The organism is Alloalcanivorax marinus (assembly GCF_016906305.1).
GTDB lineage: Bacteria > Pseudomonadota > Gammaproteobacteria > Pseudomonadales > Alcanivoracaceae > Alloalcanivorax > Alloalcanivorax marinus.
Genome location: NZ_JADDOL010000003.1, coordinates 1 through 56,045 on the forward strand (window position 1 = coordinate 1; position 56,045 = coordinate 56,045).

Sequence of the window (56,045 nt, forward strand, 5' to 3'; positions counted from 1 at the left end):
GACGTTCGAAAGGGAGCCTACATGGACGTACTCGCGGCGTTCCCGGAAGGGCGTCGCCCGGACGCGCGCCCCGGCTGGAGACTCCGCCCCGGACGCCCACTATAAAAAAGACGAAATACCGTTCCCCTCGACGCACCGTCGTTCGATTCCTTCCATAACAACGCGATTTTTTTCCGGGAGGAACCCTGTCCATGCCGTTTTCACCCTTGCGCCCCCTGGCCCTGTCCGTGCCCCTGTTGCTGCCCTTGGCCCTGGCCGGCCTGCCGCTGGCGGCGGTGCCGGTCCCGGCGCTCGCCCAGAACGCCACCGAGGGCACCACGGAGAGCGCCGCCCTGGTCGACTTCCAGGTGGCGCCCGGCCCGCTGAGCCGTTGCCTGAACCGCTTCGCCGACCAGGCGGGCCTCTATCTGAGCGCCGCCGGCGAGCTCACCGCCGGCAAACGCTGCGCCGGCCTGCGGGGCCGCTATGTGCCCCGCGACGGGCTCGCCGAGCTGCTGGCCGGCACCGGCCTGATGGCCCGCTTCGCCGACGACCGCACCGCCACCCTGTACGACGCCGGCCAGGCCAACGCCCTGGACCCGGTATCGGTGACCGCCGCCAGCGCCGGGTCGGTGATCGGCCCGGACCCGGGCTACCGGGCAGCGCGCAGCCTGGTGGCCACCAAGACCCGGGTGCCGCTGTCGGAAACGCCCCGCGCGGTGAGCGTGGTGACCCGCCAGCGCCTGGAGGATCAGGGCGCCCAGACCCTCACCGACGCGCTCGGCTATGTGCCGGGCATCTTCGCGCCGCCGCTGGCCGCCGGCGACGGCCTGGCCGGCGACTTCTTCTTTATCCGTGGCTTCAATGCCACCGATTACGGCTATGGCCTGTTCCGCGACGGCCTGCGCGTGCAGCCCAACCGCTACGACACCACCACCGAGCCCTACGGCCTGGAACGGGTGGAGGTGTTTCGCGGGCCCAGCTCGATTCTGTACGGCGAAAACGCGCCCGGCGGCCTGGTCAATCTGGTCAGCAAACGACCCACCCACCAGGCCCGGGGCGAGGTGCGCGCCACCTACGGCAGCTACGACCGCCGCCAGCTGGGCGTGGACGTGTCCGGCCCCCTGGTCGACGACAAGGTGCTGGGTCGTCTGGTGATGCTGGGCCGCGAGGCGAACACCCAGACCGACCATATGCCCGACGACCGGGTTTATCTGGCGCCCTCGCTGACGCTGAGGCTGAGCGAGGACGACACCCTGACCCTGCTGAGCAGCTACCAGAAGGACACCACCAAACTGGAACTGGGCCTGCCCGCCGCCGGCACCCTGCTGGGTAACCCCAACGGTGAGCTGGACCGGAGCACCTTGATCGGCCACCCGGACTGGGATCACTTCGAGCGGGAGGTCTGGTCCCTGGGCTACGAGTACCAGCACTGGTTCAACGACGCCTGGCAGTTCCGGCAAAACGCCCGCTACCTGGAGTCCCGGGTGTCGCGCCACGAGATCTGGTGGCAGCCGCTCGATGACGGCGGCTACGGCACCCGGGTGAACACCGCCGCCTACGACCGCCGCAACCGGGCCTACAGTTTCTCGGTGGACAACCAGCTGGAAGGGCGGCTGCGCACCGGCGATCTGGAGCAAACGTTGTTGTTCGGGCTCGGCCACGACCGCTCCCACTGGTCGCAGCTCTGGTACGCCGGCATGGGGGAAACCATCAACGTGTTCGATCCGCAATGGAGCGCCGAGCCGGCCACGCCGCTGCTGCAGCAGGACGCGGTGACCCGCCAGGCGATGACCGGGCTCTATGGCCAGTGGCACGGCCGTTACGACCACTGGATCGTGCTGCTGGGGGGCCGCTACGACACCGTGGACAGCGAGTATGAAGATGCGGTGTCCGGCGCCGACCTGGACACCGACGATGAGGCCTTCACCTGGCAAAGCGGCCTGATGTACCAGTTCGACAACGGCGTTTCCCCCTACCTCAGCTACGCCACCAGCTTCGTGCCGGTGCAGCAGCTGTCCAGCGGCCAGGGCAGCCTGGACCCGATCACCGGCGAGCAGGTGGAAGCGGGGGTGAAAATCGCGCCGCCGGGGAGTCGCACGGAACTGGCCCTGTCGGTCTACGACCTGCGCAAGGAAGACGACGTGATTTTCGACGGCACGCTGAACGACTACCGGCAGGTGGGCGAAAGCCGCTCGGAAGGGGTGGAAGTGGAATTGACCAGCGCGCTCAGTGAGCGGCTGCGCGTCACCGCCTCCTACAGCCACACCAACGCGCGCATCACCGAGGACGCCCCCGGTTCCCTGCAGGAGGACCAGCAAATGGTGTTCGTGCCCAAGGATCAGGCGTCCGCCTGGGCCCACTACCGCTTCACCGACGGCGACCTGGCCGGCCTGCGCCTGGGCGGCGGCCTGCGTTATATCGGCGAGACCTACGCCTATTCCAGCCTCTATGGGGAATTGGAAACCGACGCCGTGGTGCTGGCGGATCTGGCCCTGGGCTACCGCTTCACCGGCGGCTGGGCCCTGGACCTGAACGTGCGCAACCTGTTCGACAAGGAATACTTCACCGCCTGCAACAACGCCGGGCGCTGCTATTTCGGTCAGGAACGCACTCTGCAGGGCAGTGTGAGCTACCGCTGGTAGCTCAACCGCCCGGCGCGGCCTTGCCGGTGTCGCGGCGCGACACCGCCGTGGCGCTCTCCGCCGGCAGGCCGTGCACCGCTTCCAGCACCTGGTCGAGCACCGCCTGACCCTTCCACGCCGACGGCGTGTTGACGATGGCGGACACCGCCCAGGTGGTGTTGTCCCGGTCCCGGGTAAAGCCGGCCACCGCGCGCACATTGGTCAGCGAGCCGGTCTTGATGTGGCCTTCGCCGCGCAGGCCGGTGTCGCGCAGCCGGTTGTGCATGGTGCCGTCCATGGCCACCAGCGGCAGGGAGGCGATCAGCTCGGCGGCGAACGGGCTGCGCCAGGCCTGCTGCAGCATCTTGATCTGTTCCATGGGGCTGATGCGCGCTTCCCGGGACAGGCCGGCGCCGTTGTCCAGCACCACCTGGTCCGGGTTCATGCCCTTCAGCGCCATCCATTCGCGCACCGTGCGCCGGGCGGCGGCCAGATCGTCCGGGTCGCCGGCCAGGCGGTGCTCCGCGCCGATGGTCAGAAACAGCTGCCGGGCCATCACGTTGCTGCTCCACTTGTTGATGTCGCGGACCATGGTGACCAGGTCCGGCGAGGAGGTGGTGGCGAGCAGGTCCACGCCCCGGGGCAGGCGGTCGAAGCGGTTGGCACCGTGGATCTCCCCGCCCAGCTGCCGCCACAGGCCGCGCAGCAGGGCGGCGGTATAGTCGCCCTGATCGAGCAGGGACAGGTAGCGATTGGCCCGGCAGCCTTCCGGCATGGCGCCCTTTAGGGTCACCACCTGGTCGCCGCGCTCATCGACGCGATGGGTGACCTTCAGGCTGCGGCCGGAGGGGCAGTAGCGGCCCTTCGACAGGGTCAACTGGTTGTCCAGGGTGAGCCCCTCGGTGACCGGTTCCACCCAGGCCTGCACCCGGTCGGCGCGGCCCATCATCTGGATATGGAACAGGTTCAGGTTGGTGAGCAGGGCATGGGGCTGCACCAGGAAGGGCGCGTTGGGGTTGTCGCCGTCGTCGTCGAAGCGCGGCAGGCCGCCGTCCGGAAGCTGGAAATAGCTGCCGTCCAGCACCAGGTCGCCGCTCACTTCACGGATGCCGTAGGCGCGCAGGTCGCGCAGCAGCTTCCAGAGGCGCTCCTCGGTGAGCTTGGGGTCGCCCACGCCGACGAAAATCAGATCGCCGTCGAGCACGTCGCCTTTCAGCTCGCCGTTGGTGTACACCCGGGTGTGCCATTTGAAGGTGGGGCCGAGCAGCTCCAGGGCGGCGTAGGTGGTCAGCAGCTTCATGGTGGAGCCCGGGTTCATCACCCGGTCGGCGTTGACGAAGCGGGACTGGCCGGGGCCGTCCAGGGGCACCGCCGCCAGGGCCAGGGCGTCGTCGGGCAGGTCCAGTTCCTTGAGCTTGGACTGAATCGTCACCGGCCAATCGGGACTGGACGCGGTCACCGCCCGCTCCTGCGCCTGCCCGGCCAGCGGCACCGCCACGGCCATGACCAGCCACCACGACAACAACACCGGAAATCGCACCACACGCCCCATAAACTGCACGCTCTCTCTTCTGTTCGGGTTAGCGCTTAAGGGCCTGTTCACCCTACTTGCATCACGCCTGCTGGATGTCATTTTGGTCTCCAGCTAGGCGGAGGGAGCGCGGTTTGGTCAGTCCAAATAAGCGACCGACAACGACGCTGGAGGCCAAAAGGGCGCCAGCCCTTCGGGTTGTGGCTAAAAACCCACCCCTCCGCGTTACTCGTCGTTCATTTGGCGCCACCAAACTTCTCTCCTCGTGCCTTGATGGGTGGGTTTTTAGCCACAACAGGCGTAATGCAAGTAGGGTGAACAGGCCCTGGCGTGCTATTAGCCTAGAGTAAAAGCGCGGGGCGGTCAGGAGGCGGGACGTACCGGAATTGTAAATTCTGTGCCGTGCTATAGTGGCGCGCCATGCCGCGAGGGCCGACGCCATCATGTCGAAACTGCTGATCAATCTGCGCCGGGTCCCCGACCAGGAACGGGACCAGGTGTGCGCGCTGCTGGACGAGCACGGCATCGAGTATTTTCTGACGCCGCCCAGCGTCTGGGGAATTTCCGCCGGCGGCCTGTGGCTGCGCCACGACCAGGATTGGGAGCGCGCGCAACCGCTGCTGGCGGACTACCAGCAACGCCGTTATCAGCAGGAACGGGCGGCCTTCGAACAGGCCCATCGGGACGGAGAAGTGACCACGGTGACGCGCAACCTGCGCCGCCACCCGCTGCGCACGCTGGCGTTCCTGGTGGCCACGGTGGCGGTGCTGTTGCTGGCGGTGATGCCGTTTCTTACCTTCGGGTGATCGCCGGCTTCAGGCCTGGTGGCCCAGGTTATCCGGATCGCCCACGTCGATGCCCTTGTGCTGCAGGTCGGCGTGGTAGGAGCTGCGCACCATGGGGCCGGAGGCCACCGAGGTGAAGCCCATCTTGCGGCCTTCGTCGGCGAACATCCTGAACTCGTCCGGGTGCACGTAGCGCTCCACCGGCGCGTGGAATTTGCTGGGCTGCAGGTACTGGCCGATGGTGATCATGTCCACGTCGTGGTCGCGAAGATCGCGCAGGGTTTCCAGCACCTGATCGTTGGTTTCACCCAGGCCGACCATGATGCCGGACTTGGTGGGCACCTGGGGCACCCGGGCGCCGAACTGCTGCAGCAGCTTCAGGGAGTGCTCGTAGCGGGCGCCGGGGCGGGCCTTCTTGTACAGGTGCGGCACGGTTTCGATGTTGTGGTTGAACACGTCCGGCGGGGTGGCCTGAAGAATGTCCAGGGCGTCTTCCAGGCAGGGCCGGAAGTCCGGGGTGAGAATCTCGATCTTGGTGCCCGGGCTTTTCTCGTGAACCGCCTCGATGCAGTCGGCGAAGTGGCGGGCGCCGCCGTCCGGCAGGTCGTCCCGGTCCACGGAGGTGATCACCACGTACTTGAGGCCCAGGTCGGCCACCGATTCCGCCAGGTGCAGGGGCTCGTCCGGATCCAGGCCGTTGGGGCGGCCGAAGCCCACGTCGCAGAACGAGCAGCGGCGGGTGCAGATGTCGCCCATGATCATGAAGGTGGCGGTGCCGCCGCCGAAGCATTCCGGCAGGTTGGGGCAGGCCGCTTCCTCGCACACGGTGTGCAGTTTCTGCCGGCGCAGCATGGTCTTGATGCGCTGGATTTCGCCGCTGGCGGGAACCCGCACCCGGATCCAGTCCGGTTTGCGCTCGCGCACCGGGGCGCTTTCATTGACCAGGGGAATGGTGCGGACCTTGTCGGCGCCGCGCAGTTTGTCGCCGATCTGAACCTTCGCTTTCGCCGGGCGTTTGGCCTGGGCTTCGCTCATGGAGATGTCTCTCTCGCGGTTGGGTGCCTTTTGGGCGTCAGGATTGGGGAGGAGTATACCAGTCCGGCGGAGGCGCTGTCCGGGGGGTAAGACCCAGCCGGCGCGCCAGAATCGTTACCAGATCCTGCTCCACGCTGGCCCGGTCCGGGTCCAGTCCCTCGCCGGCCAGGCTGGTCATCGGCTGTCCGGCGTGGCCGCAGGGATTGATGCGCCGCCAGGGGGCCGGGTCGTCCACCCGGTTGAGGGCCAGGCCGTGGTAGCTGCCGGTGCGGCGGATGCGCAGGCCCAGGGAGGCGATCTTTGCGCCGTTCACGTACACGCCGGGGGCGTCCGGGCGGCTGACCGCCTCCAGCCCGCGCTGGCGCAGGTAGTCCACCACGCTGTCCTCCAGGGCGCTGACCACGGCGCGGGCGCCGATGCCCAGCCGCTGCACGTCCACCATCAGGTAGATCACGGTCTGGCCGGGGCCGTGGTAGGTGACCTGGCCGCCCCGGTCGGTGCGCACCACCGGAATCTCGCCGGGGGCCAGCACATGCTCGGGTTTGCCCGCCTGGCCCAGGGTGTACACCGGCGGGTGCTCCAGCACCCAGAATTCGTCCTCGGTGTTGGCGTCGCGCTCGGTGGTGAAAGCGCGCATGGCCTCCCAGCAGGAAGGGTAGTCGACTCGCGGTAAGGATCGGACCAGCACATTCATGGGACGAATTATTGGGGCGCCCCGGGCCGAAGGCAAGCCGCGCCGCCGGCGCGGCCGTTACAGCCCCGCCAGCGTTCTCGCGTAGCGGCGGGTGGCGAACAGGCCGGCCGGGGTGAAGTGCCGCCGGGGAGCCATCATCTCGCCGAGCAGCGCCATTTGCTCCCGGGCGCCGAGGCCGGTCAGGCGCTCCTCCAGCCGGCGGCACTCCGCATCCGTCGGTGTCGGCGTGCTGGCGTGTCGCGGGCGCGGCGCCCGCCGGAAGCGGCGCGGCGCCGCGAAGGCGGCGTCGTCCACGATCCAGTCGTGCAGCAGCTGCCGTTCGTAGCCGTCGAACACGCCGAACATGCTGGCCTGTTCGCCTTCCAGCAGATTCCAGAAGCGGCTTTGCGTCGCCGGCCGGCCGCGCTGGACCCAGCCGTGGCGCTGCAGAGCAAGCAGGAAATCGTCGGCGCCGTGGCCCTCGGCCAGGTCGGCGAGCCAGTCGTTGAGGCGCCGGCCGGCCAGGCGGCAGTGGTCCGGATGCAGCAGGCGGCCCACCTCCGCCTTGCGGCGCAGCACGCGCTCCAGTTCGCGGTTCAGGTCGAAGCGACGCAGCAGGGCCCGGGGGCCCGGGCCGGTGCCGTTGAGTGCGTAGCCCCGGCGGACCCGCCGGTAAAAGGCGAGCCGGTCGTCGCCCTCGGGCAGCAGGTCGAGGACGCCACGGCAGGCCTGGCGGGCGTGCCCCACATCGGCGTTGTCGATGGTGATGTGCAGGGTGAAGTAGTGCGGGTCGATGTTCAGCTCGGCCAGCTCATGGGCGGTGATCAGCAGGTGCAGAGGCAGCTGCTCGTAGCCCAGATTGAAGCCCAGAATCTCTGGCAGATAGCGGTCCGCGCGCCGGCCCAGGGCGAGCTGCAGAGCGCCCTGCAGGTAGCAGTTGTCGTCCAGGCCGTGCAGCGTCTCGCAGCCAAGGCGGGCGAGCAGACGCTGGTAGAGAAGAACATGGTTGCGGTCGGGCTGGCCATCGCCCAGCTCTTCCAGATAGATGCGCAGCAACGGCCGCAGCCGGCTGTCCTGCCAGTGGAGGGTGAGGCCGTGCAGCCAGGCGCCGTCCACCAGCTTGGTGGGGGCGATGGCGCGCAGAAAGTACAACGCCTGGGCCCGGCACTGAAAGAAGCGCCGGGGCCCGCCACGGGCGCGCTGATCCAGATAGTCCCGGTAGGCCTCGCTGACTCGCTGGTGGCCGGTCGCCATCCAGGCTTCCAGCTCCGCCGGATCCTCCGGCGGGTCGCTGTCGCCGGGCGCGGTGTCGGCGAGCAGCCGGTCGAGCAGGGCATCGGCGTGCCGGTCGGCGTCCGGGTCGCCCTGCCAAAGGCGCTGATACAGGTGGCGGTGGTGGTCCCGACGGGTGGGCGGAATGGAGCAGTCCGTTGTGGTGTTCATCGCTGTCCCTCGCGAAGTGCTGGCGGATCGAAGCGCGGCGCGTCCGGTGCGCCGGGGCCGCCGACGGGCGGCGGGTCGACCTCTCAAGGGGCAGGTGTATCACATCGGCGGGCGATGGGCAGGGGCGTGGGGGGATTCCTTGCCGATTTTTACCTTTGCGGCCGGTGGCCTAGAGGGTGATCTTGACGTGGGGGCTGGCGTTCAGGTCCCGGTAGATGCCTTCCACCTGCTCCTTGTTGTGCACGGTGATGTTGGCGGTGATCGAGACGAAAGAGCCCTTGGCGCTGGGTTTGCGGCTCAGGTTGAGGCCGCGCTCGAAGTCGCCCAGATGGGTTTCCAGCACCGTCACCACCACCTCTTCCAGCGGCGCGTCGGCGGCGCCCATCACTTTCAATTGCATGACGTGTGGGAAGTCCCACAGTTCTTCGCGGATGGCCATGGCGGGTCCTCGGATTCGGATGGCGGCGGCGGGACGTCAGTCCAGGCCGCAAAGGTGACGTTTGAACCTTATATAGTGGTTCGCCAGGATTTTCCAAGTGGCGCCGGGCCGGCCGTCGCCCACCGGGCGTCCGTCCAGGGTGGTCACCGGCAGTACGTCCTTGGTGGAGCTGGACAGCCAGATTTCGTCGGCGTCGGCCAGTTCCGCCGCCGTCAGCGGGCACTCCACCACCGGCAGGCCGTGTTCGCGGCACAGTTCGATCACCAGGTCGCGGGTGATGCCGCCGAGCAGGTGGTGGCTGAGCGGCGGGGTGCGGATCTCGCCGTCGCGCACCAGAAACAGGTTGCTGGCGGCGCCCTCGGTGAGCTGCCCGTCGCGGATCAGGATCGCCTCGGCGGCGCCGGCGTCCACCGCCCGCTGGCGCAGCAGCAAGTTGGCCAGCAACGACACGGATTTGATGTCGCAGCGGTCCCAGCGGATGTCGTCCAGGGTCACCGCCGCCACGCCAGCGGTGCGCGCCGGCTGGTCCGCCGCCGGCACCGGCAGCGGGCTGGTGTTCATGAACACGGTGGGCGGCACCGGCGGGTCCGGGAAGGCGTGGTCCCGGCGCGTCGCCACGCCACGGGTGATCTGCAGGTACAGGGACAGATGGCCACCGCCGTTGCGGGCCACCAGCTCCTCGCACAGACGGCGCCATCCGGCGCCGTCCAGGGGATCGTCCAGGCGTACCTCGCGCAGCGAGCGCGCCAGCCGTCGCAGGTGCTCGTCCAGCCGGAACGGCACCCCGTTGTAGACCGGGATCACCTCATAGACGCCGTCGGCGAACAGAAAGCCGCGATCCATGGGCGAGATCCAGGCCTGGTCGGCGTCCATGAACTCGCCGTTGAGGTAGACCGTGTCCATGCGTTGACCTCGCTTGCCGTTTACCCCGATTGCGCCGGGTCGGTTAGCTGAACAGGCCCTTGAAGAACAGCACGATGTGGTCCCAGATGCGCGAGAAGAAGCCGGCCTGCTCCACCGCCTCCAGGGCCACCAGCGGGCGCTCCACCAGCTGCTCGTCGCCGAGCCGCACGGTCAGGGTACCGTATTGCTGGCCCTTCTGGATCGGCGCGCGCAGTTCCGGCTGGATGGTCATCTCCGCCTTGAGCTGGTCGCGGCTGCCCTTGGGAATGGTCAGCACCAGTGCCTCGTCCAGGCCCAGGCGCACCTGGTCGGCCTCGCCCAGCCACACTTCCGGGGTGTCCAGCACGTCCTCGGCGCCATAGCCTTCGTAGGTTTCGTAGAAGCGGAAGCCGTAGCTCAGCAGCTTCTGGGATTCACGGGCCCGGGCGGCCTCGGAATCGGTGCCCATTACCACCGCGATCAGGCGCATGCCGTCCTGCTTGGCGGAGGACACCAGGCAATAGCCCGCTTCCTCGGTGTGGCCGGTTTTCAGGCCGTCCACGGACTCGTCCCGCCACAGCAGCAGGTTGCGGTTGGGCTGGGTGATGCCGTTGTAGGTGAATTCCTTCTCGGCGTAGATATCGTAGTGTTCCGGGTAGTCGCGGATGATGGCGCGGGCCAGCCAGGCCAGGTCGTGGGCGGTGGTGTAGTGGTTCTCCGCCGGCCAGCCGGTGGCGTTGACGAAGTGGGTGTTGTTCATGCCCAACTGGCGGGCCTGATTGTTCATCAGGTCGGCGAAGGCGTCCTCGGAGCCGGCCACGTATTCGGCCAGAGCCACGCTGGCGTCGTTGCCGGATTGCACGATCACGCCCTTGAGCAGATCGATCAGCGGCACCCGCGTGCCTTCCTTGACGAACATCCGCGAACCGCCCATGCGCCAGGCCTTGACGCTGATCGGCACCATGTCCTGCTCCTTGATGTTGCCGCTCTGGATCTCCTTCTCCACCAGATAGGCGGTCATCATCTTGGTCAGGCTGGCCGGCGGCAGCTCCTTGTTGGCGTCGTGCTCGACCAGAATCTGCCCGCTCCTGGCGTCCAGCAGCAGATAGCTGCGCGCCTCCACCTGGGGCGGCCGGGGGATCATGGTCTCCGCCCGCGCCAGCAGCGGCGCGGTGGTCAGCAGGCAGCACAGGAACAGCCAGAACGCGGAGTAACGGGGGGAACGGGTTTGCATCATCATCGGGGCCTTTGGGTGTTTTTCGCTTCCGGGCGGATCAGGGGTTCACGGAGATGGGCGCGGCGAAGCCGGCCTGGGTCACGGTGTGGCGGGCGCGGTCGCGGTCCTCGTTGCTGGCGAACGGGCCCAGCCACACTTTGTAGAGATGGCCCGACGCGGGCTGGCGTACCGATACCGGCAGGCGCAGCTGCTCGCGCAGGCGTTTTTCCAGGGCGCGGGCACCGTCCAGGGCCTGGAAGGCGCCGGCCTGCAGATACAGATCGCCGTCGCCGGCGGTGGGGGCCGCCGCGCTGGCGGTGGCCGGCGGCGGGCTGTCCACGGCGGCGCGCACCGCGGTGGGCACCCGGCCGTCGCTTTTGTTGGGGGTCGGGTCGTTGTTGGCGGTCAGCGCCTCCACCCGCACCCGGCCGGTGCCGTGCTGTTCGATGCCCAGGCGCACGGCGGCGGCCCAGGACAGATCGATGATGCGGTCGGAGTGGAAGGGGCCGCGATCATTGACCCGCACCACCAGGCTTTTGCCGTTGTCCAGGTTGGTGACCCGGGCGTAGGTGGGCAGCGGCAGGGTGCGGTGGGCGGCGGTGAAGCGGTACATGTCGAAGGCTTCGCCGCTGGAGGTCCGGTAGCCGTGGAATTTGCGGCCATACCAGGACGCCAGGCCCTCCTCGTGGTAACCCTCGGCGGTGGGCAGCACCTGGTAGGTCTGGCCCCACACCGTGTAGGTGTCCGGATTGCCGTAGGCGCTGCGCGGCTCCACCTTGGGCACCGGTTCCGGCTGGCTGCTGACGTCCCGGCGGTCGTCCGGGCCGGCGTCCACGCTGTGCTTGTAGCGGTCGGAACCCGGCGCCCCGGCCGCCGACCGGTCCGGTTTGGCGGCCGGGGGCGGCGTGCCCCTGCCGGTGTCCGGGCCCGGCCCGGGGGCGGTGGCGCAGGCGCCCAGCGCCAGGGAAACGGCCAGAATCAGTAACGGTCGCATCACGGCCGGGCATCCTTCAGGGCGTCGGCGATGCGGTGGGAAAGCTGCAACACGGCCATGGCATAAAGCTCGCTGTGGTTGTAGCGGGTGATCACATAGAAATTGTCGGTGGCCAGCCAGAATTCATGGCCATCCTCGCCGGTCAGGTCGAGCACCGCCACCGGCTGGGTGCCGGGCAGACCCTGTTCCGACGTATCGAAGCAGTACTGGCTGCTCAGCCTATCATCGCCGCAGGACAGTGCCACTACGCCGTTTTTCCGGGCCTGGTCCAGGGTAAAGGACGGTTTGTAGCCCGCCTCGGCCATTTTCACGTAGCCGTCGCCGTCCACCCGGGCGCGGGCGGCCACCGGCAGGCCGGGCTGCCAGCGGTGCTGTTTGAAGTAGTTGGCGACGCTGCCGATGGCGTCCACCGGGCTGTTGACCAGATCGATCACGCCGTCGCCGTCGAAGTCCACCGCATAGGCTTCATAGCTGGTGGGAATGAACTGGGGGAAGCCCATGGCCCCGGCGTAGGAGCCGGTGATGGTGCCGGCGTCGATATGCGCGTCGCGCTCCATTTTGAACAGGGCGACCAGCTGCTTGCGGAAAAAGGCGCCCCGGGGCGGGTAGTCGAAGCCCAGGGTGGTCAGGGCGTCGAGCACCCGGTAGCTGCCCTTGTGGCGGCCGTAGCGGGTTTCCACGCCGATGATGGCGAGGATGATTTCCCGGGGGATCCGGTACTCACGCTCGGCCCGGTCCAGGGCCTCCGCGTGCTCCTCGGCGAACGCCACGCCCTGGCGGACCCGGTCTTCCTGCAGGAAGATGCGGCTGTACTCGGCCCAGGTCAGGGTCCGTTCCGCCGGCCGGGCGATGGCCTCGAGGATGCTGTCCTTGCGCTTGGCGTCGGCCAGCAGCTGGCGGACCCGGTCCTCGTCGAGGCCGTTTTCGCGCACCGCTTTCAGCACCTCCGTGGCCTCCGGGTGCTCGGCGTAATTGGCGGTTTCGGCCCAGGCCGGGGCGGGACCGGCCAGGGCGGCACAGACGGCGAACAGCAGCCCGGTTTTTTTCACGTGGTTCTCCTCGGAAGTCCTTGTCAGTAACTCATCAGTCGGCGATGGGTATGCATGGACATGAGCATGCCGAAACTCGCCATCAGGGTAACGATGGACGTGCCGCCATAGCTGACCAGCGGCAAGGGTACCCCCACCACCGGTAAGAGTCCGGACACCATCCCGACGTTCACAAAAATATAAATAAAAAAGGTCATGGTCAGCGCCGCCGCCAGCAGCCTGGAGAAGGTCTCCTGGGCCTGCCAGCTGATAAAGAAGCCGCGCCCGACGATCACCAGGTAGACGATCATCAACAGCACGAAGCCGGCCAGCCCGAACTCCTCGCCCAGCACCGCCAGGATGAAGTCGGTGGACGACTCCGGCAGAAAATCCAGATGGGACTGGGTGCCGTCCAGCCAGCCCTTGCCGGTGACGCCGCCGGAGCCGATGGCGGTCTTCGACTGGATGATGTTCCAGCCCGCGCCACGCGGGTCCGCCTCCGGATTGAGGAAGGTGTCCACCCGGCTGCGCTGGTAATCGTGCAGCACGAAGAAATACATCAGCGGCGCCGCCACCAGCAACACCACCACCGCCAGCCCGATCAGCCGCCAGGACAGGCCGGCCACGAACAACACCACCAGACCGGCGGCGGCGATCAGGATCGAGGTGCCCAGGTCCGGCTGGATGGCGATCAGCACCACCGGCAGGAAGATCAGCGCCAGGGCGATCACCACGTCCAGCAGGCGCGGCGGCAGATTCCGCTCGCTGAAGAACCAGGCGACCATGGCCGGCACCGCCAGTTTCATGATCTCCGCCGGCTGGAAGCGGCCGATGCCGGGGATGTGCAGCCAGCGGGCGGCGCCCTTGGCCTCGAAGCCGATGGCCACCACCAGGATCAGCATCACCACGCCGATGGCATAGACCACCGGTGCCCAGAACCGGATGCTGCGCGGCGGGATCTGCGCCACCACCACCATCAGGGCGGCGCCGGCGGCGATGCGCATAGCCTGGCGGGCCACCAGATCCAGGCTGCCGCCGCCGGCGCTGTACAGCACCGTCAGGCCGCCCAGGGTCAGCAGCATCAGCGCCGCCAGCAGCGGCGCGTCCAGATGCAGACGGGCGCTCAGGCCGTTGCCCAGGGTCACGCCGCCCTGGCCGGGCATCTGTCGCAGGTATTCCCGTACGCTCATGGCGCGCTCCCTTCAGCGGTGGGCGCCCGGGTCAGGGGCGCGGGCACGTCCAGTTCGCCCTGTTCGTTCAGCAGCCAGGCGTCCATCACCTGGCGCGCCACCGGGCCGGCGGTGGAGCCGCCGTGGCGGCCGTTTTCCACCAGCACCGCCACGGCGATGGCCGGGTGGTCCACCGGCGCGAAGCTGATCAGCAGGGCATGGTCGAGCAGCCGTTCGGCCAGCTCTTCCTCGTTGTAGGTTTCTTCCTGGCCCACCGAGAACACCTGGGAGGTGCCGCTCTTGGCCCCCATCCGATAGGGGGCGTCCTTGGCCATCACCCGGGCGGTGCCGTGACTGCCGTGCACCACTTCCTCCATGGCGTGTTCCATGCGCAGCCAGTCCCGGTCGTCGTTGAGCTGGATGTCCGGCCGGGGCGGCGGGCGCAGTTCGTCGGCGGCCAGGGTGGGCGTCACCTGTTTGCCCTGGTGGGCGAGGATGGCGGTGGCGGTGGCCAGCTGCAACGGCGTGGCCAGCACGAAGCCCTGGCCGATGCTGGCGTTGATGGTGTCGCCATGGAACCAGGGCGTGCCCCGGGCGGCGCGCTTCCATTCCTTGGAGGGCAGCAGGCCGGCGGATTCATTGAGCAGGTCGATGCCGGTGGGCTGGCCCAGGGAGAAGTCGGACAGGAAATCGTGCATGCGGGCGATGCCCAGCTTGAAGCCCAGATCGTAGAAATAGGTGTCGCAGGACTCCACCACCGCCTTGGTCATGTCCACCCAGCCGTGCCCCCAGCGCTTCCAGTCCCGGTAGCGGTGCGGGTTGTCCTCCAGCTGGTAGTAGCCCGGATCGAAAATGGTGCGCTGCCAGTCGGTGACGCCGGCGTCCAGGCCGGCCAGGCCGATAAAGGGCTTCACCGTGGAGCCCGGTGGGTAGCGGCCCTGCAGGGCGCGGTTGAACAGCGGGTTGTCGTGGTCTTCCCGGTAGCGCGCGTAGTCCTGGTGGGAGATGCCGTTGACGAACAGGTTGGGCTCGAAGCCCGGCCGGCTGACGAACGCCAGCACGCTGCCGTCCCGGGGGTCGATGGCGACCACCGCGCCGCGCCGGTCGCCAAGGGCGTCGTAGGCGGCCCGCTGTACCTTCATGTCCAGGGTCAGGCGCAGGTTGGCGCCGGGCCGCGGCGGCTGTTCCTCCAGCACGCGCAAAATCCGGCCCCGGGCGTTGGTCTCCACCTGGCGGTAACCCACCTTGCCGTGCAGGCGCTGCTCGTAATAGCGCTCGATGCCGGTGCGCCCGTAGTAATGGGTGCCGGCGTAGTTGGACTGCTCGGTGAGCGTCATGGCGTCCAGATCCTCGGCGTTGAGCCGGTTCACGTAGCCGAGCACATGGGAAAACAGCTTGCCGTGGGGGTAGTGGCGCACCAGGTTGGCGGCCACCCGCACCCCGGGCAGGCGATGCTGGTTGACGGTCAGGCGGGCGATTTCCTCTTCGCTGAGACGGCCGCGCAGGGGGATCGGGTCCCAGGGCCGGCGCGGGCTGGCCAGGCGCCGCCGGAAGCGTTCCAGATCGTCCGGCGCCAGGGTCACCAGTTCGCCGATGCGGGTCAGGGTGGCCTCCAGGTCGGGGACCTGTTCGATGATCAGCTCCACCGCGAAGTCCGGCCGGTTGGCGGCCAGAATCTCGCCGTTGCGGTCGGTGATCAGGCCGCGCGGCGGCGGCACCGCCTGGGTCTGCACCCGGTTCTCGTCGCTCAGGGTGGTGTAGCGGCTGTGCTGGGAGATCTGCAGCCAGGCCATGCGCCCCACCAGCACCAGCGACAGGGCGACCACCAGAAAGGCGGCCACCAGCAGGCGGAAGCTGAAAATCCGCTGCTCGTGATGATGGTCCTTGAGGGTCAGTGGTCGGCGCATGGATGCCCGTGGTTCGAATCGTTAGCGGTGATAAGGATGGCCGGCCAGCAGCGTCCAGCCCCGATACAGCTGCTCGGCCAGCAGCACCCGCACCAGCGGGTGCGGCAGGGTCAGCGACGACAGGGACCAGCGTTCATGGGCGGCGGCGGACACCCGCGGGCAGAGCCCGTCCGGGCCGCCCACCAGAATCGCCAGATCCTGACCCAGATCGCGCAGGGTCGCCAGTTTTTCGCTCAGCGCGGGCGTATCCAGCGCGCGGCCGGTGACCTCCAGGGCCACCCGGTGGGCGGTGGGGTGCTTTTCCAGCCGTTTTTCCAGCGCTTCGCCTTCCGCCCGCACCAGCGCGGCGGTGTCGCCCCTGGAACGTTTAGGCAACGGAATCTCCTCAAGTTCCAGACGCATGTCCGGCGGCATCCGTTTCTGGTATTCGCGGAAGCCGTCGTTGACCCAGGCGGGCATTTTGGTGCCGACGGCGAGAAGGTGAATGCGCAAGGCTAGGCTCTCCCAGACACTGGCTCGGACACGGGTTCGCGACCCGGGAACAAGAACGCGGCGAAGCGCCGCACCGGCGGGGACCGCCGGTTTCAATGGTCGCGCTGGTCGCGGTCCGGGTGGTGGTCCGGGGTCTTCCAGAGCCGCTCCAGGTCGTAGAACTCGCGGGTGGCGGGCAGCATCAGATGCACGATCACGTCGCCCAGATCCACCAGGATCCACTCCGCGCCGCGCTCGCCTTCGGTGCCCAGGGGCGCGTAGCCGGCCTGCTTGGCCTTTTCCATCACGTTGTCGGCCAGCGCCTTGACGTGGCGGCTGGAGGTGCCGCTGGCGATCACCATGTCATCGGCCACGCTGGTCATGGCGCGCACGTCCAGGCTGGCTACGTTCTTGGCTTTCAGTTCTTCCAGGGCGTCGAGCACCAGATCCAGCAAAGGGGGTTGGGAACTCATGGGGCCTCGTTCGGTACGTGCACAGGGTTGTCGGCGGTGTCGCCGCGATGAGCGGACTGATTATACAGCCCATGGCGATGGATATGGGCGCGCACCGCCGGGGTCAGCAGCGGGCTGTCGCCGTGGGCGCGCAGGGTCTCGCGAATATCGGTGGCGGCCACGTCCAGCACCGGCCGGGCCAGCATCAGCCGGCGCCCGGCCGGGCGGGCGCGCAGCAGCCGGCCGCCGGCCCGAGGGAAGGCGCGCTGCACCCGCAGCGGCGCCGGCGCCGCGCCGGGGCGCGGCACCACCGCCAGGTGGCAGAGGGCGGCGTATTCCCGCCAGCGGTGCCAGCGGTCCAGATGGGCGAAGCTGTCGGCGCCGACCACGAACACCAGCGGCCGCCGGCCGATCAGGCGGCGGAAATGCTTGAGGGTGTTCAGGGTAAAGGAGGGCGCGCCGCCCCGTTCGCGCAGCTCCCAGTCGTCGGCGACCAGCTGCGGATAGCCGGCGCAGGCCTGGCGCACCATGGCCAGGCGCTGGGCGCCGCTGGCCTGGGGCTGGGCCCGGTGCGGCGGCACCGCGTTGGGCAGCAGGTGCACCGGCGCGTCGCCCAGGGCCCGCGATACCGCCAGGGCGGCGCGCACATGAGCCCGGTGAATCGGGTCGAAGGTGCCGCCGAACAGAATCAAGGGTTTCAGAACCGGCCCCTGCTATTGGCGCACATGGCCGTCGCCGAACACCACCCACTTCTGGCTGGTGAGCCCTTCCAGGCCCACCGGGCCCCGGGCGTGCAGCTTGTCGGTGGAAATCCCGATCTCGGCGCCCAGACCGTACTCGAAGCCGTCGGCGAAGCGGGTGGAGGCGTTCACCATCACCGAGCTGGAGTCCACCTCCGCCAGGAAACGGCGGGCGTGGCTGTAGTTCTCGGTGATGATCGACTCGGTGTGCCCGGAGCTGTAGCGATGGATGTGGTCCATGGCCTGGTCCAGGTCGTCCACCACGCGGATGGCCAGCACCGGCGCCAGGTATTCCTCTTCCCAGTCGGTCTCGGTGGCCTCGGCCACGCCGTCGCCCAGCAGTTTGCGCGCCCGCTCGCAGCCGCGCAGCTCGACGCCGGCCTGGCGGTACTGGTCGGCCAGCTCCGGCAGCACGCGCTCGGCGATGCCGGCGTGCACCAGCAGGGTTTCCAGGGTATTGCAGGTGCCGTAGCGCTGGGTCTTGGCGTTGTAGGCCACCTTCACCGCCTTGGCCGGGTCCGCGTCCGCGTCGATGAACACATGGCAGTTGCCGTCCAGGTGCTTGATCACCGGCACCCGCGCCTCGGCGCTGATGCGCTCGATCAGGCCCTTGCCGCCGCGCGGCACGATCACGTCCACGAACTCGGGGTGGCGGATCAGTTCGCCCACGGCGGCCCGGTCGGTGGTCTCGATCACCTGCACGGCGGTGTCCGGCAGGCCCGCTTCGCGCAGCCCGGCGCGCAGGCACTCGGCGATCGCCTGGTTGGAATCGATGGCCTCGGAACCGCCACGCAGAATCGCCGCGTTGCCGGATTTCAGGCACAGGGCGGCGGCGTCGATGGTCACGTTGGGCCGGGATTCATAGATGATGCCGATCACGCCCAGGGGCACGCGCATTTTGCCCACCTGAATGCCGCTGGGGCGGAAGTTCAGATCGGTGATCTGGCCCACCGGATCGGCCAGGGCGCTGACCTGCTCCAGGCCCTCCACCATGCCGTCGAAGCGGGCCGGGGTCAGTTCCAGACGGTCCAGCAGGGCCGGGTCCAGGCCATTATCGCGACCGCGCGCCAGATCGCGCTGGTTGGCATCGAGAATGGCACTGCGATGGGCGCGCAGCGCGGCGGCGATGGCGCCGAGCGCGGCGTTCTTCTCGCCGGTGGTGGCCCGGGCCATGGCCCGGGAGGCGGCGCGGGCCTGCCGGCCCACGTCGGCCATGTACTGCTGGATATCCATGTGAAACGCCTGTCGGGAAAACGAAAAGGCGCATTATACGGGGTTCCGGGCGGGCCGCGAAACAGCCCTGGCGTGGGGAATCAGGCCGCCTCGGCCTCCAGGATGCGCACCATGGGCGTGCCCCGGGTGCGCGGGATTGGCAGGGTGCCGTAGTAATCCGCCGGGTCGTGCACGGTCAGCGCGGCGAAGCCCTGCTCGCGGAAGTGGGCCCTGGTGGCCCGGTCGGAGTCGAAATGGAAGGCCACGTTGCTGCGCGACAGGGCGCCCAGCAGCCCGCCCAGGGTCTTCAGGGTGCGGTGGAAGCGCATGTTGGCGTACAGCGGATAGTTGTCGGTCAGGTAAACGCCGCGCGGAAACGCCTTCAGCCCCTCGGCGAGCCGCGCCCAGAACGGGCTGATGGTGGCCAGATCGAAATAGTTGATCAGCCCCTCGGTGACCACCGCCACCGGCCGTGCCGGGTCCAGGCGGCGGAGCAGGGCGGCGACGCTGTGCTCGCCGTCGGCCACCAGAATGTTCACGGTCTCCACCCGGTGCCGGTCATCCAGGGTGCCCTGCCGGGCCAGCAGCCGCTGCTTGCGCCGCGCCATGTCCGGCAGGTCCGCCTCCACATAGTCGATGCCGGGATGGCGGGCGCGCAGCCGGCTGCCGCGTGGGCTCAGCCCGCAGGCGATCTCCACGATCTGCAGATCCGGGTGGTCGGCGATCAGCGCTTCCAGGCGCGCGTCGATCAGGTGATGACGCTGCAGCAGAAAGGTGCGGATGTTGCCGCCCATCAACCGCTTGCCCACCGCCTCGAACGGCGTCATGGCGCCGTACAGCAGGGCCCCGGCGGGGGTGCGGAAACCGGGCCCGGACAGGCCGTTGCGCACCCACACCTGGCCGGTATAGAGGGCGGTAAAGCTGATCGAGGAGGTATCAAGACGTTGGGCCATAAAGTGCTTCACGCGGCAAGGGGCATTCCCGCGACCCTAGCAAAGCCGCCGCCTCCGCGCGGGCCAATCCGCTGCGCGGCCACCCCTACAAGGAAGGCTGTTGCGGCGCCAGTTCGGGGAAATACCAGGGTTCCGCGTGCTCGGGGATGGCCCAGCGTAACGGTGAGCGGTTATTGGTTTCGCTGAGCAATCCCTCGTCGCGGAGCTGGCTGATCAGGCGCCGGCTGTTGCGCTCGGAATTCTGGCCGGCCAGTTCCAGCGCTTCGCCGCGATCCAGTTCGCCGGATTGGAAGGCGGCGAACAATACCCGTGCCGCTGCCGGTTTAAGGGGCCCGGGGCAACCGGGTACACGGCCGTCGTTACGGGCCTGCACATAACTCCGGAACCGGCGGCGGAGGTTGCCGAGATCCAGCAGGCCGCTAACGTATCCCACCTGATCCAGTGCCTGATCCAGCATAAAGTCGCAGAACGCCACCAAGGCGGCCTCCGACAGGCTGCCGCGGCCGTCCCGGTCGCCCCGGCGCGGTTGGTCCGCGCTTGAGAGCAGTGCCTTGTAACGGTCGGCGGCCCGGGCCAGGCCCCGGCTCAGGCACCAGACCCCGACGCTGTCCAGGCCGGCGGCCTTCAGGGCCTCGTCGGTCCATAGGCGGACCGCCCGGCCATTGCCGTCGAGAAAGGGGTGAATCCAGAGCAGGCGATGGTGGGCGGCCATCACCGCGATGATCTTCCGTGTGCCTGGCAGCCGTTCCGGGCGGTACTGTTCCAGAAAGCTGTCCATCATGACCGGTAGCGCTTCGGCGGGCGGGGGGATATGCCGCCCCACCCTGACCTGGCGGCGCCGATATTGACCGGGCTCCAGGCGCTCTTCCTCACCGGTTTGGGGGTCCCTGATAAAGCGCTGATGTTCCGGCAGCGCCGCGTAGAACTCGTAATGAATCCATTTCAGGGTATCGGCCTGGAACGGGTCCTTTTGTTCGGGTGGGAGCCCGGCCAGTCGGGCTTGCACCTGGATATGGGCCAGGGATTCCTGTTGCAGATCGCGGGTAGCCGGATCGGCGCTGAAGTCGCCGCGCTGAGCCTCGCGTATCTGGTGCGGCAGGGTGCGATTGCCCTCGATCAGGTTGGAGTAATAAGAGTTGATTACCGCCATATGAGTGCGCAGCGTTTTGGCGGTAAGGGGGTGCAGCTGGCCCGCCAGGGCGGCGGCCTGCCGGTTCAATGCCAGGGCCTTATCCGCAAGCCCGCTTTGCCCCAGTTGCGCATCGCCGGGGAGAAAGGGCGTGAGGTCCAGAATACTGTTTGTCATAAGACGGATTTGGCCGGTTCGTTGGCCGGATAGTAGTTCTTCTAAATGTCTGATGTCAAAGAGGTAATCGGATATTTGCAACGGTAAGCGAGGGCGGTTTTGGCCGGTTCCGTGGCCGGTTGGGGGCTACTTTTCCAGGATCGCGGGCAGCGGCCGGCCGCACAGGCGCAGGATCAGGCCGGCCAGGTATTGCCAGGGGTCGCCGGGGCCCATGCCCTTGATCGCCTGGTCGGCGCGGATCGCCAGGGCCTGGGCGCGGTGCAGCTGGCGCGGCGGCAGCTGGCGGGCACGGGCTTCCAGGGCGCGCAGCCGTTGCGGCGGCAGGCGTGGCGGCTGGCCGCCGGTGACCAGGGCGTCCAGGGCGCGGATGTCGCGGCCCAGGGCCCACAGCACCACCGGCGCTTCCACCCCTTCGGCGCGCAGGGTGCGCAGAATGCGCAGGGCCCGTTCCGCGTCGCCGCGGCCGGTGGCGTCGGTGAGGTCGAAGGGGGTGTAGCGGCTGGAGTCGCCCACCGCCTGCTGCACGGTGTCGGCGCTGACCCGGCCGTCCTCGGTGAGCAGGGCCAGTTTGTCCACTTCCTGGGCGGCGGCCAGCAGGTTGCCCTCGCTGCGCTGGATCAACAGTTCCAGGGCGTCGTCGTCGATGGCCAGGCCCCGGCCGGCCAGCCGGTCGCGCAGCCAGTGCTGCAGCTGCTTGCCTTCCACCGGCCAGATTTCCAGCACCGCGCCCACCGCGTCCAGCGCCTTTACCCAGGCGCTGTTCCAGTCCTTGCGGCGGTCCAGCTTGGAGCAGCGGATCAGCAGCAGGGTGTCCGGGGAGGGCGGGTCGAGCAAGTCGCGCAGGGTCTGGCTGCCGGCCTTGTCCGGCCGCTTTTCGCCGAGCACCACTTCGAGAATGCGGCGGCCGCCGAACAGGCTCAGGCTCTGGGCCTCGTTGCGCAGGGCGTTCCAGTCGATGCCGGTGTCGGCGCTGAAGCGGTGGCGCTCGTCGAAACCCTGGTCACGGGCGGCGGCGCGCAGCGCATCCAGGGCTTCGTCCTGCTGCAGCGGTTCGTCGCCGGCCACCAGATAGACCGGCAGCAGCTCGCCCTGCAGGTGCTTGGCCAGATGCTCCGCGCGCAGACGCATGGTTCAGTCCTTGATCTTGCGCGAGGCGTTGGCGAGCTGATTGATCAGCCGGTAGCTGATGTCCTCGATCAGATCGGTGCGCACCAGGTCCTCTTCGTCGGAGGTGGCGGTGACGTTGTCCGGCGAGTAGGCGAAGCTGCGGATCGCGGTAAGGCGGCGCGGCGGGTTGAGCATGGCGCCGGTGTCCCGGTCGATCAGCTGCCAGGTAATCTCGTAGCGCAGTTCGCGCTCGGCGGCCCGGCCCCGGTCGTCCACCGCCGCGGTGCGCTGGTTCCATTCCTCGTCGGTGATTTCCACCACGTAGGGGGACTGGTTGTGCACCAGCACGCCGTTGGGTTCGAGCAGGTCTTCCAGGGTGTAGCGCAGCCGCGCGCTGGCACCCTGCAGGGTAATGCTCTCGAAGTTCGGCGTGGCGGTCTGCCCGCGCAGCTGCCAGCCGGAACAGGCGGACAGCAGCAGGGCGGCGAACAGCAGGGCGAGCGCGGGACGAAGGGACATGATCAGTTGGCCACGATATTGACGAGTTTGCCGGGAATCACGATCACCTTGCGCACCGTTTTGTCGTCGATAAAACGCTGCACATTGGGTTCGTCCCGGGCCAGTTTTTCCAGGGTGTCCTTGTCGGCGTCGGCGGGCACCTCCAGCTTGGCGCGCACCTTGCCGTTGACCTGCACCACCAGTTCGAGGCTGTCCTTGACCAGGGCGCTTTCGTCCACCGCCGGCCAGGGCGCGTCGATGGCCGCCTGATCGTGGCCCAGCGCCCGCCACAGGGTGTGCGCGGCATGGGGGATGATCGGCGAGAGCAGCAGCACCGCCGCCTCCAGGGCTTCCTGGACCACCGCCCGGCCGGCGTCGTCGGCGGGCTGGAAGCGGCTGATGTCGTTGCACAGCTCCATGGCGGCGGCGATGGCGGTGTTGAAGGTGTAGCGGCGGCTGATGTCGTCGCTGACCTTCTGGATGGTTTCATGGGTCTTGCGGCGCAGGGCCTTGCCGTCCTTGTCCAGCGCGGACAAATCCGGGGCCGGCGCGGGGCCGCCCTCGACGTGCTCCGCCACCAGCCGCCACAGGCGCTTGATAAAGCGGTGGGCGCCTTCCACGCCGGCGTCGTTCCATTCCAGGGACTGCTCCGGCGGCGCCGCGAACATCATGAACAGACGCACGGTGTCGGCGCCGTATTCCTCGATCATCGCCTGCGGGTCCACGGTGTTGCCCTTGGACTTGGACATCTTGGCGCCGTCCTTGAGCACCATGCCCTGGCAAAGCAGGCGCTTGAACGGTTCGTCGGAGGTCACCAGGCCAGCGTCGCGCAGCAGCTTGTGGAAAAAGCGCGAATACAGCAGATGCAGAATGGCATGTTCGATGCCGCCCACGTACTGGTCCACCGGCAGCCAGTAGTTGGCGCGCTCCGGGTCGAGCATGGCGCTGTCGTCGTCCGGGCAGGTAAAGCGCGCCGCGTACCAGCTCGACTCCATGAAGGTGTCGAAGGTGTCGGTCTCGCGGGTGGCCGGCCGGCCCTGGTATTCGGTTTTCGCCCACTCCGGGTCGGCCTTGATCGGCGAGGTGACGCCGTCCATTTCCACGTCTTCCGGCAGCACCACCGGAAGCTGGTCCTCGGGCACCGGCACCTGGGTGCCGTCTTCCAGGGTCAGCATGGGGATCGGCGCGCCCCAGTAGCGCTGGCGGGACACGCCCCAGTCGCGCAGGCGGTAATTGACCTTGGTTTCGCCCAGGCCGCGCTCCGCCAGCCAGGCGGCGATGGCGTCAAACGCCTGGGCGGAGGTGAGCCCGTCGAATTCGCCGCTGTTGACCAGCTTGCCCTTGGCGGTGAACGCCTCGCGGGCCAGGTCGATGGGCTCGTCGCCGGCGGGCTCGATCACCTGCTTGATCGGCAGGTCGTATTTTTGCGCGAACTCGAAATCCCGCTGGTCGTGGGCGGGCACCGCCATCACCGCGCCGGAGCCGTAATCCATCAGCACGAAATTGGCGATCCACACCGGCACTTCCTCGCCGCTGATCGGATGGATCGCGAAGCGGCCGGTGAAGATGCCCTTCTTCTCCATGGTGGCCAGATCCGCCTCGGCCACCTTGGTGTGGGTGCAGTCCTCGATAAAGGCGGCGATCCCGGGGTTGCCCTCGGCGGCCTGGCGGGCCAGCGGGTGCTGGGCGGCCACCGCCACATAGCTGACCCCCATCAGGGTGTCCGGGCGGGTGGTGTAAACGCTCAGCGCCTGGTCGCCGTCTTTCAGAGCAAAGTCCAGCTGCACGCCCTCGGAGCGGCCGATCCAGTTGCGCTGCATGGCCTTGACCTGTTCCGGCCAGCCGTCCAGCTGATCCAGGTCCTCCAGCAGCTCATCCGCGTAGGCGGTGATCTTCACGAACCATTGGGGAATGTCCTTGCGTTCCACCAGGGCGCCGGAGCGCCAGCCGCGCCCGTCGATGACCTGCTCGTTGGCCAGCACGGTCTGGTCCACCGGGTCCCAGTTCACCGTGGACATCTTCTTGTAGACCAGGCCCTTCTCGTACAGCTTGGTGAAGAACCACTGCTCCCAGCGGTAGTACTCCGGGGTGCAGGTGGCCAGCTCGCGGTTCCAGTCGTAGCCGAAGCCCAGGCGTTTCAGCTGGCCCTTCATGTAGTCGATGTTCTCGTAGGTCCAGGCGGCCGGGGCGCTCTTGTTCTTCACCGCCGCGTTCTCCGCCGGCAGGCCGAAGGCGTCCCAGCCCATGGGCTGCAGCACGTTCTTGCCCTGCATGCGCTGGTAGCGGCTGATCACGTCACCGATGGTGTAGTTGCGCACATGGCCCATGTGCAGGCGGCCGGACGGGTAGGGGAACATGCTCAGGCAATAGAATTTCTCCTTGCCGGGCTGTTCGGTGACCTTGAAGCTGCCGGATTCTTCCCAGTGTTGCTGGGCTTCATCTTCTACCTGCTTGGGATGATACTGTGCGTCCATCGGATCTCTATGAGTCGGGGTGGCGATTGGAAAGCCCCATAGGATACATGAGCGGAAGGCGGGCAGACAGCGGATGCGCGGGGTGTTGATCACGGTGGTGCTGGGCGTGGCGCTGGTGGCGGCGACCCTGCCGGTCCTGGTGCGCCAGTTCTACGCGCCGGTGCCGGACACGGCCCCCGGCGGGGCGGCGCCGGCGGCGGTGGTGGTGCCCGGCGCCGGCCGCCAACGCAACGGCGACGGCTACCGGCTCACCCCCGCCGGCCTGCGGCGCCTGCATCGGGGCGTGGAGGAGGCCCGCCGGCTGGGCCTGCCGCTGCTGCTCACTGGTGGCGCCGAGGACCGCACGCCCCGGGACCCGGACGACTCCGAGGCGGCGATGATGGCGGAACTGGCCCGGCGGCTGTGGCCCGAGGCCCGCACATGGATCGAGCCGCGCAGTCGCAGCACCTGGGAAAACGCGGTCAACAGCGCCCCGCTGCTGCGCGAGCGGGGTATCCAATCGGTGCTGCTGGTCACCGACCGGGCCCACCTGCCCCGCGCCACCCTCAGCTTCCGCCGCCAGGGCCTCACGGTCACTCCGGTGGCGGTGGACACCCTGCCCCGGGAAGCCTGGCTGCCCTCCGCCGGCGCCCTGGCGGAAGTGCCGGTGATCTGGCGGGAATGGGTCGCTCTGGTTTGGTATCGGATCCGGTATTTTTAGGGGGCGGCCGAAGGCCGCATCGCGCCAGCGGCGCGGGCGGTGTCCGGGTCGAGTTTTTCCAACGCCTGGTAATGGCTGAGAAACACCTCCCCCGTCAGCCGTTGCAGGAAATCGCTGCGCTGCAGCTGGTCCATCACCGGGCCTTTCACTTCCGAGAGATGCAGGGTGACGCCGGCGTCGGCCAGGCGGCGGTTGAGGGTTTGCAGGCTGTCCAGGGCGCTGGCGTCGATGTGGTTGATGGCCGAGCACAGCAGCACCACGTGGCGGCGGCCGTCGCAGTGCAGGGCGCGGTCGTAGATGCTGTCCTCGGTGCGCCGGGCGTTGGCGAAGTAGAGCGATTCATCGACGCGGATCGACAGCACCCGGGGCGAGGTGATCACCCGGTGGCGGCGCACATTGCGAAAGTGTTCGGTGCCCGGCACCTGGCCCAGCTCCGCGATGTGCGGCTGGCTGGTGCGCCACAGGTGCAGGGCCAGCGCCGCCGCCACCCCGGCGATCACGCCGGCTTCCACGCCCGCCGCGAGCACCCCCAGCAAGGTCACCAGCAAGGCGGTGAAATCCGCCTTGGAGTAGCGCCAGGCCCGGGCCAGCGCCGGCAGGTCCACCAGGGTCAGCACCGCCACGATGATGGTGGCGGCCAGGGTGGCCTTGGGCAGGTACTGGAACCAGGGGGTGAAAAACAGGGCGGTGAGGGCGATGCCGCCGGCGGTGAACACCCCGGCCAGGGGCGTGCGGGCGCCGGCGTCGAAATTGACCACCGAGCGGGAGAAGCCGCCGGTCACCGGGATGCCGCCGCTGACGCCGGAGGCCAGATTGGCGGCGCCCAGGCCGATCAGCTCGGCGTTGGAGTCCACCCGCTGGCGGCGCTTGGCGGCCAGGGTCTGGGCCACCGACACGGATTCCACGAAGCCGATCAGGCTGATCAACAACGCCGGCAGCCACAGCGCTTGCCAGAGCCCGGGGTCGAAGGCCGGGAGAGTGGGCACCGGCAGGCCGCCGGGCACCGGGCCGACCACCGCCACGCCCCGCTCGGCCAGGCCACCGGGGCCGGCGGCCAGGGTGGTGGCGATCACCGCCACCACCGGCCCGGCCTTGGTCAGCAGATCCACCAGCCAGGCGGGCAGGGCGGTGCGCCCCAGCTGGCGCTTCAGCGGTCCCCGCGCCCACAGCAGAAACAGCACGGCGGCGACGCCCAGCAGCACCGTGGGGCCGTGCACCTGGTCCAGGTGGCGGGCGCCGGACACCGCCAGTTGCCAGAGGGTGTCGCCGCCCATGTCGATGCCCAGCAAATGACGGAGCTGGCCGGCGGCGATCAGCAGGCCGGAGGCGGTGATAAAGCCGCTGATCACCGAATGGCTGAGCAGATTGGCGATCCAGCCCAGGCGCAGCACGCCCATCACCACCAGCAGGCCGCCGGACATCAGGGCCAGCACCACGGTGGCGGCCAGATAACGGTCCGGGTCGCCGCCGGCCACCTGCCCGGCGGCGGCCGCGGTCATCAGCGAAATCACCGCCACCGGCCCCACCGCCAGGGTGCGGCTGGAGCCGAACAGGGCGTAGGCGATCAGCGGCAGAATGCTGGCGTACAGGCCCACCTGCGCCGGCACCCCGGCGAGCAGCGCATAGGCCAGGCTCTGGGGGATCAGCATCAGGGTGACGATCAGCGCCGCCAGGCCGTCGGCGGCGGCGTCGTCGCGCCGGTAGCCGGGCAGCCAGCCGGCGGCGGGCAGCCAGCGACTCAGTGTCATGGGCGGCGATTCAGGGATTCAGGGTTCGGGCCCGCTCCCACAGCTTGCCGCAGCGGTTGCCGGTGCGGCAGAACGCCAGCACCGGGCCCGGTTGCTGGCGGATCAGCTCGGCGAACCGGCGGGCGTCGTCGTCGTCGATCTCGCTGGCCACCACCGGCTGGTAGTGGTACGCCAGGCCGGCCGCCCGGGCCGCCTCTTCCATGGTCCGGTGGTCCGGCTGGTCCTCGCTTTCGCCGTCCGGCCGGTTGTTGATGACCACCCGGAAACCGGCCCGCGCCAGCCCGGCCATGTCCTCCGGGCGCAGTTGGGGCGAGACCGCCAGGTCCGGGGTGAGATGGGTAACGTCGCTCATGGGGCCTCCGGGGCGCCGAATACGTTGAGGGGAATCTTCAGGTAGCGGGTGCCGTTGCTCTCCGGCGGCGGCAGGTGGCCGGCGCGCATGTTCACCTGCACCGACGGCAGAATCAGCCGGGGCATGCCCAGGGTGGCGTCACGCTGTTCGCGCATGGCCACGAAGGCGTCCTCGCTGACGCCGTCGTGGACATGAATGTTGTCCCGGCGCTGGTCGCCCACGGTGGTCTGCCAGTGGAAGTCCTCACGGCCCTCCGGCAGATAGTCGTGGCACAGAAACATGCGGGTCTCGTCGGGCAGCGCCAGCAGCTTGCGGATCGAGCGGTACAGGGTGCGGGCGTCGCCGCCGGGGAAATCGCAGCGGGCGGTGCCGTAGTCCGGCATGAACAGGGTGTCGCCCACGAACACGGCGTCGCCGATCAGGTGGCTCATGCAGGCCGGTGTGTGCCCGGGGGTGTGCAGGGCGCGGCAGGCCAGGTTGCCGATCGAATAGGTCTCGCCGTCGTGGAACAAATGGTCGAACTGGCTGCCGTCCCGGGCGAACTCGCCGCCGGCGTTGAAAATGCCTCCGAAGGTATCCTGCACGGTGCGGATGCGGTCGCCGATGGCCAGCTTGCCGCCCACCCGTTCCTGAATCCAGGGCGCCGCCGACAGATGGTCGGCGTGCACGTGGGTCTCCAGCAGCCACTCCACGGTCAGGTCGTGGGCGCGGACGAAGTCCACCAAGCGCTGGGCGCCCTGATGGCTGGTACGGCCGGCGGCCGGGTCGTAGTCGAGCACCGAGTCGACGATGGCGCAGTGGCGGGTCGCCGGGTCGATGACCACATAGCTGACGGTGTTGGTGGCGTGATCGAAAAAGCTTTCCACCTGCGGGTGTTCGGTGGGCGCGGATGTCATGACGGCCTCCTCGGGGACGCTGTTCGGTGACGATGTCCCTGCTGTTTATAGGAGGCCGAAGGGGCTGATGTCAAATGGGTTATATGCTTATTCCTAAAAAATATAAACCATGCCCGGACGAGGCTAGCGCCCGGGAAAGGTGTCCAGCAGGCCACGGGCCCGGCGGCCCCGGTTGAGCACCACCAGGGCCAGCGCCAGCAGCAGGGTGGGCCAGGCGCCGGTGGTCATGAACGGGGTGCTGCCCTGGCGCGGCTGGTACTCGGTCAGCAGCAGGTCGCGCTCGAACTGCGGCAGCCGGTCGCGCACCTTGCCGTGCTGGTCGACCACCGCGGTGATGCCGTTGTTGGTGCCACGCAGCAGCCAGCGGCCGGTTTCCACCGCGCGCAGGCGGCTCATCTGGAAATGCTGATGGGGCCCGGCGGAGGTGCCGAACCAAGCGTCGTTGCTGATCGTCAGCAGCACATCGGCGCCGGCGCTGCGGGTGGCCACCAGATCCGGATAGAGAATCTCGTAGCAGATAAAGGGCGCGATCTCATGGCCCAGGGCGTGCAGGTTGGGCTGGCCCGGGTGGCCCGGCGTGAAGCTGGACATGGGCAGGTCGAAGAACGGAATCAGCCCGCGCAGCAGGTCCTGGAAGGGCACGTACTCGCCGAACGGCACCAGCTTCTGTTTGTGGTAGACGCCGTCGTCGTGGTCGGTCCCGACCACCGCGATGCTGTTGTGGTAGGTGGTGGGCAGGCGGCGGTCGTCGCGCCAGGGCAGGCCGCTGATCAGCGCCCCGCCGCGGGCGGCCAGGGCCCGGCCTTCATCGTCCACGAAGCCCCGGATGTCCTGGTAGAACTCGATCATCGCCGACTCCGGCCAGATCACCAGGGTGTCGTCGGGCACCTGGTCGGTGAGGCCGGCGTAGATTTCGCGGGTTTCCTGACGCATGGTGGCCAGCCATTTCAGGTCCTGGGGCACGTTGCCCTGGGCCAGGGCCACCGCCTGGCGGTCGCCGGCGGGGTGGGTGAAGGTCAGTTGGCCGCCCACCAGGGCGGCCACCACCAGCAGCGCGGACAGGGCCAGCGGGCCGGTGGCGCGCCCGCGCCGGGCGATCAGATCGATGCCGGTGGCGGACAGCAGCACCGCCGTCAGGGTCATGGCCCAGATGCCGCCCAGCGGCGCCAGCCCGGACAACGGCGTGTCGATGGCGGCGTAGCCGGCGTACAGCCAGGGGAAACCGGTGAACAGCCAGCCGCGTACCCAATCCAGCAGCACCCAGACGCCGGCGAACATCAGCGCGCCGCCGCCCATGCGCCGGGTCAGCCAGAAGGTGAGTCCGTAAAACAGCGCCATGAAGGCGGCGAAGGCGGCGGTGAACGGAATCGCCATCCACAGCGGCATGAATCCGTAGTCGGTCATCGACACATGCAGCCAACTGACCCCGAAGCCGAACAGCCCCAGCCCGTACAGCCAGCCGTGCAGCAACGCCCGGCGCGGCGTCGGCGCGCGCACCAGGGTCACGTAGCCCAGGGCGATACTCACCGGCAACAGCGGCCACAGGTCATAAGGCGCGAACGCCAGCGGAAACAGAAGCCCGGCGAGCGGGGCAAGCAGCAGGTTGAGCATGGGTGTCATCGGTCCCGGTGCTGGAGTCATGGCGGGGCGGGCGCCCCGGCGCGTGAAGCCACGTTATACGCAAAATCCGTGTTCCATGCCATGGGACGGCGGCGGCGCGAAACTTGCCATTGCCATAGCAAAAAGAGATAAAGCCGCCCTTCGCATCACAAAAACGATTCGCCGGGCCCGCTCCCGGCGCCGTCGGGAGACGCCCATGAACCTGAAGCAATTGAACGCCCTGGTGGCGGTGTTCGAGGAAGGCAGCTTTTCCGCCGCCGCCCAGCGGCTGAACATCGTGCAGCCGGCGCTCAGCCAGCAAATCATCGGCCTGGAAAAGGAGCTGGCGGTGCAGCTGTTCGAGCGCACCAACCGGGGCGTGGCGCCCACCCGCCACGGCCAGCGGCTGGTCAACCATGCCCGGCTGATCCTGCGGCAGATGGAAATTGCCCGCAACGACCTGCGCACTTCGCTGGAATCGGAGCCCGCCGGCGACGTGATCATCGCCCTGCCGGTGACGGTGACCGCGTTTCTGGCGCCGCGCCTGCTGGCCTGGCTGGAGCAGCACTATCCCCGTATCCGGTTGCACATCGTCGAGGGCCTCAGTTCGGAAAGCGGCCATGTGGTGGAGACCGGCAAGGTGGAGCTGGGGGTCAACCCCAACGCCGCGGAGCTGGACGACGTGGAGTCGATCCCGGTACTGCGCGAGTACTTCTACCTGATCGGCGCGCCGGACCTGGTGGGGCCGGAAACCGGCGATATCGATCTGGCGGACGCGGCGAGCCGGCCGCTGATTCTCGGCGACCGCACCCACAATATGCGGCGCGTCATCGACGAGCACGTGGTGGCCGCCGGCGCCCGGCTGAACCTGCGCTTTGAACAGAACGGGCCGAAAACGCTGACGTCGGTGGTGGATCAGGGGCTGGCCTGCATCATCGCCAACCTGCCCATGCCGCTGCCGGACAACCGAACCCACCCGCGCCTGGCCCGGCGCATCGTCAATCCCAGGGTGCAGCGCCTGATGACCGTGGCCTGGCCGCGCAAGCGGCCCCTGTCGCGCCCGGCGGAGCGGGTGCGCGACGGGCTGATCACGCTGATGGTGGAAGCGGCCCGGGCGGGCGACTGGCAGGCGGACGTGGTGTTGCCGGCGGAGCAGATGCCGGCATTAAAAAATGTGATGCCAAATATCGTGAAATAATATTTTTTTCTCTTGGGCGCCCTCTTTACTCTGCCTGGAACGTTTTTGGGCCCTTGGCCCTCCGTGCAAAAAAGAAAACTGGGCGCCCTGCCCGTGGAGAGCAGAATGAGACTAATAAAACACTGCGCCGCCGCCGTTCTGGCGGTGTGCACCCTGACCGCGACCCTGGTATCCCCGTCGGCGACGGCGGACCAGTGGCCATCCAAACCGATCACGCTGCTGGTGGGCTTTTCCGCCGGGGGCGGCGCCGACACCCTGGCGCGCTTGATGGCCCGGGCCCTGGAAGAAGACCTGGGCCAGCCGGTGGTGGTGGAGAACAAGGCCGGTGGTGGTGGCGTGGTAATGGCCACCCTGCTGCAACGGGCCCCGGCGGATGGATACACCGTGGGCTTTACCTCGGACTCCACCTTCGATGCGCTGCCGTTCATCGTGCGCACCGCCTACCAGCCCGATGATTTCGACTATCTGGCCACCGTCACCGAGCTGCAGAACGCCCTGGTGGCCGGGGCCAGCGCGCCGTTTTCCACCTGGGAGGAGATGCTGGCCTATGCCCGCGAGCAGGGCGGCCTCACCTTCGGTTCCCTGTCGCCGATCACCACCAAGTTCGCCGAACGCCTGGCCAAGCAGGAAGGCATTCGCGTGCGCACCGTGCCGATCAAGGGCGGGCGCCAGATCATCACCGATGTGATGGGGCGCCATCTGGACGTGGGCTGGAGCGCCGGCGTGCATCAGGCGTACCTGAACGATCAGGGCGTCAAGGTGATCGTGGCCATGAACAGCGAACGCCTGCGCACCTCCCCGGACGTGCCGACCATTCGTGAGCAAGGCTATGACCGCAGCTACACCAGCTATTTCATGCTGGCGGCGCCCAAGGGCATCCCCGCGCCGGTGCGCGACAAACTGCTGGCGGCGATTCGCAAGGCGGCCACCTCCAAGGACGTGGCGAACCTGGCCGAAGAAAAAATGAAGTTCCCCAATGTGGTGCTGCCGGCGGAAACGCTGACCCGCTTTATCCAACTCCGCAGCGCTGAGAACGAGCGGGAATTCTCCGAATAATCACCGCGTTTTTCGCGAGGCAAAGCTGTCATGAACGCTCGGATCGTGGATCTGTCGGCGGGGGTGCTTGTCACCCTGGCCGGCCTCTTCAGCGTGTTTTATCTGATTCCTCAACACATCAGTTCGGGCATGGGGTTCGGGCTGTCGCCACGGGCCTTTCCTTATCTGTGCGCCGGCGCGGTGACGGTGCTGGGCGTGGCGCTGGTGATCTTCAGCGCCCGTGACCGCGCCCTGGCGGAGCGGCCCGCGCCGGTCAGTCGCGCGGCCCTGAAACGGCTGGTGGTGGTGCTGGCGGTGCTGGCCCTGGTGCTGGCGCTGATGCAGTGGGTCGGCTTCCTGGCGGCGGCGGTGGTGGCGGTGGCTCTGCTGATGCTGTTGATGGGTGAGCGCCGCTGGCTGCCCATCGTACTGACGTCCCTGGGCTGGAGCCTGTTTCTCTGGGTTCTGTTCGATCGCGTGCTGGGCACGCCTCTGCCTTAGGAGATTCCCATGGACACGATACTCGCCGGTTTCTCCGACGCTTTCACTCTGAGCAATGTGCTGTTCGTACTGCTTGGGGTATTGATTGGCCAGCTGTTCGCCGCCGCGCCCGGCGTCGGCTCGCTGATCGCCATCACCATCGCCGTGCCCTATACCTTTTACATGAGCCCGGTGGCGGCGCTGGGCTTTCTGATCGGCATCAACAAGGGTGGCACCATCGGTGGCGCGGTGTCGGCGATCCTGATGAACACCCCGGGCTCGCCGGAGGCCACCGCCAGCACCTTCGACGGCTATCCCATGACCCAGCAGGGCAAGGCGCGCAAGGCCCTCAGGGCGGCGCACTTTTCCTCGGTGACCGGCGACACCCTCAGCGATCTGGTGCTGATCTTCGTGGCCGCGCCGCTGTCCATCGTGGCCATGAAAATGGGCCCGCCGGAAATGGCCGCCGTGATTCTGGTGGCCCTGGTGATCATCGCCGGCCTGGTGGGCAATTCCATGATCAAGGGTTTGATCGCCGCCTTCCTGGGCCTGTTCATGAGCCTGGTGGGCATGGACCAGAGCACCGCCGCCGAGCGGCTCACCTTCGGCATCCCGGAGCTCATGGACGGTATTTCCATCACCGCCGCCGGCATCGGTGTGCTGGCGCTGGGCGAGATTCTGCGGCAGATCGTGTTCTCCGACAGCCTGCCGCGGCTGGACCAGAAGAACAGCGAATCGGTGAAGGCCGGCGAGCCGTTCACCTGGCAGGACTTCCGCACCATTCTGCCCACCATTCTGCGCTCCACCATGATCGGCACCCTGATCGGCGCGATCCCCGGCATCGGCTCCAGCGCCGCTGGCTTTCTCGGTTACACCGCCGCCAAGCGCGCCTCGAAAACCCCGGAGCGTTTTGGCAAAGGGGAAATTCGCGGCGTGGCGGCCTCGGAAGCGGCCAACAGTTCGGTGGTGGGCGCCAACTTCATTCCGCTGCTGTCCCTGGGGATTCCCGGCAACGTGGCGGCGGCGATCATTCTCGGCGCCTTTCTGATCCATGGCCTGACCCCGGGGCCGCAGCTGTTCTCGGAACAGCCGCGCCTGGTCTATTCGCTGTTCGCGGTGATGCTGATCGGCGATCTGCTCAATCTGATCACCGGGCTGTTCACCATGGGGCTGTTCGCCCGGGTGATTCGTATTCCACTCACCTACATCATTCCCTGCGTGGTGGTGCTGTGTATTACCGGCGTGATCGTGGCCGACAGCCTGTTTGATGCCTGGCTGTTGCTGGGCATGGCGGTGGCCGGCTTCTTTATGCGCATGCTGAATTTTTCGTTCGTCACTTTCATTATCGGCTATGTGCTCGGGCCCATGTTCGAGGAAGCGTTCGGTCAGGCCATGATCATGGCCGACGGCGATCCGCTTTATCTTTTGCAGCGACCCATTGCCTGTGTCTTTATTCTGCTGGCGGCGGTGGTGCTGGTCAGTTTGTTGAGACAGCATCGTCGTGCCGGAAAGGCGTCGGCCATCCTGAAATAAGCGCTGATTTCCGTCTCCCAATGGGCTGGCCGGTCTCGCATGGGCCGGCCTTTTTTTTGGAAAAAAGAAAAAATAAAAATTTTTTTTGCCAAAAATAAATGTGATGGCAAAAATCATAAAATAATATTTTTCAATGCATTCGCCCTTGGCCATGATTTTTGAATGACTTGCCGTCGCTTGGTGGCGGCCATTCGAATAACAGGAACAGGGAGAATGCAGTGAACCTTGGTCATCTGGTGACCCGCAGCGCACGTTATTGGCCGGACCGCCCGGCGGTGGCGGATCGCCATCGCCGGGTCAGCTACCGCCAGCTGGAAGAACGTTCCAACCGGCTCGCCAATGCGCTGCTCGGGCTGGGCCTGGAGCCCGGTGATCGGGTCGCCCTCTACAGCCTCAACCGCGTGGAACTGGTGGAAGCGGAAGTGGCGCTGTACAAAGCGGGCCTGGTGAAGGCGCCCTTGAACGCGCGGCTGTCCACGGAGGAAGCCCTGCACGTCCTGGAGGACGCCCAGGCGCGGGTGCTGATCGTCGGACCGGAGCATGCCCCGGGGATCCTGGATCGCCGGGACGCGCTGCCGGTGGTGGAGCAGGTGGTGGTGATCGGCGCTGACGGCGACCAGGGCTTCGAGGCGCTGCTGGCCAAGGGCGACACCGCGCTGCCGGCGGTACAGGTGGATCAGGATGCGCCCGCGGTGCTGCATTACACCTCCGGTTCCTCCGGCCGCCTGAAGGCGGCGGTGCAGACCTTCGGTAACCGCCTGGCGCTGGTGCGCAAATCCCTGATGCTGCCGGAGGGCCGTTTCGCCCAGGACGAGGTGCTCGGTCATGTGGGCCCGGTGACCCACGCCAGCGGCATGCAGATCATGCCGACGCTGACCACCGGTGGCTGCAACTACCTGATCGACCGCTTCGACATCGCCGAGCTGTTCGCCACCATTCAGCGCGAGCGCATCACCCGCTTCTTCGCCGTGCCCACCATGCTGTACCGCCTGATCGACAGCGGTCTGGCCGGCGATTACGACCTGTCCAGCCTGCGTCGCATCACCTATGGCGCGGCGCCCATGGCGCCGTCGCGGCTGCGCGAAGCCATGGACGTATTCGGCCCGATTTTCACCCAGGGCTACGGCGCCGGCGAGACCACCTCGACCATTTCCATCCTGACCCTGGAAGACCACCTGCGTGGCCTGAAGGACAAGCCGGAGCTGCTCGGTTCCTGCGGACGCCCCTATGGCGAATCCGAGGTGATCATCGCCGACGACGACGGCAATCCGCTGCCGGACGGTGAGGCCGGTGAAATTCTGGTGCGCGGGCCGGACGTGATGCAGGGCTACTGGAACGCCCCGGACCTGACCGAGGAAGTGATCAAGGACGGCTGGTACCACACCGGTGACGTGGCGCGCCGGGACGAGGAAGGCTTCCTGTACATCATCGATCGCAAGAAGGACATGATCATTTCCGGCGGCTTCAACATCTACCCTGCGGAAATCGAAACGGTGCTGTTCCGTCATCCGGCGGTGGCCGAGTGCTGCGTGGTCGGCGCGCCGGATCCGGAGTGGGGCGAGCAGGTGATTGCCTTCGTGGTGTGCCGCCTTGGGGAAACCGTGGAGGAAGCCGCGCTGGTGGACTACTGCGCCGAGCACCTGGCCAGTTTCAAGAAGCCCCGTCACGTGCGCTTCATCGATGAACTGCCCAAGAACCCCAACGGCAAGGTGGCCCGGCGCCTGGTGCGCGACACCTTCTGGAAGGATCACGACCGCCAGGTCGGCTGATCGTCGTCCGGTCGAACAGGAGCATCATCATGTACGAACGCTTCACCGCCAGTGAAAACGGCGAACGGGTGCGCGCCGAGGCCCGTGACTTTATCGACAACTACCTCAAGCCGCTGGAAGCGGAGCACGGCATCGGCTTTGAAAGCGAGCCTTCCATGGATCTGCTGCGCGGCATCTGGAAGGCGTCCCGAGACGCCGGCCTGTACGGCGCCCAGCTGCCGGAGGCCCAGGGCGGCCGTGGGCTGAGCGTTTACGACCAGTGTCTGCTCAAGGAAGACGTGGCCGCCTCCGGCGCCAAGCTGTCCGCGCACGTGCTGGGTGAGCTGGGCGGTCCGGGCCGGGTCGGTCATCTGTTCCACATCGCCACGCCCGGGCAGATGGAAAGCCACCTGCTGCCGGTGGTGCGCGCCGAGCGCACGGTGTGCTTCGCGCTCACCGAGCCGGAAGCGGGTTCCGACGCCAGCAACCTGAGCACCCGGGCGGTCCGCGACGGCGACCACTATGTGCTCAACGGTCTCAAGCGTTACATCTCCGGGGCGCCCTACGCGGACTTCGCCATCCTGATGGCGGTCACCGACCCGGACGCAGGGGCCCGGGGCGTCACCGCCTTCCTGGTCGACTTCAACCGCCCCGGGGTCACCGTCAGCTCGGACTACACCCCGATTTCCGGCAAGAACCAGCACGCCGATATCCGCCTGGAGGACGTGCGCATTCCCGCCACCCAGGTGCTCGGCGAGGAAGGGCAGGGGTTCCGGCTGGGCATGTCGCGGATCACCGTGAACCGGCTGCTGCATTGCCCGACCATGACCGGCCTGGCGATCCAGTCCCTGGACGCCTCCGCCCGCTACGCCACCCGGCGCCGCCAGTTCGGCCAGCCGATCGCCGGCTTCCAGGCAATCCAGCACACCCTGGCGGACATGGCCACCGACCTGCACGCCGCCCGTTGCCTGATGCTGGACGTGGCGCGCCGCATCGACCGGGGCGAGGACACCCGCGAAGCGTCGGCCATGAGCAAGCTGTTCTGTTCGGAGAAAGCCTTCGCCATCGCCGACCGCGCCATCCAGGTGCACGGCGGCGTGGGCCTGATGCAGGGCAGTACCGTGGAGTGGGTGTTCCGGATGCTGCGCATGTACCGGATCGTCACCGGCACCAGCGAGATTCAGCGCAACACCATCGCCAAGGGGTATCTGAAGCGCTACGCCGACGAGGCCCGGTCGTCATGAGCCGGCCGCTGGCGGGCACCACGGTGGTGGAACTGGCCGGGCTGCTGCCCGGCCCCCACGCCGGCCTGCTGCTGGCGCAGCTGGGCGCCGAGGTGATCAAGGTGGAGCGCGCCGACGGCGGCGACGGCACCCGGGCCCTGGGCGAGCGGGTGTTCGCCACCTACAACCGGGGCAAGCGCTCCATCGCCGTGGACCTGAAAAGCGAGCAGGGCGTGGACACGGTGCGCGCCCTGTTCCAGCGGGCCGATGTGGTGCTGGAAGGGTTTCGTCCCGGCGTCGCCGAACGCCTGGGCATCGGCTGGCCCCAGGCGCGGGCCCTTAACCCGAAGCTGGTGTACTGCTCGATCAGCAGCTTCGGCCAGGACGGCCCCTATCGGGACCGCACCGCCCACGATCTCAACTGCCTGTCCCTGGCGGGCTACTTCGCGACGCCTTCCCAGGTGGAGGACCGCATCGCCCGGCCCAAGGTGCGGCTGGCCGATTACGCCGCCGCCATGCACGCCGCCCTGGGCGTCGTGCAAGCGCTGATGACCGTGCGCTTGGGCGGTGAGGGCTGCCACCTGGACGTGGCGATCCAGGAATCCATCAGTGCCTGGTGCCTGCCCCATGCCCTGGCGGTGCGCGACGGCGAGCCCGGCGATATGGAACACACCCGGTCGGTGATGCCCGACAACGATCTGTTCCCGTGCGCCGACGGCCTGTGGCTGAGCCTGGGCATCTTCGAAAACCGCTATTGGGGGCAGCTGGCCGACCTGTTCGGTGACCGGTGCCCGGCGTTGCGCGAGCCGGCCCTGTGCCGGCGGGCGGAACGCCAGGCCCGCAAGCGCGAGGTCCACGGACTGCTGAAAACGCTGTTCGCCGAGGAGCCCCGGGCGCATTGGGCGCGGGCGCTGGACGCCACCGACATCCCCTGGGCCCCGGTCTACGAGCGGGACCAGGCCCTGGACGATCCGCAACTGGTGCACCGGCGACTGACCGGGCCGCTGAGCGGGGGCGAAGGGCTCGATCTGCGCCTGCCGATGCTGATCGACGGCCGGGCGCTGTGGTCGCCCCGGCCGGCGCCGGGCCTGGGCGAACACACTGAGGAGATCCTGGCTGAACTGAATTCGTGAATCCGGCCCGGCGGCGCCGTCAAGCCGTCCCTTGTCACCCGAACCGCTTTGCTGGCGGCGCCGCGCGCGTCGTCCCGGGCAAGACGTGTTCATAAAACCAAGAATGGAAAATCTGGAGAGCTCTATGAAAACAAAAATCGCGCCGGCGCTGCCGGTTCTGCTTGCCGGCCTGACCCCCATGGTGGCGGGCGCCATCCCGCTGGCCGCGGAAAAACTGGAAATCTACGGCGCCCTGCGTCTGTCCGTGGACTACGCCGACTCGGACCTGGGCGACACGCCGGAGAATCCCTCCGCCGGTCTGGTGGACGGCGGCCACAGCCTCTCCACCAACACCTCGGTGCTGGGCCTGCGCGGTCGCCACACCCTGAGCGATCAATACGACCTGGTCTGGCAGGTGGAGCAGAACATCGACCCGGATTCCCCCCGCAACCGGGGTATCGGCAACCGGGACACCTTCGCCGGCTTCGACACGCCCGCGGGCCTGATCCGCTTCGGCATCATGGACACTCCCTATAAGCGCAACGGCATCCGCATGAGCCAGTTCACCTCCACGGTGGCCGATCCCCAGGCGATTCTGGGTCGCGGCGGCGGCGGCAACCAGCGCCTGAGCCTGCGCGCGGAGAACTCGATTCGCTGGGACCGCAAGTTTCTCGACAAACGTCTGCAGCTGGCGTTGCAGTACGGCGCCGGCCAGCAGGACACCGACGGCGTCACCGACAACAACGACAGCAGCATGTGGAGCGGCGCGGCGATCTGGCGGCAGGGTGGTCTGGTGGCCAGCGTCGCCTACACGGACTGGTCGGAGCTGTACGCTGGCGGCGATGTGAGCGGTCTTAACGGCGGCCTCAACTACCGCTTCGGCGCGGTCACCGTGGGCGCGCTGTTCGACCGGCTGGACGCCGACGACGTGGCGTACCTGAACCGGGATGCCTGGGGCGGTTTCGTGACCTGGGATATTCGCCGGGATTACACCCTGGGCGCGCAATGGATCCACGCCGACGAATCCGACGCCGGGGACGACGAGGCCGATCAGTACAGTCTGGTGGGTACCTGGCACGCGGCGCCGGCGCTGGACCTGTACCTGGCCGCCACCACCACGGTGAACCAGGGTGACAGCGGCGTTTACCGTACCGCGGACTACGCCCACGGCGACCGGGTCAACACGGTGCCCGGCGGTGATCCGAAGGTGCTGTCCCTGGGGATGGCGTTCAAGTTCTGAGGTTCAGGCTTTGATCCGGGCCCCCGCCGCCGGCGCTACTCGGCGCCGGTGGTGGCGGCCCCGTCCAGCGGCGTGACCCGCAGCAGCCGGATGGTGCGCCCGTCGGCGCTCAGTACGGTAAAGCGGAAGCCGCCCATTTCCACCGCCTCTTCCCGCTGCGGCAGATGCCCGAAGGCCTGCATCACCAGGCCGCCGATGGTGTCGAATTCCTCGTCGCTGAAGCCGGTCTTGAAGTGTTCGTTGAACTCGTCGATGGGGGTCAGGGCCTTGACGGTGTAGTCGTCGCCTTCCAGATCCTTGATCAGGTAGTCGTCGTCCTCGATGTCGTGCTCGTCCTCGATCTCGCCGACGATCTGTTCCAGCACGTCCTCGATGGTGACCAGCCCGGCCACGCCGCCGTATTCATTGACCACGATGGCCATGTGATTCTTGGTAATGCGGAATTCCCGCAGCAGCGAATCCAGGCGCTTGGATTCCGGCACCACCATGGCGGAGCGCACATGGTCCTTGATCGAGAAGCGGTCCATCTTGGCCGGCTCCAGAATCAGGGCCAGCAGATCCTTGGCCAGCAGAATGCCGATGATTTCGTCCGGGTCGTCGCCCAGCACCGGAAAGCGGGAGTGGGCGCAGTCGATGATGGTGGGCAGGAAATCGCGGGGGTCGTCGGAGGCGCGGATGCTGACCATCTGCGAGCGCGGAATCAGAATCTCCCGCACCTGCATGTCGGAGACGCAGATGGCGCCTTCGATGATGCCCAGGGTGTCGCCGTCGATCACGTCGCTGTCGCGCATGGAGCGCATCAGGGCCAGCAGTTCTTCCCGGGAGCCGGGGGTGGAGGTGAAAAACTGGCCGACGCGCTCCAGCCAACTTCGGCCGGTGCCGCTATCGGAATAATCGTCCGACATCAGGGGTCGAGCTCCATGCTTTCGGTGGAAGGTTGATCATCAAGGGGTTGGTACGGGTCCGGGTAGCCCAGCTCGGCCAGGGCGCGGACTTCCAGGGCCTCCATGACCTCCGCGTCCTCGTCCTCGATATGGTCGTAGCCGAGCAGATGCAGCACGCCGTGGGTGACCATGTGCGCCCAGTGGGCGTCCAGGGCCTTGTCCTGCTCGGCGGCTTCGCGGCGCACCACCGGCGCGCTGATCACGATGTCGCCGAGCAGCGGCTCGAAGGCGTCCTCGGGCAGGCCCTCGGGCATGTCGAAGGGGAAGGACAGCACGTTGGTGGCTTTGTCCTTGCCCCGGTACTCCCGGTTCAGGACCCGGATCTCGGCGTCGTCCACCACCCGCACGGTGATGTCGCCGACCACGCCCCCGGCCACTTCCGCGGCTTTCAGGGCCCAGGCCCGCAAGTCCGATTCGTCGGGGGCGTCGCTGGCGTCGCTGGCCCACTGGACCTCAACGCTGGGTGTCGGTATCCCGCTCATGACGGTCGTAGGCCTCTACAATGCGTTGCACCAGCGGGTGGCGGACCACGTCGCGGCTGTCGAAACGGGTGACGCCGATCTCGGTCTCGCCGTCCAGCACGTCCAGGGCGTTGACCAGCCCGGAGCGCTGATGGCGGGGCAGATCCACCTGGGTCACGTCGCCGGTGATCACCGCCTTGGAGCCGAAGCCGATGCGGGTCAGGAACATCTTCATCTGTTCCGGCGTGGTGTTCTGCGCCTCGTCCAGAATCACGAAGCTGTTGTTCAGGGTGCGCCCGCGCATATAGGCCAGCGGCGCCACCTCGATCACCATGCGGTCCATCAGCTTGGCCACCTTCTCGAAACCGAGCATCTCATAAAGGGCGTCGTAGAGCGGGCGCAGGTAGGGATCGATCTTCTCCGCCAGGTCGCCGGGCAGAAAGCCCAGCTTCTCGCCGGCCTCCACCGCCGGGCGCACCAGCAGAATGCGCTGCACCTCGGCTTTTTCCAGGGCGTCCACGGCGCAGGCCACCGCCAGCCAGGTCTTGCCGGTGCCGGCCGGGCCGATGCCGAAGTTGATGTCGAAGCGGCGTACCTTCTTGACGTATTCCCGCTGGTGGCCGCCGCGCGGTTTGATGCGCGCCCGCTTGGTGCGGATCACCACTTCGTCGCTGGGAAAGGCCACGGTGTTGTCCACCTTTTCCGCCAGCTCCGATTGCTGCAGCTGCAGATGCACCATCTCCGGGGTCAGGTCCTCCACTTCCGCGGTCTGCTCGTAAAGATCACTGAGCACCGAGGACGCGGCCTGCACCGCCTGGGAATCGCCGGACAAATGGAACACGTTGCCGCGGTTGCGGATGTCCACCTTCAGGCGTTGGGCGATCTGCTTGATGTGCTCGTCCAGCCGGCCACAGAGGCTGGCCAGGCGACGGGAGTCGTAGGGTTCAAGACTGACTTGCTGGGAAGCGGCTGGTGTGTCCAAGTGGGTAAAGGGGGCCCCGCGGGCTGTTATTGATGAATTGAGCATACCCCGAAGACCGGGTCGGGGAAAGCCTTCACGCGCACTGTAGCCCCCGTGAAAGGGCGGGGGCAAGAGGCACGGCCGGACTTGTCGAACAGTCCGGCACGGGGGGCTCAGGCGGGCCGGACCCGGGGGCCCAGATCGCCGTCGCAGGTCACCGTCTGCAAATCCCGGGGCAGCAGGAACAGGGCCTCGTCGCGGCCCGGGTCCAGCTGGCGCCAGGCATCCCGGTCCAGCTCCACCTCCAGGATGCCCCGGCCCCAGCCGCGCGGCTCCAGTTCCACGGTGACGGTGCCGCCGAACACGCTGCGCCCGGCCACCCGTACCGGCAGCGAGGCGCTGTCGCTGGGCTGGCGGGCCAGCGTCGCCTCATGGGGGCGCAGATACAGGGTCAGGTCGCCGTTGGGGCAGGCGCCGTGGGTGTCCAGCCGCAGGCTGGCGTCGCCGTCCCGCCACTGCCGACCGTCGTACTGGCCTTCCAGGGCGTTGATGTGGCCCAGGAAATCGAACACGAAGCGGCTGGCGGGCTGCTCGTAGACCTCCAGAGGCGTGCCCACCTGCTCGATGTGGCCCTGGCTCATCACCACCACCCGGTCGGAGACCTCCATGGCTTCCTCCTGGTCGTGGGTGACGAACAGGCTGGTCACGTCGATCTGCTCGTGCAGATGGCGCAGCCAGCGGCGCAGCTCCTTGCGCACCTTGGCGTCCAGGGCGCCGAACGGCTCGTCCAGCAGCAGCACCTCGGGCTTCAGCGCCAGGGCGCGGGCCAGCGCCACCCGCTGCTTCTGGCCGCCGGACAGCTGCGCCGGGTAGCGGCCGGTCATGGTGTCCATCTGCACCAGCTCCAGCAACTCGCGCACCCGGGCGCGGATGGCGTCGCGGCCGGGGCGCTGGTCGCGGGGCAGCATGCGCAGGCCGAAGGCCACGTTGTCGGCCACCGTCAGGTGCCGGAACAGGGCGTACTGCTGGAACACGAAGCCCACCCGGCGGCGGCGCGCGTCCAGGGTGGTCACGTCCCGGTCGTTGAAGAACACCCGGCCCCGGTCAGGCTGTTCCAGGCCGGCGATGATGCGCAGCAGGGTGGTCTTGCCGGAGCCGGACGGGCCCAGCAGGCCCACCAGACCGCCGTCGGAGACGTCCAGGTTGATGTCGTCCAGAGCGGTGAAGCCGCCGAAGGTTTTGCGGATCGACTCGACGCGGATACTCACGGGGTTACCTCCTGGGCGGCATCGATTTTGTGGCGCTGGCGCCATTCCAGCACGGTTTTCAGCAGCAGGGTGACCAGCGCCAGGGCGGCCAGCAGCCCGGCGGCGGTGAACGCGCCCACGGTGTTGTAGTCCTCGTTGAGCATCTGGATCAGCAGCGGCAGGGTCAGGGTCTCGCCGCGAATCAGCCCGGACACCACGCTCACCGCGCCGAATTCGCCCACCGCCCGGGCGTTGGTGAGCACCACGCCATAGAGCAGGGCCCAGCGGATCTTGGGCAGGGTCACGTACCAGAACGCCTGCCAGCCGGAGGCGCCCAGCAGCACCGCCGCTTCCTCTTCCTCGGTGCCCTGGGACTGCATCAGCGGTATCAGTACCCGGGCCACGTAGGGGCAGGTCACGAACACGGTGACCATGATCATGCCCGGCAGTGCGAACATCAGCTGCAGGCCCAGGGTGTTGTCCAGCCATTGGCCGACCACGCTCTGGCCGCCATAGACCACCAGATAACAGAGGCCGGCCACCACCGGAGACATGGCGAAGGGAATGTCGATCAGGGTGGTGAGCAGCTTGCGGCCACGGAACTCATAACGGGTCACGCACCAGGCCAGCAGCACGCCGAACAGCAGGTTCACCGGCACCGTGACCAGGGCCACGATCACGGTCAGCTTGATGGCGCTGATCATGTCGGTGCTGGTCAGGTTGTCGGCCACCACGGCGGCGCCCTGGGAAAACGCCTGGCTGAAGATCAGCACCAGCGGCAGCACCAGCAGCACCGCCACGGCGCCGAAGGCGGCCAGGATCAGGGCCCATTGGTGCCAGTGTCGGGGCATGGGGCGGCGACTCCGTCTCGGGGGAAGAAAAACAGGGCACTGATTCTATATTCCGTATCAGCAAAATAAAGCGCTGTTTTAGAACATCTGGGCATTCGGTTAGATCACCGCCCCACCGTTCGCCACATTTTTTTACCCACGGTTACATCCGAAACCGCCCGCCGTGCGTATCACCCCAGGGAAATCGGAGCGCGAGACGCCCGGCCCACCGTGAAGCATTCCCGCTCAACAAGGAGAAAAGCATGAACGTGAAAGGCAAAGGTTTGATGTGGCTGACGCCCCTGGCGATGGCGGTGACCCTGGCCGCCTGCGGCGGCAACAGTGACAGCCGGCGGGCGCCGGGCGGCGGTGACGCCGCGCCACGGGGCACGCCCCTGCTGGTGATGCACAACGGCGGCGGCCTGGTCGGCCAGGTGGACCGGCTGGACGCCGACCTGAACGTCACCGCCACCTTCGCGGCGGACGCCAACGAAGGCATCGCCCTGGATCTGCTGGGTAACCTCTACGCCGCCAACGACCGCAACGGCGCCCCCAGCAGCCTGCAAGTGCTGCACCGCCTCGCCGAGCGCGCCGACGGCGGCGCCCCGGACGCCGCTCTGGACCGCGATGTCCCGGCGGACGGTTCCATGACCCTGAAGGGCATCGCCATCGCCCACCGGGCCGGCCTGGTCATGGCCGCCAACACCGGCGGCAACAGCGTGCAGGTGTTCGGCACCGCCGTCGGCGAGGAGGCCGTGCCCCTGGCCACCACCGCGCTGCCCGCCAACGCCTGGGACCTGGTCTATGACGAAGACGCCGACCGGGTGTTCCTGGCCATGACCAACGGCACCGTGCTGGTGATCGACGACTACGTGGCCGGCGGCTTCATGGCCACCCCGGCGCGCACCATCACCCCGGACGGCGCCGGTACCCCTTCCAATATTCACGGCATCGACTATCGCGCCGACACCGACACCCTGGTGATCACCGACGTGGGCGACGCCGCCATCGCCGATGACGGCGCCCTGTACGTGATCGGGAACGCCTCCACCGCCAGCGGCACCGTGACCCCGTCGCGCACCGTGGCCGGCCCGGCCACCCGCCTGGGCAACCCGGTGGATCTGATTCTGGATGGCGATACCGCCTACATCGCCGAGAAGTCCAACGACGCGGTGCTGGTGTACCGCAACGTGTTCAGCGGCGCCAGCGGCGACGTGGCCCCGGATCTGGCGGTGGACAGCGTGAAACCGGAATCCCTGGCCCGGCTGATCGAGGCCGAGCCGATGCCCGACCTGTCCGACATCGACGCCACCGGCGTCACCTTTACCGGCGTGGCGGTGACCAGCAACCCGCCGGCGGCGCCGGGGGACGCGGACGTGGTGATCCTGGACCTGGGGCTGACCAGCCAGCAGCGCGGCTTCACCACCGGCCAGGACCGGGAGAGCCTGGCGTTCAACCAGATGGGCGACGCCTATGTGACCACCGACACCGGCATCGCCGTGGTCAACCGCCTGGCCACCGGCCGTGACGGCGACAGCCTGGACGCCGGCCGCGACCGCGTTATCGAGGGGGGCAATACCGGCCTGTCCGCGCCCAAGGGCTTCGACGTGGCCGACGGCCTCGGCTGGGTGCTGGTCACCGACCAGGGCGACCCGGCGGTGCGCGTGTTCGGCGCCCAGGCCGACGGCGACAGCGCGCCGGTGTTCGTCACCGACCTGACCGTGGCGCCCTGGGATCTGGACTATGACCCGGACGGCGACCGCCTGTACGTGGCGCTCACCAACGGCACCGTGGCGGTGTTCGACGACTACAGCAGCGAGCGCGGCGCCTCCGGCGCGGACCGCATCATCGTGCCCGCCGAGGGCGGCACCGCCTTCGCCGCGCCCACCAACCTGCACGGCATCGTCCATGTGGCGGACACCGACCAGCTGATCCTGTCCGACGTGGGCAGCGGCGCCAACCCCACCGACGGCAAGCTGTACGTGCTGAACGGGGCGTCCACCGCCGACGGCATCACCAATGTGGCGGTGCGCATCGACAACGGCGACAACGGCACCGTGGGCAACACCCTGCTGGGCAACCCGGTGGACATCGCCTTCGACGGTGAGCACCTGTATGTGGCCGAGAAGTCCCAGGGCAAGGTGCTGCGGTTCGACAACATCCTGGACGCCGCCAGCGGTGACATCGCGCCGTCGCTGAGCTACGACCAGGCCTCACCGGAATCGGTGTCGCTGATCGCCGACTACCTGGGCCGCGCGCCCGAGTAACGGCCGGCGGGCCGCTCTTCCCGGCCAGGGAAGGGTGGCCTGTTCCTGGGGAGCGTGGCGGGCGGCGTTGACAGACCCTTCTCGCCGGCACCGGCAAGATCGCGTCAATATCCTTCGCGCCCCGGACCCCGCCATGGACGACGGTCAGCAAGATCTGGAACACGGCAACACCCTGCTGATGGCCTGCGCCGACGGTGATCGGGACGCCTTCCATCGGCTCTATCTTCGAGAGGCACCGCGGCTGCTGGCGCTGGCCCGTCGCTTTACCGGCGACGGCGCCGCCGCCGAGGACGCGGTGCAGGACACCTTCGTGCAGGCCTGGCGCAACGCCCGCCGCTTCCACCACGAACGGGGCAGCGCCCGGGCCTGGCTGCACGGTATCCTGCGTTTGCGGTTGCTCAGCCAGCACCGCGGCGCACGGCGCCACGACCACGAGGCGTTGCCCGGCGACGACTGGCCCGACCCGGGCCCCTCGCCGGAGCAGTGCTCCCTGGACGAGCGCCGGGACCGGGCCCTGCGGGTTTGTCTGCGCGGTTTGCGCGGCGAGCGGCGGCGGCCGATCCTGATGGCGTTTTACCTGGGCTACACCTATGAACAGATCGCCGACCATCTGGCGGTGCCCCTGGGCACCATCAAGAGCCGGATCCGGTCCGGCCTGAAGGGGTTGGAGGAGTGTCTGCGGCTATGATTCCGGACGACCCGCAAGAGCGCCGTCTGCTGATCGCCGAGTACGTACTCGGTTTGCATCAGGGCGAGCGCGCCGAGGAAATCGAACGCTGGCTGGCGTGGGACGCGGAAGCGGCCCGGCTGGCGGCGCGCTGGCGGGAAAGCTGGACCGGCGCCGCCGAGCTGCTGCCGGAGGAGCGCCTGCCGCCCCGTCTGTGGCGGCGGGTGGCGCGCCAGGCCGGTCTGGCCACGCCCTGGTGGCGGGCCGGCTGGGCCAGTGTGTCGGTGTGGCGCACGGTCAGCGCCGCGTTGCTGGTGGCGGTGGTGCTGCTGGCCGGTCCCCTGCGCGCCCCGGCGCCGGTCTACACGGTGGTGCTGCAGGCCCCCGGCGAAGCCGCCAGCCCGGGCTGGCGCGTCACCGTCTCCGCCGACGGTGATCTGCAACTGACGCCGCTGGTCACCGGCCAGTACGCCGCCGACCGCAGCGTGCAGTTCTGGACCCTGGAAAACGATGCCCCCGGACCGCGCTCCCTGGGCCTGGTGGAACCGGGCCGGACGCTGGTGATTCCCGCCCATCGGGTGGGCGGCGTGGAGAGCGGCCAGCTGTTCGAACTGACCCTGGAACCGCAAGGCGGCTCGCCCAAGGACCGCCCCACCGGGCCGGTGTTGTTCATCGGGCGGGCTGTTGAAATATAGAAAATAGCGGCAGCTTGCATCGCGGCTAAAGCCGCTCCTACCTGGATCAGTGGTTGTAGGAGCGGCTTCAGCCGCGATCAGCCACCCTGCCAGCGCTTGATCATCCGCCCCTGCACCACCTGAATCCCGAACAACAGCACCAGCGAGGCGCCGAGGATCACCGAGGCCAGGGCGCTGGCGGCGGCGAAGTCGTATTCTTCCAGGCGGATATTGACCAGCAGCGAGATGATTTCGGTCTCGAAGGGCATATTGCCGGCGATAAAGATCACCGCGCCGTATTCTCCCAGGCTGCGGGTAAAGGCCAGGGCGGTGCCGGTGAGCAGGGCCGGCATCAGCTGGGCCAGCACCACCTTGAAGAATGACGCCATGGGGGAGGCGCCCAGGGTGGCGGCGGCTTCTTCCACGTCCGGCGTCAGGTCCTCCAGCACCGGCTGCACCGCGCGCACCACGAACGGCAGGCTGGTGAAACTCATGGCGATCATGATGCCCAGCGGCGTGTAGGCCACCGGGATGCCGGCCGCCTCGAACCACTGGCCCAGCCAGCCGTTGGCGGCGAACAGCGCCGACAGGGTCAGGCCGGCCACGGCGGTGGGCAGGGCGAAGGGCAGGTCCACCAGGGCGTCCATCACCCGGCGCCCGGGAAAGCGATAGCGCACCAGCACCCAGGCCAGCAGCATGCCGACCACCGCGTTGATCAGGCTGGCGCCGGCGGCGGACAGCACCGTGACCTTGAAGCTGGCCAGGCTGCGCGGGTTGCTGATCACCGACCAGTAGCGGTCCCAGCTCATGTCACTGACGTGCAGTACCAGCCCGGACAGCGGCACCAGAATCACCAGGCAGATAAAGAACACGCTCAGCGCGAAGCTGAGCGTGAAGCCGGGCAGAACCGAGTGTCGGGTGCGCAGGATCGCCAATTAACGCAGGCTCCGTGCTTTCGCCTGCAGCTTGTCGAGCTCGCCGCCGGAGGCGAAGTGGGTGTCCTGAGCCTCGGCCCAGGAGCCGAAGTAGTCTTCCACCTTAAGCAGCTTCACCGGCGGGAACTGGTCCTCGGTGGCCTTTACCACGTCCGGATGGTGCACGCGGTAGTTGAAGGTGGTGAGCAGCTGCTGGATGTCCTTGCTGTACAGGTATTCCAGGTACTCGGTGGCCACTTCGCGGGTGCCGCGCTTGTCCACCACCTTGTCGACCACGGTGACCGGGAACTCGGCCAGCACCGAGGTCTTCGGCACCACCACGTCGTACTCGTCGCTGCCGTACTGTTTGCGGATGTTGTTCACCTCGGACTCGAAGCTGATCAGCACGTCGCCGATCTGACGCTCGGCGAAGGTGACGGTGGCGCCGCGGCCGCCGGAATCGAACACCGACACATTGGCCAGAAAGTGGGCCATGTAATCGCGGATCTTCTCCTCGTCGCCGTCAAAGCGCTCCTCGGCGGCCATCCAGGCGGCCAGATAGGTGTAGCGGCCGTTGCCGGAGGTCTTGGGGTTGGGGAACACCACGTCCACCCCGTCCTTGGCCAGATCGGCCCAGCCCTGGATGTTCTTGGGGTTGCCCTTGCGCACCAGGAAGGCGGTGGTGGAGTAGTAGGGGCTGGAGTTGTTCGGCAGCCGGGTGTTCCAGTCTTCCGGAATCAGGTTGCCCTTGTCGTGCAGCACGTTCACGTCGGTGACCTGGTTGAAGGTCACCACGTCCGCGTCCAGGCCCTGCAGAATGGCGCGGGCCTGCTTGGAGGACCCGGCGTGGGACTGCTTGATGGTGATGTCCTCGCCGGTTTTCTCTTTCCAGTGGGCCTGGAATTCCGGGTTGTAGGCCTGGAACAGCTCCCGGGCGATGTCGTAGGAACTGTTGAGGATGGTCTGCTGGGCGCCGGCCAGGGAGGCCAGGGACAGCAAAGCGGCGGTCAGCCAAACACGCATTTGTCGGGCTCCTTATGAATGATTACGGGCGAATCGGAAACGAATGGACGCCAGTTTATATAACCGCTGGTTTAAATAAAGGCCGTGGTTAAACCGATTTGGAATTTCAATATGGCCATCAGCCGGCCTCATCCAGGGCCTTCAGTCCGCCCCGCAACGAGTTGGGCAGCGCCTCGAGGATCTCCACGTCCACGAATTCGCCGATCAGGTCGATGTCGTCGCAGGCGAAGTTCACCACCCGGTTGTTCTCGGTGCGGCCCTTGAGCTGGCCCGGGTCCTTCTTGGAGAAGCCGTCCACCAGGATGCGCTGGGTGCTGCCCACCATCTTGCGGGAAATGTCCTGGGCCTGCTGGTTGATGCGCTGCTGCAGCAGGCGCAGCCGTTCCTTCTTCACCGCCATGGGCACGTCGTCGGGCAGGTCCGCCGCCGGGGTGCCCGGGCGCGGGCTGTAGATAAAGCTGAACGAGGCGTCGTAGCCGATGTCGGCGATCAGGTTCATGGTCGCCTCGAAGTCCGCGTCGGTTTCGCCGGGGAAGCCGATAATGAAGTCCGAGCTGTAGGAGATGTCCGGGCGGATGCGGCGCAGCTTGCGCAGTTTGGCCTTGTACTCCAGCGCCGTGTGGTTGCGCTTCATCAGCGCCAGAATGCGGTCGGAGCCGGACTGCACCGGCAGATGCAGGTGGTCCACCAGCTCCGGAATCTCCCGGTACACCTCGATCAGGGCGTCGGAGAACTCCATCGGATGGCTGGTGGTGTAGCGGATGCGGTCGATGCCCTCGATGTCGCGGATCAGCAGCAGCAGCTCGGCGAAATCCACCATCGCGCCGCCGGCGCCCTGGCCCCGGTAGGCGTTCACGTTCTGGCCCAGCAGGTTGACCTCGCGCACGCCCAGGTCGGCCAGGTGGCGGATCTCATCCAGCACCGGTCGCACCGGGCGGCTCACTTCCTCGCCGCGGGTATAGGGCACCACACAGAAGGTGCAGTATTTGGAGCAGCCTTCCATGATCGACACGAAGGCGCTGGGGCCGTCCACGCTGGGTTCCGGCAGGCTGTCGAACTTCTCGATTTCCGGGAAGGTCACGTCGATGGCCAGGGAACGGGTGGTGGACGCCTGGGTGATCAGGCCGGGCAGGCGGTGCAGGGTCTGCGGGCCGAACACCACGTCCACATAGGGCGCGCGCTCGCGGATCGCCTCGCCTTCCTGGCTGGCCACGCAGCCGCCCACGCCGATGATCAGGTCCGGATTGCGGTCCTTCAGGCGCTTCCAGCGGCCCAGCTGGTGGAACACCTTTTCCTGGGCCTTTTCGCGGATCGAACAGGTGTTGAGCAGCAGCACGTCCGCTTCTTCCGGATTGTCCGTGGGCTCAAGATCGTGGCTCGACCCCAGCAGATCCGCCATGCGGGTGGAGTCGTACTCGTTCATCTGGCAGCCGTGGGTCTGGATAAACAGCTTGCGCGCCATGGGGAACACCGTGGATCACTGGAAAATGGGCGCCGATTGTACCGCCGGAGCCGGTAAACTGCGAACCCCGGGCGCGGCAAAACGCCGCACCGTCTGGCTCGCGGCGGACCCGGCGCGGTATCATCCGGCGCCGCCGTCGCCCTCCGGAGCAGGAACCCATGCTGACCGTTTTTCGTTGGTGGCCGGTGCTGGCCGGTCTGTTGCTGCTGGCTGCCTGCGCCGAGCCGCGCCAGGAACTGCCGGTGAACACCCGCCTGGGCGGGGACTTCACCCTCACCGACCATCACGGGCAGCCGTTCCGGCTGGCCGACCAGGAAGGGCGGGTGGTGCTGATGTTCTTTGGCTATACCCATTGCCCGGACATCTGCCCGGCGACCCTGGCGCGGGTCTCCCAGGTGTACCGCAACCTGCGCGAGGCCGGTGACGCCGAGGCGGTGCAGCCGCTGTTCATCACCTTCGACCCGGTCCGCGACACGCCGGCGCATCTGAGCGAGTACGTGCCCTGGTTCAAGGCCAACGTGATCGGCCTGACCGGTAGCGAAGCCGAGATCCGCGCGGTGGCGGAGCAATACGGGGTGGTCTATCTGCAATCCGGCGACGGCGCGGCGGCGGAGTACGACTTCACCCACAGTGACTACGTTTACCTGCTGGACCAGCAGGGGCGGGTGCGCAAGCTGTACCCGTCGGACTTCAACATCGACGAGGTGACCGATGATGTACAAAGCCTTCTTTAACGGCCTCACCGGCGCGGCCCTGCTGGCCCTGGCCGGCGCCGCGTCCGCCGACGACCTGGTGCTGGAAAACGCCTGGCTGCGCGCGGTGCCGCCGGTGTCGCCGACCATGGCCGGCTACTTCACCCTGCGCAACGACGGCGACCGGGCGGTGGAGCTCAAGGGCGCCAGGACCGACATCGCCGGCGGGGCCATGCTGCACGATACCGAGACCACCGAGGACGGCCAGGCGCGCATGGTGCACCTGAGCGGCATCACCCTGGAACCCGGCGACCAGGCCACCTTCGCCCCCGGCGGCAAGCACCTGATGCTGATGAAGGTGGCTTCGATCCCGGAGGCCGGGGAAGAAGTGAAGATCTGTCTGACGTTTACCGATCACGACGATCTGTGCAGCGACTTCCCGGTGCGCCGCGAGGCGCCCTGACGCCGGTTTCCTTCGCGTTCCATGGCGCCCGCCCGCCCCGGGGCGGGTGCATCACGCCTCCGGATCGCCTAGCCTGGGCGGCATCTGACTGATGGAGGTGGACGATGCCGCGTACGCTTCGCGTCCTGCGCGACGCCCTGCTGGGCGCCGGCCTGCTGGCCGGTGCCACCAGCGCCCCCGCCGATGACCTGACCCTGGACAACGCCTGGCTGCGCGCCGTGCCGCCGGTGGCCCCGGCCATGGCCGGCTATTTCGACCTGTACAACCGGGGCGACCGGTCGGTGCGTCTGGACGGCGCCGAGGCCCGCTTCGCCGGGGCCGCCGAACTGCGAGAATTCGGCACCGGCGCGGACGGCCAGCGACTGGAGCGCGGCTTGCAGGAGGTGCGCCTGGATCCCGGTGACCGGCTGCGTTTCCGGCCCGGCCGGCGCTTTCTGCAACTGACCCGGCTCACCGATGTGCCCCGTGCCGGGCAGCGGGTGGAGGTGTGCCTCACGTTCAGTAACCACGATGACCTGTGCGGTGAATTCGAGGTGCGCCACAGCGCCCCTTGAGCGGCGATGGGGGAGGAAGCTTTCAAAGGAAGGAATTAAAAAACACCGTGGGGCCTGCTTGCGTTTCCAGCGAGGACCAGGGAGGGCCCCACGGTGTGAAAAGGTTGGGCGGGGGGAGAGAGCCCGCCCGAAGTTTTCTGCCTCTCAGTCTTTCAAACGTTCTTTCAACACTTCGAAGGTCGTTGCTTAGAACGACAGCGCATAGGTGACCACGAACAGCGTATCGTTGGCGTCGTCCATGTTGTCGTCGTCGGAGTCGACCACCTTGGAGACGGTGAAGCCCAGCTCATCGGTGAGGGCGTAGGTCAGGTCCACGTGGGTGTAGTCGGACGAGTCCGCGTCGAAATCGAAAAAGCCCACGTTGATGCCGAACTGATCGTAGCTGTAGCCCAGGTTGTAGTAGTTGTCCTTGTTGTCCACCGCGTCACTGCCGTGGCCGTAGTCGCCCACGCCGATGTAGGCGGCGGCGGAGAAGCCGGCCAGGCCCAGGCTGGCGACCACTTCCTGGAAGTCGGCGTCGGTGGCGTTCGGGTAGTTGTAGTCGACGAAGGACAGGTCGTAGCTGAAGTCGCCCACGGCGCCGCCGTAGCCCAGGTACAGGTCGTATTCCATGCCGCCGGTGCTGGCATCACCGTCCGCGTCGCTGTCGTTTTCGGAGCTGCCCCACACACCGGCATAGAGGCCGGAGGAATGCGCGTAGTCCAAGCCACCGAAGACCTGGGCGTTACCGGCGGACAGATCCTGACCACGCCACAGGTAGATGTTGGACACACCCACGTTGCCGCTCACCTCGGCCACCGCCACGGACGGCGCGGCCAGGACGGCGGCGGAAGTGGCCACCGCGGCGGCCAGAACGGTCTTCTTCATCTTGGATACGTGTTTCATGTGCAACCCTCTTTGCAAATAACTGTTTTTGTGCGCTCCTGGCGCACTGGCCGGGGAGGCTGATCGTTATTTAGCAGGGAGCGTGCCAAAAAAAGAAAAGCGTTATTTGTCAGGGTGTTAGGCAAGGTTGGGCGAAGCGGGAAAGGTAAAATAACGAAAACGGGGAAGGGGTGGGGCTCTGTTTTGGTGCAAGGCACCAGAATGGGGCGGCGCCGATGCCCGCCGCCCCCGGCGCGCCCGGTGTCAGTCCGGGCACTGCCAGTCCACCGGCACGGCGTTGGCGCGGACGCCGTCCTCGCCGCGGATCTCCAGGCCGCAGGCACCGGTGTCTGTGCGGGTGAAGCGGGCCTGGTAGCGTTCCCCGGCGCGGGCCTCGAACTGGGCCGCCACCCGGCAGCGGTCCCGGCCGCCGCCGGCTCGGGCCTCGCTGAACACCACGCCCACCCGGGCCTGGTCGGACGGCGCCAGCGCCACGGTCACCGCCTCGCTTTTCTTCATGGTCTGGAACAGCTTGTCGAAGGCGTTGGTTTCCCAGGGCTTCACGGCCAGCGCCTCGCGGGTGTCCTTGAAGCCGCTGCCCGGCACGCACACCGCCGGCTGGGCGGCGGCGTCGCCGGTGAAGGTGACGGTGGCGGTTTGCGCGCCGGTGGGTTCCTGGTAAGCGAACATCTGGCAGCCGGTCAGCAGCGCCAGCGGCAACAGCGCGGTGGTTATTCTGATCATGGTGGTCCTCCTCAACGATTGAAAGGAGTGTACGGATGCAAGAGGAGGGCCACCAGTTAAACCCCAAACCCGTTATTCCCCGAACCAGTGCCGCACCGCCTCCCGGGTCAGGGCGCGGCGGCGCTCGCCGGTGGGCAGCCAGTTGCCGGCGTTGGCGGCGGCGGCGATCAGAAAATCGCAAAGCGGCAGGTGCTGGCGCAATACCCGATCGTGGCGATGGCCGATGATGGGATTGAAGTAGCCGAAGAAGTCGAACATCTGGCGGGGGTTCTTGCGCACCCACAGCCAGGAGCCCATTTCCAGGGTGAACGGCAGGAAGGTGCGCTCAGGGTGCTGTCCGCGGGCCTGATCGTACAGGTAATCCCAGAGGTCGCCGTGGGTGGTGTAGTTGAGCGACTGGGGCTCGATCAGGTAGCGGTGATGATGCGGATAGGTGTGCTCCAGCAGCTGCTTGAGCCGGAACACCTCGCCGATATGGTCGATGGGCGCGTGGGTGCGCGCGTAGCAGCACCAGATCCGGTCGCGACGGCCGAAGCCGCTGTGGCAGTCCAGGCTCAGCGACACCGGCGCGTTCAGCAACCGTTCCCGTACCACCTGGATCAGCGCCCGCGCCTCCGCCTCCATGGGCGCGCCGGCGCGGCCCCGGTACCAGGGCAGGTGGCGGCTCAGGCGGTGCCCGCCGACCAGGAACGACACCCGCCCGTCCGCCTCCACCGGCGCGTTGCGCATCAGGTCCACGCCGTTGGGGTTGCTGCGGGTGCGCCGCCAGATGCCGCCCGGGTTGACCATGGGCATGAACACCAGGCGCACGCTTTCCAGCCGCCGGTGCATCTGATCGTCCCACTGCAGCCGGTGGATCAGGCTGTGCAGCAGGGAAAGAATCACCTGGGTACCGATCCGTTCCACGCCGTGCACGCCGCCGAAGAAACCGATGGCCGGCGCCGCCGGTGAGCGGCTGCCCATCTCGATCACCCGCACCGGCAGGTCCAGACCGCCCTGGGGCACGCTGAGCACCTCGCTGACACGAAGGTGCCGCTCGCCGAGACGGATCAGGCTGTCCAGGTGGAGCAGTTCAGGCAGGTGTCGTTGCAACAGATAGAGTCGTTCTTGCATGGCGGGAACCGGCTACGTTGGGGCCATGCTGTCACGATCAGGTCACGGTTTTATGACAGTGCCTCGGACACGGCGGGTGGCCCGGCTGTCACCCAACCGAGACCAAACTGTCAGGACCCTGTCATCGCCACCGGCCAGTCTGCGTGACGAGTCCCGGCTTTTCGGTGGGTAGCGTGGTGATCCCTGCTCCGTCCGTTTCGTCCCTGCAAACCGGCGATCTGTTGTTGTTCGCCGGCCGTGGTCTGGTCAGTGCCACCATCCGGCTGTTCACCCGCAGCCGCTGGAGCCACATCGCCATGATCGTGCGCCTGCCCGGCGATGACCGGCCGTTGGTGCTGGAGGCCATGGGAACCAGCGAATCCGCCGACCTGCATCTGGGCCGG

Annotated in this window: 53 protein-coding genes (1 of these 53 running past the window's edge); 18 read left to right on the top strand and 35 right to left on the bottom strand. The window is 67.7% G+C overall.

The genetic code is table 11. The features are described from left to right. Nucleotides 1-191 precede the first annotated feature (191 nt). On the top strand, nt 192-2,624 hold the full coding sequence (locus tag IM760_RS02925; RefSeq protein ID WP_204427044.1) for a TonB-dependent siderophore receptor: 2,433 nt from the start codon (nt 192-194) through the stop codon (nt 2,622-2,624). A 1-nt stretch (nt 2,625) separates the two neighbouring features. Here IM760_RS02925 and dacB read toward each other — a convergent pair whose 3' ends face one another. Further along, nucleotides 2,626-4,155: a D-alanyl-D-alanine carboxypeptidase/D-alanyl-D-alanine endopeptidase gene (dacB, locus tag IM760_RS02930; protein ID WP_239549595.1), complete on the bottom strand. Its 1,530-nt coding sequence runs from the start codon at nt 4,153-4,155 to the stop codon at nt 2,626-2,628. Nucleotides 4,156-4,577: 422 nt separating this feature from the next. Between dacB and IM760_RS02935 the strand changes: the two genes are divergently transcribed. Continuing rightward, nucleotides 4,578-4,940, top strand: coding sequence for a DUF6164 family protein (locus IM760_RS02935; protein ID WP_204427045.1), 363 nt, complete (start codon nt 4,578-4,580; stop codon nt 4,938-4,940). A 9-nt stretch (nt 4,941-4,949) separates the two neighbouring features. Here the strand turns inward: IM760_RS02935 and lipA are convergent, their stop codons facing one another. The 19 genes from lipA to leuS form a co-directional block, all read right to left on the bottom strand. Next, nucleotides 4,950-5,954, bottom strand: a complete 1,005-nt coding sequence (gene lipA, locus IM760_RS02940) for a lipoyl synthase (RefSeq protein WP_204427046.1) — start codon at nt 5,952-5,954, stop codon at nt 4,950-4,952. 37 nt (nt 5,955-5,991) lie between these two features. Beyond that, a complete protein-coding gene (gene lipB, locus IM760_RS02945; protein WP_204427047.1) occupies nt 5,992-6,648 on the bottom strand; it encodes a lipoyl(octanoyl) transferase LipB in 657 nt (218 codons plus the stop codon). A gap of 57 nt (nt 6,649-6,705) precedes the next feature. Beyond that, nucleotides 6,706-8,070, bottom strand: a complete 1,365-nt coding sequence (locus IM760_RS02950) for an iron-containing redox enzyme family protein (protein WP_204427048.1) — start codon at nt 8,068-8,070, stop codon at nt 6,706-6,708. Nucleotides 8,071-8,239: 169 nt separating this feature from the next. Beyond that, complete coding sequence (locus tag IM760_RS02955) at nt 8,240-8,509, bottom strand: DUF493 domain-containing protein (RefSeq protein ID WP_204427049.1); 270 nt, start codon at nt 8,507-8,509, stop codon at nt 8,240-8,242. A 36-nt stretch (nt 8,510-8,545) separates the two neighbouring features. Continuing rightward, complete coding sequence (locus IM760_RS02960) at nt 8,546-9,412, bottom strand: D-amino acid aminotransferase (protein ID WP_204427050.1); 867 nt, start codon at nt 9,410-9,412, stop codon at nt 8,546-8,548. A gap of 43 nt (nt 9,413-9,455) precedes the next feature. Then, nucleotides 9,456-10,628, bottom strand: a complete 1,173-nt coding sequence (locus IM760_RS02965) for a D-alanyl-D-alanine carboxypeptidase family protein (RefSeq protein ID WP_410170365.1) — start codon at nt 10,626-10,628, stop codon at nt 9,456-9,458. A 37-nt stretch (nt 10,629-10,665) separates the two neighbouring features. Continuing rightward, on the bottom strand, nt 10,666-11,601 hold the full coding sequence (locus IM760_RS02970) for a septal ring lytic transglycosylase RlpA family protein (RefSeq protein ID WP_204427052.1): 936 nt from the start codon (nt 11,599-11,601) through the stop codon (nt 10,666-10,668). Next, nucleotides 11,601-12,650 carry a lytic murein transglycosylase B gene (gene mltB / locus IM760_RS02975; protein ID WP_228232435.1) on the bottom strand — a complete coding sequence of 350 codons (1,050 nt, stop codon included), beginning with the start codon at nt 12,648-12,650 and terminating at the stop codon, nt 11,601-11,603. Before mltB ends, IM760_RS02970 begins: the two co-directional genes overlap by 1 nt. A gap of 23 nt (nt 12,651-12,673) precedes the next feature. After that, complete coding sequence (gene rodA / locus IM760_RS02980) at nt 12,674-13,819, bottom strand: rod shape-determining protein RodA (protein ID WP_204427053.1); 1,146 nt, start codon at nt 13,817-13,819, stop codon at nt 12,674-12,676. After that, the gene (mrdA, locus tag IM760_RS02985) at nt 13,816-15,705 is read right to left on the bottom strand and encodes a penicillin-binding protein 2 (protein ID WP_204427054.1); all 1,890 of its coding nucleotides are present in this window, start codon (nt 15,703-15,705) and stop codon (nt 13,816-13,818) included. The genes rodA and mrdA overlap by 4 nt, the downstream gene beginning before the upstream one ends. 21 nt (nt 15,706-15,726) lie before the next feature. Then, nucleotides 15,727-16,197 (bottom strand): 23S rRNA (pseudouridine(1915)-N(3))-methyltransferase RlmH, encoded by a 471-nt coding sequence (rlmH, locus tag IM760_RS02990; RefSeq protein ID WP_204427055.1) that lies wholly within the window; start codon nt 16,195-16,197, stop codon nt 15,727-15,729. A gap of 92 nt (nt 16,198-16,289) precedes the next feature. Further along, nucleotides 16,290-16,649 carry a ribosome silencing factor gene (gene rsfS, locus IM760_RS02995; RefSeq protein ID WP_204427056.1) on the bottom strand — a complete coding sequence of 120 codons (360 nt, stop codon included), beginning with the start codon at nt 16,647-16,649 and terminating at the stop codon, nt 16,290-16,292. Beyond that, on the bottom strand, nt 16,646-17,320 hold the full coding sequence (gene nadD, locus IM760_RS03000; protein ID WP_228232437.1) for a nicotinate-nucleotide adenylyltransferase: 675 nt from the start codon (nt 17,318-17,320) through the stop codon (nt 16,646-16,648). The genes rsfS and nadD overlap by 4 nt, the downstream gene beginning before the upstream one ends. A 21-nt stretch (nt 17,321-17,341) precedes the next feature. Further along, entirely contained in the window at nt 17,342-18,601 is a 1,260-nt protein-coding gene (locus tag IM760_RS03005; protein ID WP_204427057.1) for a glutamate-5-semialdehyde dehydrogenase, read from the bottom strand. A gap of 80 nt (nt 18,602-18,681) precedes the next feature. Continuing rightward, a complete protein-coding gene (locus IM760_RS03010) occupies nt 18,682-19,533 on the bottom strand; it encodes a class I SAM-dependent methyltransferase (protein WP_204427058.1) in 852 nt (283 codons plus the stop codon). Between the two features lie 85 nt (nt 19,534-19,618). Further along, nucleotides 19,619-20,839, bottom strand: a complete 1,221-nt coding sequence (locus tag IM760_RS03015) for a Fic family protein (RefSeq protein WP_204427059.1) — start codon at nt 20,837-20,839, stop codon at nt 19,619-19,621. Between the two features lie 126 nt (nt 20,840-20,965). Further along, a complete protein-coding gene (gene holA, locus IM760_RS03020; RefSeq protein ID WP_204427060.1) occupies nt 20,966-21,967 on the bottom strand; it encodes a DNA polymerase III subunit delta in 1,002 nt (333 codons plus the stop codon). Nucleotides 21,968-21,970: 3 nt separating this feature from the next. Continuing rightward, nucleotides 21,971-22,465 (bottom strand): LPS-assembly lipoprotein LptE, encoded by a 495-nt coding sequence (locus IM760_RS03025; RefSeq protein ID WP_204427061.1) that lies wholly within the window; start codon nt 22,463-22,465, stop codon nt 21,971-21,973. 2 nt (nt 22,466-22,467) lie between these two features. Then, the gene (gene leuS, locus IM760_RS03030) at nt 22,468-24,918 is read right to left on the bottom strand and encodes a leucine--tRNA ligase (protein ID WP_204427062.1); all 2,451 of its coding nucleotides are present in this window, start codon (nt 24,916-24,918) and stop codon (nt 22,468-22,470) included. Between the two features lie 73 nt (nt 24,919-24,991). Between leuS and IM760_RS03035 the strand changes: the two genes are divergently transcribed. Beyond that, nucleotides 24,992-25,618, top strand: coding sequence for a YdcF family protein (locus IM760_RS03035; RefSeq protein WP_239549581.1), 627 nt, complete (start codon nt 24,992-24,994; stop codon nt 25,616-25,618). Here IM760_RS03035 and IM760_RS03040 read toward each other — a convergent pair. From IM760_RS03040 to lnt, 4 genes are all read right to left on the bottom strand, one after another. Beyond that, nucleotides 25,615-27,366 (bottom strand): SulP family inorganic anion transporter, encoded by a 1,752-nt coding sequence (locus IM760_RS03040; RefSeq protein ID WP_204427063.1) that lies wholly within the window; start codon nt 27,364-27,366, stop codon nt 25,615-25,617. The two genes, IM760_RS03035 and IM760_RS03040, sit on opposite strands and share 4 nt — an antisense overlap. 10 nt (nt 27,367-27,376) lie before the next feature. Further along, nucleotides 27,377-27,718, bottom strand: coding sequence for a protein tyrosine phosphatase family protein (locus tag IM760_RS03045; RefSeq protein WP_204427064.1), 342 nt, complete (start codon nt 27,716-27,718; stop codon nt 27,377-27,379). After that, nucleotides 27,715-28,614, bottom strand: coding sequence for an MBL fold metallo-hydrolase (locus IM760_RS03050; RefSeq protein ID WP_204427065.1), 900 nt, complete (start codon nt 28,612-28,614; stop codon nt 27,715-27,717). The genes IM760_RS03045 and IM760_RS03050 overlap by 4 nt, the downstream gene beginning before the upstream one ends. A 123-nt stretch (nt 28,615-28,737) precedes the next feature. Further along, nucleotides 28,738-30,225, bottom strand: a complete 1,488-nt coding sequence (lnt, locus tag IM760_RS03055) for an apolipoprotein N-acyltransferase (protein ID WP_204427066.1) — start codon at nt 30,223-30,225, stop codon at nt 28,738-28,740. 205 nt (nt 30,226-30,430) lie between these two features. Here lnt and IM760_RS03060 point away from each other — a divergent pair, with 205 nt between their 5' ends. From IM760_RS03060 to IM760_RS03095, 8 genes are all read left to right on the top strand, one after another. Then, nucleotides 30,431-31,411, top strand: coding sequence for a LysR family transcriptional regulator (locus IM760_RS03060; protein ID WP_204427067.1), 981 nt, complete (start codon nt 30,431-30,433; stop codon nt 31,409-31,411). Nucleotides 31,412-31,516: 105 nt separating this feature from the next. Beyond that, nucleotides 31,517-32,467: a tripartite tricarboxylate transporter substrate binding protein gene (locus tag IM760_RS03065; protein ID WP_204427068.1), complete on the top strand. Its 951-nt coding sequence runs from the start codon at nt 31,517-31,519 to the stop codon at nt 32,465-32,467. A gap of 30 nt (nt 32,468-32,497) precedes the next feature. Continuing rightward, complete coding sequence (locus IM760_RS03070) at nt 32,498-32,947, top strand: tripartite tricarboxylate transporter TctB family protein (RefSeq protein WP_204427069.1); 450 nt, start codon at nt 32,498-32,500, stop codon at nt 32,945-32,947. Nucleotides 32,948-32,956: 9 nt separating this feature from the next. Next, nucleotides 32,957-34,459: a tripartite tricarboxylate transporter permease gene (locus IM760_RS03075; protein WP_204427070.1), complete on the top strand. Its 1,503-nt coding sequence runs from the start codon at nt 32,957-32,959 to the stop codon at nt 34,457-34,459. A gap of 218 nt (nt 34,460-34,677) precedes the next feature. Beyond that, the gene (locus IM760_RS03080) at nt 34,678-36,228 is read left to right on the top strand and encodes a long-chain-fatty-acid--CoA ligase (protein ID WP_204427071.1); all 1,551 of its coding nucleotides are present in this window, start codon (nt 34,678-34,680) and stop codon (nt 36,226-36,228) included. Nucleotides 36,229-36,257: 29 nt separating this feature from the next. Beyond that, nucleotides 36,258-37,451, top strand: coding sequence for an acyl-CoA dehydrogenase family protein (locus IM760_RS03085; RefSeq protein ID WP_204427072.1), 1,194 nt, complete (start codon nt 36,258-36,260; stop codon nt 37,449-37,451). Beyond that, a complete protein-coding gene (locus tag IM760_RS03090; protein ID WP_204427073.1) occupies nt 37,448-38,563 on the top strand; it encodes a CaiB/BaiF CoA transferase family protein in 1,116 nt (371 codons plus the stop codon). Before IM760_RS03085 ends, IM760_RS03090 begins: the two co-directional genes overlap by 4 nt. 124 nt (nt 38,564-38,687) lie before the next feature. After that, entirely contained in the window at nt 38,688-39,782 is a 1,095-nt protein-coding gene (locus tag IM760_RS03095; RefSeq protein ID WP_204427074.1) for a porin, read from the top strand. 35 nt (nt 39,783-39,817) lie between these two features. Here IM760_RS03095 and IM760_RS03100 read toward each other — a convergent pair whose 3' ends face one another. From IM760_RS03100 to cysW, 5 genes are all read right to left on the bottom strand, one after another. After that, on the bottom strand, nt 39,818-40,687 hold the full coding sequence (locus IM760_RS03100; RefSeq protein ID WP_204427075.1) for an HlyC/CorC family transporter: 870 nt from the start codon (nt 40,685-40,687) through the stop codon (nt 39,818-39,820). After that, nucleotides 40,687-41,208 (bottom strand): rRNA maturation RNase YbeY, encoded by a 522-nt coding sequence (ybeY, locus tag IM760_RS03105; RefSeq protein WP_204427076.1) that lies wholly within the window; start codon nt 41,206-41,208, stop codon nt 40,687-40,689. The genes IM760_RS03100 and ybeY overlap by 1 nt, the downstream gene beginning before the upstream one ends. Further along, nucleotides 41,180-42,169: a PhoH family protein gene (locus IM760_RS03110; protein ID WP_228232460.1), complete on the bottom strand. Its 990-nt coding sequence runs from the start codon at nt 42,167-42,169 to the stop codon at nt 41,180-41,182. Before IM760_RS03110 ends, ybeY begins: the two co-directional genes overlap by 29 nt. A 152-nt stretch (nt 42,170-42,321) precedes the next feature. After that, the gene (locus IM760_RS03115; protein ID WP_204427078.1) at nt 42,322-43,416 is read right to left on the bottom strand and encodes a TOBE-like domain-containing protein; all 1,095 of its coding nucleotides are present in this window, start codon (nt 43,414-43,416) and stop codon (nt 42,322-42,324) included. Further along, the gene (cysW, locus tag IM760_RS03120; protein WP_204427079.1) at nt 43,413-44,246 is read right to left on the bottom strand and encodes a sulfate ABC transporter permease subunit CysW; all 834 of its coding nucleotides are present in this window, start codon (nt 44,244-44,246) and stop codon (nt 43,413-43,415) included. Before cysW ends, IM760_RS03115 begins: the two co-directional genes overlap by 4 nt. A gap of 242 nt (nt 44,247-44,488) precedes the next feature. Here cysW and IM760_RS03125 point away from each other — a divergent pair, with 242 nt between their 5' ends. The 3 genes from IM760_RS03125 to IM760_RS03135 all read left to right on the top strand — a co-directional run bounded on the left by IM760_RS03125 (nt 44,489) and on the right by IM760_RS03135 (nt 47,854). Further along, nucleotides 44,489-46,492 carry a YncE family protein gene (locus IM760_RS03125; protein WP_204427080.1) on the top strand — a complete coding sequence of 668 codons (2,004 nt, stop codon included), beginning with the start codon at nt 44,489-44,491 and terminating at the stop codon, nt 46,490-46,492. Nucleotides 46,493-46,625: 133 nt separating this feature from the next. Further along, complete coding sequence (locus tag IM760_RS03130) at nt 46,626-47,180, top strand: RNA polymerase sigma factor (RefSeq protein ID WP_204427081.1); 555 nt, start codon at nt 46,626-46,628, stop codon at nt 47,178-47,180. Further along, on the top strand, nt 47,177-47,854 hold the full coding sequence (locus IM760_RS03135) for an anti-sigma factor (protein WP_204427082.1): 678 nt from the start codon (nt 47,177-47,179) through the stop codon (nt 47,852-47,854). Before IM760_RS03130 ends, IM760_RS03135 begins: the two co-directional genes overlap by 4 nt. Before the next feature lie 77 nt (nt 47,855-47,931). On the opposite strand, the gene cysT is transcribed toward IM760_RS03135, so the two are convergent. The 3 genes from cysT to miaB all read right to left on the bottom strand — a co-directional run bounded on the left by cysT (nt 47,932) and on the right by miaB (nt 51,232). Beyond that, nucleotides 47,932-48,762: a sulfate ABC transporter permease subunit CysT gene (gene cysT / locus IM760_RS03140; RefSeq protein WP_338021367.1), complete on the bottom strand. Its 831-nt coding sequence runs from the start codon at nt 48,760-48,762 to the stop codon at nt 47,932-47,934. A 6-nt stretch (nt 48,763-48,768) separates the two neighbouring features. After that, a complete protein-coding gene (gene cysP, locus IM760_RS03145) occupies nt 48,769-49,770 on the bottom strand; it encodes a thiosulfate ABC transporter substrate-binding protein CysP (protein ID WP_204427084.1) in 1,002 nt (333 codons plus the stop codon). A gap of 118 nt (nt 49,771-49,888) precedes the next feature. Next, nucleotides 49,889-51,232 carry a tRNA (N6-isopentenyl adenosine(37)-C2)-methylthiotransferase MiaB gene (gene miaB, locus IM760_RS03150; protein ID WP_204427085.1) on the bottom strand — a complete coding sequence of 448 codons (1,344 nt, stop codon included), beginning with the start codon at nt 51,230-51,232 and terminating at the stop codon, nt 49,889-49,891. A gap of 158 nt (nt 51,233-51,390) precedes the next feature. Between miaB and IM760_RS03155 the strand changes: the two genes are divergently transcribed. The 3 genes from IM760_RS03155 (at nt 51,391) to IM760_RS03165 (ending at nt 52,941) form a co-directional block, all read left to right on the top strand. Continuing rightward, nucleotides 51,391-51,966, top strand: coding sequence for an SCO family protein (locus IM760_RS03155; protein WP_204427086.1), 576 nt, complete (start codon nt 51,391-51,393; stop codon nt 51,964-51,966). Further along, complete coding sequence (locus tag IM760_RS03160) at nt 51,944-52,387, top strand: copper chaperone PCu(A)C (RefSeq protein ID WP_239549582.1); 444 nt, start codon at nt 51,944-51,946, stop codon at nt 52,385-52,387. Before IM760_RS03155 ends, IM760_RS03160 begins: the two co-directional genes overlap by 23 nt. 104 nt (nt 52,388-52,491) lie before the next feature. Continuing rightward, nucleotides 52,492-52,941, top strand: a complete 450-nt coding sequence (locus IM760_RS03165; RefSeq protein ID WP_204427087.1) for a copper chaperone PCu(A)C — start codon at nt 52,492-52,494, stop codon at nt 52,939-52,941. Between the two features lie 186 nt (nt 52,942-53,127). On the opposite strand, the gene IM760_RS03170 is transcribed toward IM760_RS03165, so the two are convergent. The 3 genes from IM760_RS03170 to IM760_RS03180 form a co-directional block, all read right to left on the bottom strand. Further along, nucleotides 53,128-53,826, bottom strand: a complete 699-nt coding sequence (locus IM760_RS03170; RefSeq protein WP_204427088.1) for a TorF family putative porin — start codon at nt 53,824-53,826, stop codon at nt 53,128-53,130. A 243-nt stretch (nt 53,827-54,069) separates the two neighbouring features. Beyond that, nucleotides 54,070-54,549 (bottom strand): hypothetical protein, encoded by a 480-nt coding sequence (locus IM760_RS03175; protein ID WP_204427089.1) that lies wholly within the window; start codon nt 54,547-54,549, stop codon nt 54,070-54,072. A 72-nt stretch (nt 54,550-54,621) separates the two neighbouring features. Beyond that, nucleotides 54,622-55,662, bottom strand: coding sequence for a M14 family zinc carboxypeptidase (locus tag IM760_RS03180; protein WP_204427090.1), 1,041 nt, complete (start codon nt 55,660-55,662; stop codon nt 54,622-54,624). A gap of 173 nt (nt 55,663-55,835) precedes the next feature. On the opposite strand from IM760_RS03180, the gene IM760_RS03185 reads away from it, so the two are divergent. Then, nucleotides 55,836-56,045: the start of a hypothetical protein gene (locus IM760_RS03185; protein ID WP_338021360.1), read on the top strand. 477 nt of this gene lie beyond the right edge of the window; only the first 210 of its 687 coding nucleotides appear in the window; it begins with the start codon at nt 55,836-55,838; its stop codon lies off the right edge, out of view.

Bases quoted from the DNA above. Each gene is read 5' to 3' on its own strand.
- IM760_RS02925 (WP_204427044.1), top strand. From the start codon at position 192: ATGCCGTTTTCACCCTTGCGCCCCCTGGCCCTGTCCGTGCCCCTGTTG.
- dacB (WP_239549595.1), bottom strand. From the start codon at position 4,155: ATGGGGCGTGTGGTGCGATTTCCGGTGTTGTTGTCGTGGTGGCTGGTC.
- IM760_RS02935 (WP_204427045.1), top strand. From the start codon at position 4,578: ATGTCGAAACTGCTGATCAATCTGCGCCGGGTCCCCGACCAGGAACGG.
- lipA (WP_204427046.1), bottom strand. From the start codon at position 5,954: ATGAGCGAAGCCCAGGCCAAACGCCCGGCGAAAGCGAAGGTTCAGATC.
- lipB (WP_204427047.1), bottom strand. From the start codon at position 6,648: ATGAATGTGCTGGTCCGATCCTTACCGCGAGTCGACTACCCTTCCTGC.
- IM760_RS02950 (WP_204427048.1), bottom strand. From the start codon at position 8,070: ATGAACACCACAACGGACTGCTCCATTCCGCCCACCCGTCGGGACCAC.
- IM760_RS02955 (WP_204427049.1), bottom strand. From the start codon at position 8,509: ATGGCCATCCGCGAAGAACTGTGGGACTTCCCACACGTCATGCAATTG.
- IM760_RS02960 (WP_204427050.1), bottom strand. From the start codon at position 9,412: ATGGACACGGTCTACCTCAACGGCGAGTTCATGGACGCCGACCAGGCC.
- IM760_RS02965 (WP_410170365.1), bottom strand. From the start codon at position 10,628: ATGATGCAAACCCGTTCCCCCCGTTACTCCGCGTTCTGGCTGTTCCTG.
- IM760_RS02970 (WP_204427052.1), bottom strand. From the start codon at position 11,601: ATGCGACCGTTACTGATTCTGGCCGTTTCCCTGGCGCTGGGCGCCTGC.
- rodA (WP_204427053.1), bottom strand. From the start codon at position 13,819: ATGAGCGTACGGGAATACCTGCGACAGATGCCCGGCCAGGGCGGCGTG.
- mrdA (WP_204427054.1), bottom strand. From the start codon at position 15,705: ATGCGCCGACCACTGACCCTCAAGGACCATCATCACGAGCAGCGGATT.
- rsfS (WP_204427056.1), bottom strand. From the start codon at position 16,649: ATGAGTTCCCAACCCCCTTTGCTGGATCTGGTGCTCGACGCCCTGGAA.
- IM760_RS03005 (WP_204427057.1), bottom strand. From the start codon at position 18,601: ATGGATATCCAGCAGTACATGGCCGACGTGGGCCGGCAGGCCCGCGCC.
- IM760_RS03010 (WP_204427058.1), bottom strand. From the start codon at position 19,533: ATGGCCCAACGTCTTGATACCTCCTCGATCAGCTTTACCGCCCTCTAT.
- IM760_RS03015 (WP_204427059.1), bottom strand. From the start codon at position 20,839: ATGACAAACAGTATTCTGGACCTCACGCCCTTTCTCCCCGGCGATGCG.
- holA (WP_204427060.1), bottom strand. From the start codon at position 21,967: ATGCGTCTGCGCGCGGAGCATCTGGCCAAGCACCTGCAGGGCGAGCTG.
- IM760_RS03025 (WP_204427061.1), bottom strand. From the start codon at position 22,465: ATGTCCCTTCGTCCCGCGCTCGCCCTGCTGTTCGCCGCCCTGCTGCTG.
- leuS (WP_204427062.1), bottom strand. From the start codon at position 24,918: ATGGACGCACAGTATCATCCCAAGCAGGTAGAAGATGAAGCCCAGCAA.
- IM760_RS03035 (WP_239549581.1), top strand. From the start codon at position 24,992: ATGCGCGGGGTGTTGATCACGGTGGTGCTGGGCGTGGCGCTGGTGGCG.
- IM760_RS03040 (WP_204427063.1), bottom strand. From the start codon at position 27,366: ATGACACTGAGTCGCTGGCTGCCCGCCGCCGGCTGGCTGCCCGGCTAC.
- IM760_RS03045 (WP_204427064.1), bottom strand. From the start codon at position 27,718: ATGAGCGACGTTACCCATCTCACCCCGGACCTGGCGGTCTCGCCCCAA.
- IM760_RS03050 (WP_204427065.1), bottom strand. From the start codon at position 28,614: ATGACATCCGCGCCCACCGAACACCCGCAGGTGGAAAGCTTTTTCGAT.
- lnt (WP_204427066.1), bottom strand. From the start codon at position 30,225: ATGCTCAACCTGCTGCTTGCCCCGCTCGCCGGGCTTCTGTTTCCGCTG.
- IM760_RS03060 (WP_204427067.1), top strand. From the start codon at position 30,431: ATGAACCTGAAGCAATTGAACGCCCTGGTGGCGGTGTTCGAGGAAGGC.
- IM760_RS03065 (WP_204427068.1), top strand. From the start codon at position 31,517: ATGAGACTAATAAAACACTGCGCCGCCGCCGTTCTGGCGGTGTGCACC.
- IM760_RS03070 (WP_204427069.1), top strand. From the start codon at position 32,498: ATGAACGCTCGGATCGTGGATCTGTCGGCGGGGGTGCTTGTCACCCTG.
- IM760_RS03075 (WP_204427070.1), top strand. From the start codon at position 32,957: ATGGACACGATACTCGCCGGTTTCTCCGACGCTTTCACTCTGAGCAAT.
- IM760_RS03085 (WP_204427072.1), top strand. From the start codon at position 36,258: ATGTACGAACGCTTCACCGCCAGTGAAAACGGCGAACGGGTGCGCGCC.
- IM760_RS03090 (WP_204427073.1), top strand. From the start codon at position 37,448: ATGAGCCGGCCGCTGGCGGGCACCACGGTGGTGGAACTGGCCGGGCTG.
- IM760_RS03095 (WP_204427074.1), top strand. From the start codon at position 38,688: ATGAAAACAAAAATCGCGCCGGCGCTGCCGGTTCTGCTTGCCGGCCTG.
- IM760_RS03100 (WP_204427075.1), bottom strand. From the start codon at position 40,687: ATGTCGGACGATTATTCCGATAGCGGCACCGGCCGAAGTTGGCTGGAG.
- ybeY (WP_204427076.1), bottom strand. From the start codon at position 41,208: ATGAGCGGGATACCGACACCCAGCGTTGAGGTCCAGTGGGCCAGCGAC.
- cysW (WP_204427079.1), bottom strand. From the start codon at position 44,246: ATGCCCCGACACTGGCACCAATGGGCCCTGATCCTGGCCGCCTTCGGC.
- IM760_RS03125 (WP_204427080.1), top strand. From the start codon at position 44,489: ATGAACGTGAAAGGCAAAGGTTTGATGTGGCTGACGCCCCTGGCGATG.
- IM760_RS03130 (WP_204427081.1), top strand. From the start codon at position 46,626: ATGGACGACGGTCAGCAAGATCTGGAACACGGCAACACCCTGCTGATG.
- IM760_RS03135 (WP_204427082.1), top strand. From the start codon at position 47,177: ATGATTCCGGACGACCCGCAAGAGCGCCGTCTGCTGATCGCCGAGTAC.
- cysP (WP_204427084.1), bottom strand. From the start codon at position 49,770: ATGCGTGTTTGGCTGACCGCCGCTTTGCTGTCCCTGGCCTCCCTGGCC.
- miaB (WP_204427085.1), bottom strand. From the start codon at position 51,232: ATGGCGCGCAAGCTGTTTATCCAGACCCACGGCTGCCAGATGAACGAG.
- IM760_RS03155 (WP_204427086.1), top strand. From the start codon at position 51,391: ATGCTGACCGTTTTTCGTTGGTGGCCGGTGCTGGCCGGTCTGTTGCTG.
- IM760_RS03160 (WP_239549582.1), top strand. From the start codon at position 51,944: ATGATGTACAAAGCCTTCTTTAACGGCCTCACCGGCGCGGCCCTGCTG.
- IM760_RS03165 (WP_204427087.1), top strand. From the start codon at position 52,492: ATGCCGCGTACGCTTCGCGTCCTGCGCGACGCCCTGCTGGGCGCCGGC.
- IM760_RS03170 (WP_204427088.1), bottom strand. From the start codon at position 53,826: ATGAAACACGTATCCAAGATGAAGAAGACCGTTCTGGCCGCCGCGGTG.
- IM760_RS03175 (WP_204427089.1), bottom strand. From the start codon at position 54,549: ATGATCAGAATAACCACCGCGCTGTTGCCGCTGGCGCTGCTGACCGGC.
- IM760_RS03180 (WP_204427090.1), bottom strand. From the start codon at position 55,662: ATGCAAGAACGACTCTATCTGTTGCAACGACACCTGCCTGAACTGCTC.